Origin of the sequence: Streptomyces sp. NPDC058985, assembly GCF_042740985.1 — a bacterium.
GTDB lineage: Bacteria > Actinomycetota > Actinomycetes > Streptomycetales > Streptomycetaceae > Streptomyces.
In genome coordinates this window covers 1-56,695 of sequence record NZ_JBHYJX010000044.1, presented here as the reverse complement: position 1 = coordinate 56,695, position 56,695 = coordinate 1, and the positions used below count along the sequence as shown (strand labels likewise).

The 56,695-nt window shown below is 72.0% G+C and carries 51 protein-coding genes, 1 tRNA gene, 1 pseudogene and 1 riboswitch (1 of these 54 cut by a window edge); of the genes and pseudogenes, 35 read left to right on the top strand and 18 right to left on the bottom strand.

Annotation, left to right across the window (positions count from 1 at the left end; all coding sequences use genetic code 11):
- A protein-coding gene (mfd, locus tag ACFW01_RS30445; RefSeq protein ID WP_384508991.1) for a transcription-repair coupling factor crosses the window boundary here: on the top strand, positions 1-1,331 show its final stretch. Its footprint begins 2,221 nt before the window's first position; 1,331 of the gene's 3,552 nt are visible here — the last part of the coding sequence; the start codon falls outside the window, past its left edge; its stop codon occupies positions 1,329-1,331.
- A 99-nt stretch (positions 1,332-1,430) separates the two neighbouring features.
- On the opposite strand, the gene ACFW01_RS30440 is transcribed toward mfd, so the two are convergent.
- Positions 1,431-1,628, bottom strand: a complete 198-nt coding sequence (locus ACFW01_RS30440; protein ID WP_234961107.1) for an antitoxin — start codon at positions 1,626-1,628, stop codon at positions 1,431-1,433.
- Between the two features lie 137 nt (positions 1,629-1,765).
- Between ACFW01_RS30440 and ACFW01_RS30435 the strand changes: the two genes are divergently transcribed.
- The 14 genes from ACFW01_RS30435 to ACFW01_RS30370 all read left to right on the top strand — a co-directional run bounded on the left by ACFW01_RS30435 (position 1,766) and on the right by ACFW01_RS30370 (position 17,323).
- Entirely contained in the window at positions 1,766-2,536 is a 771-nt protein-coding gene (locus ACFW01_RS30435; protein WP_384508987.1) for an HNH endonuclease family protein, read from the top strand.
- Positions 2,537-2,659: 123 nt separating this feature from the next.
- A complete protein-coding gene (locus tag ACFW01_RS30430; protein WP_384508984.1) occupies positions 2,660-3,244 on the top strand; it encodes a hypothetical protein in 585 nt (194 codons plus the stop codon).
- 53 nt (positions 3,245-3,297) lie between these two features.
- Positions 3,298-4,788: a serine/threonine protein kinase PkaE gene (pkaE, locus tag ACFW01_RS30425; protein WP_384509004.1), complete on the top strand. Its 1,491-nt coding sequence runs from the start codon at positions 3,298-3,300 to the stop codon at positions 4,786-4,788.
- Positions 4,789-4,935: 147 nt separating this feature from the next.
- Positions 4,936-5,583, top strand: coding sequence for a SurA N-terminal domain-containing protein (locus tag ACFW01_RS30420; protein WP_384508981.1), 648 nt, complete (start codon positions 4,936-4,938; stop codon positions 5,581-5,583).
- A gap of 66 nt (positions 5,584-5,649) precedes the next feature.
- Positions 5,650-6,627, top strand: coding sequence for a nucleoside triphosphate pyrophosphohydrolase (locus ACFW01_RS30415; RefSeq protein WP_384508978.1), 978 nt, complete (start codon positions 5,650-5,652; stop codon positions 6,625-6,627).
- Complete coding sequence (locus tag ACFW01_RS30410) at positions 6,624-7,931, top strand: cytochrome P450 (protein ID WP_234961102.1); 1,308 nt, start codon at positions 6,624-6,626, stop codon at positions 7,929-7,931. Before ACFW01_RS30415 ends, ACFW01_RS30410 begins: the two co-directional genes overlap by 4 nt.
- 142 nt (positions 7,932-8,073) lie before the next feature.
- The gene (locus ACFW01_RS30405; protein ID WP_384508975.1) at positions 8,074-9,099 is read left to right on the top strand and encodes a transglycosylase family protein; all 1,026 of its coding nucleotides are present in this window, start codon (positions 8,074-8,076) and stop codon (positions 9,097-9,099) included.
- A gap of 183 nt (positions 9,100-9,282) precedes the next feature.
- Positions 9,283-9,449, top strand: a riboswitch (cyclic di-AMP (ydaO/yuaA leader).
- A 3-nt stretch (positions 9,450-9,452) separates the two neighbouring features.
- A complete protein-coding gene (locus ACFW01_RS30400; protein ID WP_234961100.1) occupies positions 9,453-10,154 on the top strand; it encodes a transglycosylase family protein in 702 nt (233 codons plus the stop codon).
- Between the two features lie 235 nt (positions 10,155-10,389).
- Entirely contained in the window at positions 10,390-11,670 is a 1,281-nt protein-coding gene (eno, locus tag ACFW01_RS30395; RefSeq protein ID WP_234961099.1) for a phosphopyruvate hydratase, read from the top strand.
- 99 nt (positions 11,671-11,769) lie between these two features.
- Positions 11,770-12,252 (top strand): septum formation initiator family protein, encoded by a 483-nt coding sequence (locus tag ACFW01_RS30390; RefSeq protein ID WP_234961098.1) that lies wholly within the window; start codon positions 11,770-11,772, stop codon positions 12,250-12,252.
- Between the two features lie 49 nt (positions 12,253-12,301).
- Positions 12,302-12,844, top strand: coding sequence for a DUF501 domain-containing protein (locus ACFW01_RS30385; protein ID WP_234961097.1), 543 nt, complete (start codon positions 12,302-12,304; stop codon positions 12,842-12,844).
- On the top strand, positions 12,841-13,782 hold the full coding sequence (locus tag ACFW01_RS30380) for an exopolyphosphatase (protein ID WP_384508970.1): 942 nt from the start codon (positions 12,841-12,843) through the stop codon (positions 13,780-13,782). Before ACFW01_RS30385 ends, ACFW01_RS30380 begins: the two co-directional genes overlap by 4 nt.
- Positions 13,783-14,384: 602 nt before the next feature.
- Positions 14,385-15,785 (top strand): NAD(P)/FAD-dependent oxidoreductase, encoded by a 1,401-nt coding sequence (locus ACFW01_RS30375; protein WP_384508967.1) that lies wholly within the window; start codon positions 14,385-14,387, stop codon positions 15,783-15,785.
- Positions 15,786-16,006: 221 nt separating this feature from the next.
- Positions 16,007-17,323 (top strand): cyclopropane-fatty-acyl-phospholipid synthase family protein, encoded by a 1,317-nt coding sequence (locus tag ACFW01_RS30370; RefSeq protein ID WP_234961094.1) that lies wholly within the window; start codon positions 16,007-16,009, stop codon positions 17,321-17,323.
- A gap of 72 nt (positions 17,324-17,395) precedes the next feature.
- Here the strand turns inward: ACFW01_RS30370 and ACFW01_RS30365 are convergent, their stop codons facing one another.
- Both ACFW01_RS30365 and ACFW01_RS30360 read right to left on the bottom strand, forming a co-directional pair.
- Positions 17,396-19,927 (bottom strand): ABC transporter permease, encoded by a 2,532-nt coding sequence (locus ACFW01_RS30365; RefSeq protein WP_384508963.1) that lies wholly within the window; start codon positions 19,925-19,927, stop codon positions 17,396-17,398.
- 83 nt (positions 19,928-20,010) lie between these two features.
- Complete coding sequence (locus ACFW01_RS30360; protein ID WP_125491358.1) at positions 20,011-20,781, bottom strand: ABC transporter ATP-binding protein; 771 nt, start codon at positions 20,779-20,781, stop codon at positions 20,011-20,013.
- A gap of 382 nt (positions 20,782-21,163) precedes the next feature.
- On the opposite strand from ACFW01_RS30360, the gene ACFW01_RS30355 reads away from it, so the two are divergent.
- The 3 genes from ACFW01_RS30355 to ACFW01_RS30345 all read left to right on the top strand — a co-directional run bounded on the left by ACFW01_RS30355 (position 21,164) and on the right by ACFW01_RS30345 (position 23,676).
- Positions 21,164-21,247, top strand: a tRNA-Leu gene (locus ACFW01_RS30355).
- Positions 21,248-21,398: 151 nt separating this feature from the next.
- A complete protein-coding gene (locus ACFW01_RS30350; RefSeq protein WP_384508959.1) occupies positions 21,399-22,586 on the top strand; it encodes a 4-hydroxybenzoate 3-monooxygenase in 1,188 nt (395 codons plus the stop codon).
- 169 nt (positions 22,587-22,755) lie between these two features.
- Positions 22,756-23,676: a Bax inhibitor-1/YccA family protein gene (locus tag ACFW01_RS30345; RefSeq protein WP_122617029.1), complete on the top strand. Its 921-nt coding sequence runs from the start codon at positions 22,756-22,758 to the stop codon at positions 23,674-23,676.
- An 84-nt stretch (positions 23,677-23,760) separates the two neighbouring features.
- On the opposite strand, the gene ACFW01_RS30340 is transcribed toward ACFW01_RS30345, so the two are convergent.
- On the bottom strand, positions 23,761-23,991 hold the full coding sequence (locus ACFW01_RS30340) for a DUF4287 domain-containing protein (RefSeq protein WP_234961091.1): 231 nt from the start codon (positions 23,989-23,991) through the stop codon (positions 23,761-23,763).
- Between the two features lie 103 nt (positions 23,992-24,094).
- Between ACFW01_RS30340 and ACFW01_RS30335 the strand changes: the two genes are divergently transcribed.
- Positions 24,095-24,406: a hypothetical protein gene (locus ACFW01_RS30335; RefSeq protein ID WP_234961090.1), complete on the top strand. Its 312-nt coding sequence runs from the start codon at positions 24,095-24,097 to the stop codon at positions 24,404-24,406.
- 35 nt (positions 24,407-24,441) lie between these two features.
- Here the strand turns inward: ACFW01_RS30335 and ACFW01_RS30330 are convergent, their stop codons facing one another.
- The 3 genes from ACFW01_RS30330 to ACFW01_RS30320 all read right to left on the bottom strand — a co-directional run bounded on the left by ACFW01_RS30330 (position 24,442) and on the right by ACFW01_RS30320 (position 28,052).
- Positions 24,442-25,245 carry a hypothetical protein gene (locus ACFW01_RS30330; protein ID WP_234961089.1) on the bottom strand — a complete coding sequence of 268 codons (804 nt, stop codon included), beginning with the start codon at positions 25,243-25,245 and terminating at the stop codon, positions 24,442-24,444.
- Positions 25,246-25,541: 296 nt separating this feature from the next.
- Positions 25,542-26,762: an acetyl-CoA C-acetyltransferase gene (locus tag ACFW01_RS30325; protein ID WP_234961088.1), complete on the bottom strand. Its 1,221-nt coding sequence runs from the start codon at positions 26,760-26,762 to the stop codon at positions 25,542-25,544.
- 264 nt (positions 26,763-27,026) lie between these two features.
- Complete coding sequence (locus ACFW01_RS30320) at positions 27,027-28,052, bottom strand: SGNH/GDSL hydrolase family protein (RefSeq protein ID WP_234961087.1); 1,026 nt, start codon at positions 28,050-28,052, stop codon at positions 27,027-27,029.
- A gap of 177 nt (positions 28,053-28,229) precedes the next feature.
- Here ACFW01_RS30320 and ACFW01_RS30315 point away from each other — a divergent pair, with 177 nt between their 5' ends.
- Positions 28,230-29,615: a cystathionine beta-synthase gene (locus tag ACFW01_RS30315; RefSeq protein ID WP_384508953.1), complete on the top strand. Its 1,386-nt coding sequence runs from the start codon at positions 28,230-28,232 to the stop codon at positions 29,613-29,615.
- Positions 29,616-29,972: 357 nt separating this feature from the next.
- Here ACFW01_RS30315 and ACFW01_RS30310 read toward each other — a convergent pair whose 3' ends face one another.
- Positions 29,973-30,395, bottom strand: a complete 423-nt coding sequence (locus ACFW01_RS30310; RefSeq protein WP_234961116.1) for a hypothetical protein — start codon at positions 30,393-30,395, stop codon at positions 29,973-29,975.
- A gap of 127 nt (positions 30,396-30,522) precedes the next feature.
- Entirely contained in the window at positions 30,523-30,981 is a 459-nt protein-coding gene (locus ACFW01_RS30305; protein WP_384508950.1) for a protein-tyrosine phosphatase family protein, read from the bottom strand.
- 114 nt (positions 30,982-31,095) lie between these two features.
- Here ACFW01_RS30305 and ACFW01_RS30300 point away from each other — a divergent pair, with 114 nt between their 5' ends.
- Together ACFW01_RS30300 and ACFW01_RS30295 are read left to right on the top strand one after the other, a co-directional pair.
- Positions 31,096-31,974 carry a MurR/RpiR family transcriptional regulator gene (locus tag ACFW01_RS30300; RefSeq protein WP_384508947.1) on the top strand — a complete coding sequence of 293 codons (879 nt, stop codon included), beginning with the start codon at positions 31,096-31,098 and terminating at the stop codon, positions 31,972-31,974.
- Positions 31,975-32,086: 112 nt separating this feature from the next.
- Positions 32,087-32,674, top strand: a complete 588-nt coding sequence (locus ACFW01_RS30295) for a hypothetical protein (protein WP_384508944.1) — start codon at positions 32,087-32,089, stop codon at positions 32,672-32,674.
- 93 nt (positions 32,675-32,767) lie between these two features.
- Here the strand turns inward: ACFW01_RS30295 and ACFW01_RS30290 are convergent, their stop codons facing one another.
- Positions 32,768-34,171, bottom strand: a complete 1,404-nt coding sequence (locus tag ACFW01_RS30290) for a diaminopimelate decarboxylase (protein WP_234961082.1) — start codon at positions 34,169-34,171, stop codon at positions 32,768-32,770.
- A 160-nt stretch (positions 34,172-34,331) separates the two neighbouring features.
- On the opposite strand from ACFW01_RS30290, the gene hutU reads away from it, so the two are divergent.
- The 4 genes from hutU to hutI are packed head-to-tail and all read left to right on the top strand — an operon-like array spanning position 34,332 to position 39,803.
- A complete protein-coding gene (hutU, locus tag ACFW01_RS30285) occupies positions 34,332-36,020 on the top strand; it encodes a urocanate hydratase (RefSeq protein ID WP_384508941.1) in 1,689 nt (562 codons plus the stop codon).
- Positions 36,017-37,234, top strand: coding sequence for an allantoate amidohydrolase (locus ACFW01_RS30280; protein ID WP_384508938.1), 1,218 nt, complete (start codon positions 36,017-36,019; stop codon positions 37,232-37,234). Before hutU ends, ACFW01_RS30280 begins: the two co-directional genes overlap by 4 nt.
- A complete protein-coding gene (locus ACFW01_RS30275; protein ID WP_384508935.1) occupies positions 37,231-38,583 on the top strand; it encodes a formimidoylglutamate deiminase in 1,353 nt (450 codons plus the stop codon). Before ACFW01_RS30280 ends, ACFW01_RS30275 begins: the two co-directional genes overlap by 4 nt.
- A 44-nt stretch (positions 38,584-38,627) precedes the next feature.
- Entirely contained in the window at positions 38,628-39,803 is a 1,176-nt protein-coding gene (gene hutI, locus ACFW01_RS30270; RefSeq protein WP_234961078.1) for an imidazolonepropionase, read from the top strand.
- A 67-nt stretch (positions 39,804-39,870) separates the two neighbouring features.
- Here the strand turns inward: hutI and ACFW01_RS30265 are convergent, their stop codons facing one another.
- Complete coding sequence (locus ACFW01_RS30265; protein ID WP_234961115.1) at positions 39,871-40,797, bottom strand: RNA polymerase sigma factor SigF; 927 nt, start codon at positions 40,795-40,797, stop codon at positions 39,871-39,873.
- 240 nt (positions 40,798-41,037) lie between these two features.
- Here ACFW01_RS30265 and ACFW01_RS30260 point away from each other — a divergent pair, with 240 nt between their 5' ends.
- The gene (locus ACFW01_RS30260; RefSeq protein WP_125491375.1) at positions 41,038-41,415 is read left to right on the top strand and encodes an STAS domain-containing protein; all 378 of its coding nucleotides are present in this window, start codon (positions 41,038-41,040) and stop codon (positions 41,413-41,415) included.
- Between the two features lie 194 nt (positions 41,416-41,609).
- Complete coding sequence (locus ACFW01_RS30255) at positions 41,610-42,236, top strand: ATP-binding protein (RefSeq protein ID WP_234961077.1); 627 nt, start codon at positions 41,610-41,612, stop codon at positions 42,234-42,236.
- A 388-nt stretch (positions 42,237-42,624) separates the two neighbouring features.
- Here the strand turns inward: ACFW01_RS30255 and ACFW01_RS30250 are convergent, their stop codons facing one another.
- The 3 genes from ACFW01_RS30250 to ACFW01_RS30240 all read right to left on the bottom strand — a co-directional run bounded on the left by ACFW01_RS30250 (position 42,625) and on the right by ACFW01_RS30240 (position 47,443).
- Complete coding sequence (locus tag ACFW01_RS30250; RefSeq protein ID WP_384508930.1) at positions 42,625-44,187, bottom strand: GMC family oxidoreductase; 1,563 nt, start codon at positions 44,185-44,187, stop codon at positions 42,625-42,627.
- 44 nt (positions 44,188-44,231) lie between these two features.
- Positions 44,232-45,698 (bottom strand): aldehyde dehydrogenase family protein, encoded by a 1,467-nt coding sequence (locus ACFW01_RS30245; protein WP_234961074.1) that lies wholly within the window; start codon positions 45,696-45,698, stop codon positions 44,232-44,234.
- Between the two features lie 248 nt (positions 45,699-45,946).
- A complete protein-coding gene (locus ACFW01_RS30240) occupies positions 45,947-47,443 on the bottom strand; it encodes an MFS transporter (protein WP_234961073.1) in 1,497 nt (498 codons plus the stop codon).
- 528 nt (positions 47,444-47,971) lie between these two features.
- Here ACFW01_RS30240 and ACFW01_RS30235 point away from each other — a divergent pair.
- Together ACFW01_RS30235 and draK are read left to right on the top strand one after the other, a co-directional pair.
- Positions 47,972-48,649 carry a response regulator transcription factor gene (locus ACFW01_RS30235; protein WP_234961072.1) on the top strand — a complete coding sequence of 226 codons (678 nt, stop codon included), beginning with the start codon at positions 47,972-47,974 and terminating at the stop codon, positions 48,647-48,649.
- Between the two features lie 31 nt (positions 48,650-48,680).
- Positions 48,681-49,955: a two-component system sensor histidine kinase DraK gene (gene draK / locus ACFW01_RS30230; RefSeq protein ID WP_234961071.1), complete on the top strand. Its 1,275-nt coding sequence runs from the start codon at positions 48,681-48,683 to the stop codon at positions 49,953-49,955.
- Between the two features lie 182 nt (positions 49,956-50,137).
- On the opposite strand, the gene ACFW01_RS30225 is transcribed toward draK, so the two are convergent.
- On the bottom strand, positions 50,138-50,710 hold the full coding sequence (locus ACFW01_RS30225; RefSeq protein ID WP_384508925.1) for a GtrA family protein: 573 nt from the start codon (positions 50,708-50,710) through the stop codon (positions 50,138-50,140).
- Between the two features lie 166 nt (positions 50,711-50,876).
- On the opposite strand from ACFW01_RS30225, the gene ACFW01_RS30220 reads away from it, so the two are divergent.
- Genes ACFW01_RS30220 through ACFW01_RS30210 form a run of 3 tightly spaced genes read left to right on the top strand, consistent with a single transcriptional unit; the run spans position 50,877 to position 53,744 of the window.
- A complete protein-coding gene (locus ACFW01_RS30220) occupies positions 50,877-52,016 on the top strand; it encodes a 5-(carboxyamino)imidazole ribonucleotide synthase (RefSeq protein WP_384508922.1) in 1,140 nt (379 codons plus the stop codon).
- On the top strand, positions 52,013-52,537 hold the full coding sequence (gene purE, locus ACFW01_RS30215) for a 5-(carboxyamino)imidazole ribonucleotide mutase (protein WP_234961068.1): 525 nt from the start codon (positions 52,013-52,015) through the stop codon (positions 52,535-52,537). The genes ACFW01_RS30220 and purE overlap by 4 nt, the downstream gene beginning before the upstream one ends.
- Before the next feature lie 28 nt (positions 52,538-52,565).
- Positions 52,566-53,744, top strand: coding sequence for a dipeptidase (locus ACFW01_RS30210; protein ID WP_234961067.1), 1,179 nt, complete (start codon positions 52,566-52,568; stop codon positions 53,742-53,744).
- Here the strand turns inward: ACFW01_RS30210 and ACFW01_RS30205 are convergent.
- Positions 53,693-53,866: pseudogene (locus ACFW01_RS30205) on the bottom strand (alkene reductase); the annotation flags it as partial. The gene ACFW01_RS30210 and the pseudogene ACFW01_RS30205 overlap by 52 nt on opposite strands.
- A gap of 122 nt (positions 53,867-53,988) precedes the next feature.
- On the opposite strand from ACFW01_RS30205, the gene ACFW01_RS30200 reads away from it, so the two are divergent.
- Positions 53,989-55,119, top strand: a complete 1,131-nt coding sequence (locus tag ACFW01_RS30200) for a dipeptidase (protein ID WP_384508918.1) — start codon at positions 53,989-53,991, stop codon at positions 55,117-55,119.
- Between the two features lie 12 nt (positions 55,120-55,131).
- On the opposite strand, the gene ACFW01_RS30195 is transcribed toward ACFW01_RS30200, so the two are convergent.
- The gene (locus tag ACFW01_RS30195; protein WP_234961065.1) at positions 55,132-55,530 is read right to left on the bottom strand and encodes a VOC family protein; all 399 of its coding nucleotides are present in this window, start codon (positions 55,528-55,530) and stop codon (positions 55,132-55,134) included.
- A gap of 31 nt (positions 55,531-55,561) precedes the next feature.
- Complete coding sequence (locus ACFW01_RS30190; RefSeq protein ID WP_125491329.1) at positions 55,562-55,933, bottom strand: VOC family protein; 372 nt, start codon at positions 55,931-55,933, stop codon at positions 55,562-55,564.
- Positions 55,934-56,040: 107 nt separating this feature from the next.
- Here ACFW01_RS30190 and ACFW01_RS30185 point away from each other — a divergent pair, with 107 nt between their 5' ends.
- Entirely contained in the window at positions 56,041-56,547 is a 507-nt protein-coding gene (locus ACFW01_RS30185) for a CGNR zinc finger domain-containing protein (protein WP_384508913.1), read from the top strand.
- Positions 56,548-56,695 lie beyond the last annotated feature (148 nt).

Sequence of the window (56,695 nt, the reverse complement as noted above, 5' to 3'; positions counted from 1 at the left end):
TCGGCACCCACCGGCTGTTCTCCTCCGAGACCAAGTTCAAGGACCTCGGCCTGGTCATCGTCGACGAGGAGCAGCGCTTCGGCGTCGAGCACAAGGAGCAGCTGAAGAAGCTCCGCGCCAACGTCGACGTGCTGACCATGTCCGCCACCCCCATCCCGCGCACCCTGGAGATGGCGGTCACCGGCATCCGCGAGATGTCCACCATCACCACCCCGCCGGAGGAGCGCCACCCGGTGCTGACCTTCGTCGGCCCCTACGAGCAGAAGCAGATCGGCGCCGCCGTCCGCCGCGAGCTGCTGCGCGAGGGCCAGGTCTTCTACATCCACAACCGCGTCGAGTCCATCGACCGCGCGGCGGCCCGGCTGCGCGAGATCGTCCCCGAGGCGCGCATCGCCACCGCCCACGGCCAGATGTCCGAGCAGGCCCTCGAGCAGGTGGTCGTCGACTTCTGGGAGAAGAAGTTCGACGTGCTCGTCTCCACCACCATCGTCGAGTCCGGCATCGACATCTCCAACGCCAACACCCTCATCGTCGAGCGCGGCGACAACTTCGGCCTCAGCCAGCTCCACCAGCTGCGCGGCCGGGTCGGCCGAGGACGGGAGCGCGGCTACGCGTACTTCCTCTACCCGCCGGAGAAGCCCCTGACGGAGACGGCGCACGAGCGGCTCGCCACCATCGCCCAGCACACCGAGATGGGCGCGGGCATGTACGTGGCGATGAAGGACCTGGAGATCCGCGGCGCGGGCAACCTGCTCGGCGGCGAGCAGTCCGGCCACATCGCCGGCGTCGGCTTCGACCTGTACGTGCGCATGGTCGGCGAGGCGGTCGCCGACTACCGGGCCTCGCTGGAGGGCGGTGTGGAGGAGGAGCCGCCGCTGGAGGTCAAGATCGAGCTGCCGGTCGACGCGCACGTCCCGCACGACTACGCGCCTGGCGAGCGGCTGCGCCTGCAGGCGTACCGGTCCATCGCCTCCGCCAACAGCGAGGAGGACATCAAGGCGGTACGCGAGGAACTCGTCGACCGCTACGGCAAGCTGCCCGAGCCGGTGGAGAACCTGCTGCTGGTCGCGGGCCTGCGGATGCTCGCGCGGGCGTGCGCCGTCGGTGAGATCGTGCTCCAGGGCAACAACATCCGCTTCGCGCCGGTGGAGTTGCGCGAGTCCCAGGAGCTGAGGCTGAAGCGGCTCTACCCCGGCAGCGTCATCAAGGCGGGCACCCGCCAGGTCCTCGTACCGCGCCCGAAGACCGCGAAGGTCGGCGGCAAGCCGCTGCTCGGGCGGGAACTGCTCGGCTGGGTGGGGGAGTTCCTGACCTCGATCCTGGGGTCGTAGCGCGAGCCGGACTGGACGTGGCGGAGGGCGGAAACGCGAAGCCCGTCCAGGGGACACGTCCCGTGGACGGGCTTCGGCGGTTGTGGACGTGCGGAGCGGCTACCGCTGCTCCGGCCGGTCGCCGCCCTCGCGCCCGAAGCCGAGCTTCCCCTCGGCCTGCTGCTGCGCGGCGTCGACCTGCTTCTCGTACTTGCCGCCGGTCCGCTGGTTGACCTGGCGCTCGGCGGCGTCGGACATCTTCCTTGATTTGTCCTTGTCCTTGCCGGCCATGCTCTTGACCTTGTCGAGGATGCCCATGCAGCAGCTCCTTCCGAGACGTGACTCACTTTCGAAGGTACGGCAGGTATGTCCGACATGCCCAATTAAGCCCTCTATGGTCTGGACCTCTCCGTCGCTACGGTGATACCAGCGATCGAGTCGGGGGAGGGACGCGCATGACGCGGCACAGCAGGATCCGTACCGGATGGACCGCGGGCGCGGCCCTCGCACTGGCCCTGGTCAGCGGATGCGAGGGCCTGGAGGGCGACGCGGCCGCCCCCACCGAGAGCGGCGCCGCCGCCCCGGCCGCCGGACCGGCCGTCAGCCCGCTGCGCAACCCGGACGGCACCGGCCCCGGCCTCGCCCCGGTCACCGGCGACGGCCCCGAGGCCACCGCCCGGGGGCTCATCGAGGACCTGGAGACCAAGGGCCGCGGCCCGAAGACGGGATACGACCGCGACGAGTTCGGCTACGCCTGGATGGACTCCGCCGACGGCGTCCCCCTCGCCCGCAACGGCTGCGACACGCGCAACGACCTCCTCAAGCGCGACGGCCAGGAGGTCCGCTTCCGCTCCGGCTCGGACTGCGTGGTCGTCGCGATGAGCCTCGACGACCCCTACACCGGCACGACCATCGAGTGGCGCAAGCAGGAGGCGAGCGAGGTCCAGATCGACCACGTCGTGCCGCTGTCCTACAGCTGGCAGATGGGCTCCTCGCGATGGACGGAGAGCAAGCGCGAGCAACTGGCCAACGACCCGCTCAACCTGATCCCCGTCCAGGGCCGTGCCAACTCCGCCAAGCGCGACTCCGGACCCGCCTCCTGGCTCCCGCCGGCCAAGCCGGTCCGGTGCGCGTACGCGGTCCGCTTCGCCCAGGTCGCCGCCAAGTACGAACTGGCGGTGACCGCACCCGACCGCGAGGCGATGCTCCGCCAGTGCGGCGGCTGACACCGCCCCCGGCCGGCCGGAGTGATCAGGTCGACAACGGTTCGGTACAACCCGGGGCCGCCCGTCGGTGTCGGCCTATACGCTCGACGCGACATCCGCCCGTTCCAGGTACCAGGAGCAGCCATGCACGGCCACGGCTACACGCAGCCGGTGAAGCAGCCGCCCTCACCCGGGTATCTGGTCTCCATGCGCGTGCTGTTCGTGACCCTGTCGGTCCTCACCTGCGGCTTCCTCACCTGGGTGATGCTGCTGCGGCTGGCGGTCGTCACCCGCAGGTCCGTGGACTGGGGCCTGTTCGTGGCGGTCCTGGCCGTCGACATCCTCAGCATCGTGCTGATCGGGACCGAGCCCGGCGACGAGATCCACACCCCCGGCGGCTACACCGGACTCGCGCTGCTGCTCATCACACTCGTGGCCGTCATCGCCTACTACATCGCGGCCGACGTGCGCCACTTCCAGCAGCAGCGGTACGGCGGCTACGCCCCGACCCCGACCCCAGGCTACGGCTACCCGCAGCAGCCCTCCTCGCCGTTCACGGCCACCACCGTGCCGCAGAACGCCCCGCCGCGGACCACACCGCCGCCCCCGCGGCAGGCGCCGCCCCCGCCCGCCCGCATCGACCAGGTCCGCGCCGAACTCGACGAACTCAGCGACTACCTGCGCCGCCACGACGGCAACGGTGGCGCCGGCCCCCAGGGCGGAACGTGAGCGCGCGGCAGGCGACCGGCGCGACAGGACGCGTCGTCGCCGACCGCTACGAGCTGTCCCAACTCGTCGGGCAGGGCGGCATGGGCCAGGTCTGGACGGCGTATGACCGACGGCTCGACCGGCGCGTGGCCGTCAAGCTGCTGCGCCCCGACAAGGTCGCCGGGCAGGAGGCCGACGAACTGCGCCGCCGGTTCGTCCGCGAGTGCCGGGTCACCGCCCAGGTCGACCACCCCGGCCTGGTCACGGTGCACGACGCGGGCAGCGAGGGCGAGGAACTCTTCCTCGTCATGCAGTACGTCGACGGCGCCGACCTCGCCGACCACCTCGCCGAACACGACCCCTACCCGTGGCAGTGGGCCGTCGCGGTCGCCGCGCAACTGTGCGCCGTACTGAGCGCCGTGCACGCCGTGCCGATCGTCCACCGCGACCTCAAACCGCGCAACGTGATGGTGAAGCAGGACGGCACCGTCACCGTCCTCGACCTCGGCGTCGCCTCCGTCATGGACGCCGACACCACCCGCCTCACCCATACCGGCACCCCCATCGGCTCGCCCGCCTACATGTCGCCCGAGCAGGCCATGGGCGGCGCCGTCGGCCCGTACACCGACCTGTACGCACTCGGCGTCGTCCTGCACGAACTGCTCAGCGGCGACGTGCCGTTCGCCGGTTCCACCGCGCTCGGCGTGCTCCACCGCCACCTGTACGAACCGCCGCTGCCCGTGCGCCGCGTCCGCCCCGAGGTCCCCGAGGCGCTCGAAGCCCTCGTCCTGCGGCTGCTCGCCAAGGACCCGCAGCACCGCCCCGACTCCGCCCAGGAGGTCTACGAACACCTGGCGCTGCTGCTCCCCGCCCGCGGGATGCCCACCGGCCGCGCGCTGGACCCCACCCGTCCCTTCGTCCGCCCGCACGCCCCCTGGCCCGACCGCGCCCGCACCCCCGCCCCGCAGCCGGCCCCCGTGCCGCCCACCGCGGAGGCCGCCAAGCCGGACGTCGCCCGCGCCGTCGACGAGGTCAAACGCCTCCTCGGCGAGGGCCGCATCACCCAGGCCGTCGACATCCTCGGCGCCATCCTGCCCACCGCCGCCGAACAGCACGGCGAACGCTCCCCGGTCGTCCGCACCCTGCGCAAGCAGTACGCGGCCACCCTCATGGACGACGGCCAGTACCGGCGCGCCCTGCCCGAACTGCGCCGCCTCGCCGACGAACGCGCCGCCGAGGCCGGCCACGCCGACCCGCAGTCCCTGCGCCACCGCTACGACGCCGCCCAGTGCCTGGAACAGCTCGGCGAACCGGCCGCCGCCCTGGCCGAGTACCGCGCGCTGCTCCCGTACTACGAGAACCAGTACGTCGCCGGCGACCCCGACCTCGCCCACGACGTCCGCCGCCGCGTCGGCCACCTGCTGCTCGCCCTCGGCGACCGCCCCGGCGCCCACGACACGCTGGCCCGGCTGCTGCACGACGTGGAGCGCGTCCACGGCCCCGGCCACCCGCTCGCCGCCGACGTCCGGCGGACGCTCCACTGGCTGGGCCGGATGCGCGGCTGAGGACCCCGCCGACGCGCGGCGGCGGGGCGGTGCCCGAAGTCCAGGTGAATCGTTGGTCCAATGGGTTGGCCAGAGCCGGGCCACTGCCTAACATCGATCATCGCAAGACCTTGTGCACCGTCGCACAATCTCCAACGGGAGGTCTCCTTGCACCGCCGCCGTCGCCCCGCGCTCCTCCTCACCGCCGCGATCGCCGCCGCGGCACCCCTGCTCACCGCCTGCGGCAGCGACGCGCATCCGGGCGCCGCGGCCGTCGTCGGCGACCAGCGCATCACCGTCTCCCAGCTGGAGAACCGCGTCGACGAGGTACGCGCGGCGCAGCGGGCCGCCGTCCCGGACGACACCCAGTACCAGCAGGTCGTCGCCCAGACCGGCACCCTCACCCGCGACACCCTGCACGGCATGGTCCTGGACCAGGTCCTGCACCGCGCCGCCCAGGACGCCGGTGTGAGCGTCAGCCGCAAGGAAGTGCAGGCGATGCGCGCGGGCCTGGAGGAGCAGGCCGGCGGCCCGAAGCAGCTGGAGACGGCCTGGCTCCAGCAGTACGGCGTCGCCCCCGGGCGCCTCGACGACAACCTCCGCCTCCAGCTGGAGGCCCAGAAGCTGGCCGAGAGCCTCGGCACCGACACCAGCCGCCCCGAGTTCTGGCAGGCCCTCTCCAAGGCATCCGCCAAGCTCGACGTCGACCTCAACCCGCGCTACGGCGCCTGGGACGTCCAGAAGAGCAGCCGCGTCAACGCCGAGACGCCGTGGGTGCGGGAGATCACCGCCGCGAGGAGCCAGGAGACGGCGTAACGGTCCTGCGCGGCCCCCTGTGGACAACTCGGGGGGGCCGTCCGGGGCATGCGTTACGTTCGGGGAGTGAACGCAACGACCGCCGACGCGGCCCCCGCCGACCCGGGCCGCATCGTCCTCCTCACCACCAGCCACCGCGTCGCCCCCGGCCTGCTCTCCTGGCCCGCCTGGCAGGCCCTGCGCACCGCCGACCGCGTACTGTGCGCCGACGGCGCCCACCCCCAGCTGCCCTACCTGCGCGAGGCGGGGATACGGGTCGACGAGGCCGCCCCCACCGCCGGGGACCTGGTCGACGCCTGCGCCGGCGGCCGCACCGCGGTGGTCGTGGTGACCGGCGAGGGCGACCCCGCGCTCACCGACGGACTGGCCCGCCTCGCCGGCTCCGGCCGGGTCCACATGCCCGAGCTGGAGCTGCTCCCCGCCTCCTACGACCTCCCCGGCGCCCGCCTCCTCGACCTGGTCCAGGTCATGGACCGCATCCGCCTCGAATGCCCCTGGTCCTCCCAGCGCACCAACAAGGGCCTCGCCAAGTACGCCATCGAGGAGGCCTACGAACTCGTCGAGGCGATCGAGGACGGCGACCGCGACGAACTGCGCGAGGAACTGGGCGACGTCCTCCTCCAGGTCGTCTTCCACGCCCGCATCGCCGAGGAGGACCCCGACGCGCCGTTCTCCGTCGACGACGTGGCCGGCACCATCGTCGACAAGCTGATCCACCGCCACCCCCACGTCTTCGGCGACGAGACCGCCGCCACCCCCGAGGACGTGCGGGAGCACTGGCTGCGCACCAAGGCCGCCGAGAAGCAGCGCACCTCGGTCACCGAGGGCGTCCCCCTCGGCCAGCCCGGCCTCGCCCTCGCCGCCAAGCTCGCCTCCCGCGTCCGCCAGGCCGGCCTCGACGTCCCCCTCCCCACCGGCGAGGGCGTCGGCTACGACCTCCTCGCCCTGGCCGCCCGCGCGGAGTCCGAGGGCACGGACCCGGAGGCGGCCCTCAGAGCGGCGGCACGGGCGTACCGGGACACGATCCGGGGGGTCGAGGGGTGACCCCGCACCCGCCGCCCGCCGGACCCGCCCCCGAGCTGTTCACCTGGGAGTTCGCCACCGACCCCTACCCCGCCTACGCCTGGCTGCGCGAACACGCCCCCGTGCACCGCACCCGGCTGCCCAGCGGAGTGGAGGCCTGGCTGGTCACCCGGTACGCGGACGCCAAACAGGCCCTCGCCGACCCGCGGCTGTCCAAGAACCCGGCCCACCACGACGAGCCCGCGCACGCCAGGGGCAAGACCGGCATCCCGGGGGAGCGCAAGGCCGAGCTGATGACCCACCTGCTGAACATCGACCCGCCGGACCACACCCGGCTGCGCCGACTGGTCAGCAAGGCGTTCACCCCCCGGCGGGTCGCCGAGTTCGCGCCCCGGGTGCAGGAGCTGGCAGACGGCCTCATCGACCGGTTCGCGGCCGACGGCTCCGCCGACCTGATCCACGACTTCGCCTTCCCGCTGCCCATCTACGCCATCTGCGACCTGCTCGGTGTCCCGCGCGAGGACCAGGACGACTTCCGGGACTGGGCGGGCATGATGATCCGTCACGGCGGAGGCCCCCGCGGCGGCGTCGCACGGTCGGTCAAGAAGATGCGGGGCTACCTCGCCGACCTCATCCACCGCAAGCGCGCCGCGCTGCCGTCCGAGGCGGGACCCGGCGAGGACCTCATCTCGGGTCTCATCCGCGCCTCCGACCACGGCGAGCACCTCACCGAGAACGAGGCCGCGGCGATGGCGTTCATCCTTCTGTTCGCGGGTTTCGAGACCACGGTCAACCTGGTCGGCAACGGGACCTATGCCCTGCTCACCCACCCCGAGCAGCGCGCCCGCCTCCAGTCCTCCCTGGCGGCCGGCGACCGGGGCCTGCTGGAGACCGGCGTCGAGGAACTGCTGCGCTACGACGGCCCGGTGGAGCTGGCCACCTGGCGCTTCGCCACCGAGCCGCTCGATGTCGGCGGAGAGCGGATCGCCGCGGGTGACCCCGTCCTCGTCGTCCTGGCCGCCGCCGACCGGGACCCGGAGCGCTTCACCGACCCGGACACGCTGGACCTGGCCCGCCGCGACAGCCAGCACCTGGGGTACGGCCACGGCATCCACTACTGCCTCGGCGCCCCGCTCGCCCGGCTGGAGGGCCAGACCGCGCTCGCCACGCTCCTCACCCGCCTCCCCGACCTGCGCCTCGCCGCGGACCCTGGCGAACTGCGCTGGCGCGGCGGTCTCATCATGCGTGGTCTGCGCACTTTGCCCGTCTCGTTCACGCCGTCCGCGTCAGCGCCCGGCAACGGTGCGTCGTCAAGGCAAACCTGACACGCCCTCAACTCTGTGATCTTCACGTGATCTGCGCGGCATGAACTTGTGACAAGCGATCATCTGCCTATACGTTCACGAATCAGTGTGGCGACGAGCATCACCCGCCGCACGGTCCCCGTCGTCTGTGAAAGGTCGTCGCATGCTCTCCGGGAACGGTCGTCATCGCCGCCCCCGCCAGGCTCCCGCACTGGTCGTCGCCGCCGGAGTGACCGGCTCCGCCATCGCCATCCCGCTGCTCGGCGCCACCGGCGCGCACGCGGCCGGGGCGAACTGGGACCAGGTCGCCGAGTGCGAGACCGGCGGCGCCTGGAGCCAGAACGCCGGCAACGGCTACTACGGCGGCCTCCAGCTCCCCCAGGAGGCGTGGGAGCGGTACGGCGGTCTGGAGTACGCGGCCAGCGCCGACCAGGCCAGTCGCTCCCAGCAGATAAGAATCGCCGAGAAGCTGTACGCGGACCAGGGCATCGCGGCCTGGCCGACCTGCGGGCTGCTCGCGGGTCTCGGCAACCCCCCTGGGGCCACCGGCGCCACGGACGCGACCGGTGACGGCTCGTCGGAGGAGTCGCGGTCCCCGGAGAAGTCGGAGACCCCGGAATCGGCCGAGTCCTCCGCCGGCAAGACGCCCGAGTCGACCACGTCTCCGAACGTGACGGATTCGTCCGAGTCGTCCGCTTCGCCGTCTCCGTCGGAGTCGACCGAGGGGTCGGACTCGTCCCCCGAGACGTCCGGTTCGTCCCCTTCGCCGTCCTCCTCGCCCTCGTCGGGCTCTTCCGATGCCTCGTCCGACGGCAAGGATCAATCCGCCAAGACGGACACAACGCCCGAAAGCAACCCTCACGCCACCGCCGAACCGGAGGCCGCCGACCGCTCGTCGGGCTCCGGCAAGCATCGCGGCGACAGCGCGGACGAGGGCGGGCGCTGGAAGGGGCTCACCGACAGCACCTCGGGCCGGCACGCCTCGCGTGACGGAGGGCCGGGGGACGCCGACGACGGCTCCTACATCGTCCGCTCCGGGGACAATCTCTGGGCCATCGCCGACTCCCTTGGCGTCGACGGCGGATGGCGCGCGCTCTACTCCGACAACGAGCGGGTCGTCGGCCACGACCCCGACCGCATCCTGCCCGGTCAGACGCTCACGGTCACGGGCGAATCGGGCGAAAAGTAGGGGGAGTTCACGTCACGGTTAGAGGCTCTATGTCCGTTTTGGATCTCGTGAGAGATAGGTCTCAGAAGCCGTGATCGTCTTTGAAAATCCGCGGAGCGCGTGTCTACGGTCATGACCGCTCGCCATCGCGGGCCCCGACAGCCGCAACGCCGAATCCTGCCAGCGGCCGTACGGGAACAGTCGTCGCGTAAAGCGCCGAAGGCAGGAGCGGGGGACCCAAGGTAAGTGCCGCACCGGGCAGTTCTGCCGGAGCGGCTAGGGGTGGAGCCGAGTTCCGAGAGGAACCCGGCCGGGCAACTCAACCGGCCCGAACCCGACAGCTCACCTCGCAGGCGTCGGTGAGGGGATCAACCATGCTGTTTTCCGGCAAGGGCAAGCACCGTCGTCCGTCCAAGGCCACTCGCGTCATCGCCGTCGCCGGCGTGACCGGTGCCGCCGTCGCCGCCCCGCTGATGGCGGCCGGCAACGCCTCCGCCGCCACCAACGCCGAGTGGGACGCCGTCGCCCAGTGCGAGTCCGGTGGCAACTGGTCCATCAACACCGGCAACGGCTACTACGGCGGCCTCCAGTTCTCCGCCTCCACCTGGGCCGGCTACGGCGGCACCCAGTACGCCGCCACCGCCGACCAGGCCAGCAAGGCGCAGCAGATCGAGATCGCCGAGAAGGTGCTCGCGGGCCAGGGCAAGGGCGCCTGGCCGGTCTGCGGCACCGGCCTCTCGAACGCCGCGAACACCGGCGGCGGCTCCGGCGAGAGCCAGGACGGCGGCTCCACCGCCGACCGCTCCACCGAGCAGAAGGCGTCCCGCTCCGACGAGCGCCCGGCCGCCGAGCCGAAGGCCGAGAAGAAGGCCGAGAAGAAGACGGTCACCACCCCCACCGGCAAGAAGGTCGAGAAGGGTGACGGCGAGTACAAGGTCGTCAAGGGTGACACCCTCAGCTCCATCGCCGAGGAGCACGAGGTCAAGGGCGGCTGGGAGAAGCTGTTCAAGCTGAACGACGACATCGTCGACGAGGCCGACCTGATCTTCCCGGGTCAGCAGCTGCACCTGAAGTAGGCGGCGCCTGCCGCGACTCCCGCCCCGGTGCGTGTTCCCCGTGCGCACCGGGGCGGGCCCCTTTTCGAAATCGGCTTTGTTTCGTTCGGAAACAATTTACTCTCGGTTCTGTCCAGCGGGTGGGCGATCGGCTGGCCGATCGCCCGGAGCCGGTTAGGCTCGGTCCCGCAGAGCCGACGCGGTCCTGCGGACCCGCGCGTCACACCGAAGCGTCACATTGAAGAAGGAGATGCTCGTGCCGTCCATCGACGTCGTCGTAGCCCGGGAAATCCTGGACTCCCGAGGCAACCCCACGGTCGAGGTCGAGGTCGGCCTCGACGACGGCAGCACGGGTCGTGCCGCCGTTCCGTCCGGCGCCTCCACCGGTGCCTTCGAGGCCATCGAACTCCGCGACGGCGACCCGGGCCGTTACCTCGGCAAGGGCGTCGAGAAGGCCGTCCTCGCCGTCATCGAGCAGATCGGCCCGGAGCTGGTCGGCTACGACGCCACCGAGCAGCGCCTGATCGACCAGGCCATGTTCGACCTGGACGCCACCGACAACAAGGGCTCGCTCGGCGCCAACGCCATCCTCGGCGTCTCCCTCGCCGTCGCCCACGCCGCCTCCGAGGCCAGCGACCTGCCGCTCTTCCGCTACCTGGGCGGCCCCAACGCGCACCTGCTGCCGGTGCCGATGATGAACATCCTGAACGGCGGCTCGCACGCCGACTCCAACGTGGACATCCAGGAGTTCATGATCGCCCCGATCGGCGCGGAGTCCTTCTCCGAGGCCCTGCGCTGGGGCGCCGAGGTCTACCACACGCTGAAGAAGGTCCTGAAGAGCAAGGGCCTGGCCACCGGCCTCGGCGACGAGGGCGGCTTCGCCCCGAACCTCGGCTCCAACCGCGAGGCCCTCGACCTCATCCTGGAGGCGATCAAGGAGGCCGGCTACACCCCGGGCGAGCAGATCGCGCTCGCGCTCGACGTCGCCGCGTCCGAGTTCTACAAGGACGGTTCCTACGCCTTCGAGGGCAAGAACCGCACCGCCGCCGAGATGACCGAGTACTACGCCGAGCTGGTCGAGGCGTACCCGCTGGTCTCCATCGAGGACCCGCTGTTCGAGGACGACTGGGACGGCTGGAACACCATCACTGCCAAGCTCGGCGACAAGGTGCAGCTCGTCGGCGACGACCTGTTCGTCACCAACCCGGAGCGCCTGGCCCGCGGCATCGAGGAGAACTCGGCCAACGCGCTGCTCGTCAAGGTCAACCAGATCGGTTCGCTGACCGAGACCCTGGACGCCGTCGAGCTGGCCCAGCGCAACGGCTTCAAGTGCATGATGTCCCACCGCTCCGGTGAGACCGAGGACGTCACCATCGCCGACCTGGCCGTCGCCACCAACTGCGGCCAGATCAAGACCGGCGCCCCGGCCCGCTCCGAGCGCGTCGCGAAGTACAACCAGCTGCTGCGCATCGAGGAGATCCTCGACGACGCCGCGGTGTACGCCGGCCGCAGCGCCTTCCCGCGCTTCAAGGGCTGAGCGCCGCCGTCACAGGCAGCGTCGTACGTACGTCCCCGTACTCGGTCCCGTACCGTGTGCGGGGACGTACGCACGTGTGGACGGGAAGCGGGGACAGACATGGCGGTGAAGGACCGGGACCGTTTCTCCACCGCGACCAGGATCCGGATCATCGGGGAACAGACCGCGGCCCGGGTCTACCGCTCGCAGACCAAGCGCCAGGCCCGTCGCTCCCGGCTGACCGGCCGGGCCGCGCTGCTCGCGATGGTGCTCTGCTCGCTCGTCGTGGCGCTCGCCTATCCGATACGGCAGTACGTCGCCCAGCGCGCCGAGATCGCCGATCTGCGGCGGGAGCAGCAGGAGACCCGGGACCGGGTCGAGGAGCTGCGCGACCTCAAGGCGCGCTGGCAGGACGACGCCTACGCCGAGCAGCAGGTCCGGCTGCGGCTGCACTACGTGATGCCGGGGGAGACGGGGTTCGTCGTCGTCGACCCGGACTCCGCCAGGAAGGCCCGCGCCGAGTCCGGCGGCGCCGACCGCCCCTGGTACCGGAACGTCTGGGACGGTGTCGACAAGGCCGACGCCGCCGCCCGCCGGCCGTGAACCGACCGCGCCGGCACTGACTCAACAGGAAGACCAGCAGAAGACAGTCATGCAGACTCCCCCGCCGACCACGCCGCGCACCGAGCCCACCGACGCGGACGTGCTGGCCTTCAAGCAGCAGCTCGGCCGTCCTCCGCGCGGTCTGCGCGCCATCGCGCACCGCTGCCCCTGCGGACAGCCGGACGTCGTGGAGACGGCACCGCGGCTGCCCGACGGCACCCCCTTCCCGACGCTGTACTACCTGACGTGCCCGAAGGCGGCCTCCGCCATCGGCACGCTGGAGGCGAACGGCGTGATGAAGGAGATGACCGAACGCCTCGCCGCCGACCCGGAGCTGGCCGCCGCCTACCGCGCGGCGCACGAGGACTACATCCGGCGCCGCGACGAGATCGAGGAGCTGACCGGCTTCCCGAGCGCGGGCGGCATGCCGGACCGGGTCAAGTGCCTGCACGTGCTGGTCGCCCATTCGCTGGCGGCCGGACCCGGCGTCAATCCGCTGGGCGACGAGGCGATCGCGCTGCTGCCCGAGTGGTGGCGCAAGGGTCCGTGCGTGACGCCCGCCGGCCCCGCCGGCCAGGAGGACGCCCAGTGACCCGGGTCGCCGCCGTCGACTGCGGTACGAACTCCATCCGGCTGCTCGTCGCGGACGCCGACCCCGCCACGGGAGAGCTGACCGACCTGGACCGCCGCATGACCATCGTGCGGCTCGGCCAGGGCGTCGACCGCACCGGGCGGCTGGCGCCCCAGGCGCTGGAGCGGACCTTCGCCGCCTGCCGCGAGTACGCCGAGGTGATCAAGGAGCACGGCGCCGAGCGGCTGCGCTTCGTGGCGACCTCCGCCTCCCGGGACGCGGAGAACCGCGACGACTTCGTGCGCGGGGTGCTGGACATCCTCGGGGTGGAGCCGGAGGTCATCTCCGGCGACCAGGAGGCGGAGTTCTCCTTCACCGGGGCGACCCGGGAGCTGGCGGGGCGCGACGACCTGGACCGGCCCTACCTGGTCGTGGACATCGGCGGCGGCTCCACCGAGTTCGTGGTGGGCGACGACCATGTGCGCGCCGCCCGTTCGGTGGACGTCGGCTGCGTGCGGATGACCGAGCGGCACCTGGTGCGCGAGGGCGCGGTGACCGACCCGCCCACCGCCGGGCAGGTCGCGGCGATGCGGGCCGACATCGAGGCGGCGCTCGACCTCGCCGAGGAGACGGTGCCGCTGCGCGAGGCGCGCACGCTGGTCGGGCTGGCCGGGTCGGTGACGACGGTGTCCGCCATCGCGCAGGAGCTGCCGGCGTACGACTCGGCCGCCATCCACCACTCCCGGGTCTCCCGGGGCCGGGTCCGGGAGATCACCGACTGGCTGCTGCGCTCCACGCACGCCGAGCGGGCGGCCGTCCCCTCCATGCACCCGGGCCGCGTCGACGTGATCGGGGCGGGCGCGCTGGTGCTGCTCTCGATCATGGAGCGGACGGGCGCGGAGGAGGTCGTCGTGAGCGAGCACGACATCCTCGACGGCATCGCGTGGTCGGTGGCGTAGGGCCTGTCGTTTGGGGCAGGCCGGCTGACAGAGACTGCGCCTTTGACTCACCCGAGCGGGGCGTGGTGCGTGCAGCTGCAAGGCGGAGGAGGGCGACAACGCGGAGCGTTGGCAACCGACGACAACGCGGCAGATGTGCGTGCCACGCCCCGCGACGCCGGCATGGTCCAAACGACAGGCCCTGGCCCGCGCGGTGCCGGTCTGAGCAGGACGGACGACGATTGAGCGGCTGCCGGGGGGCCTCACGGGCCTCCCGGTGGCGTCCCGTCCGGAAAGTTCGTGAAGTTCTTCACAAGGAATTGGGCCCTGTCGGACGACGAAAGTGCGGTCGTTGACCCTTTTGGGCCTTCAACTGCCCTTTGAACGTGTTCAGGACGCTGCTCGGAGGGTGCCTCGAAGAGGGGTCGCGAGGGGGTGGTTCACCTTCCCCGGCGGGACGGAGGGGCAGCTCACGCGGCATTGACAACGGGGTGTGAGGAGGGTCGGTTCCTTCCCTCACCATGATCTCCGTCACGTGAGCGGCGGATGGTAACACAGACCTAACATGAGCTTGTGAAGGGGCGCACGAACGACCCCCCTGGGACGGGTGGATACTCGATGGCATGAGCACCACGGAGCGTCCCAGGATCCTCGTAGTAGGCGGTGGGTACGTAGGCCTGTACGCAGCTCGACGCATCCAGAAGAAGATGCGTTACGGCGAGGCGACCGTCACCGTCGTCGACCCGCGGTCGTACATGACCTACCAGCCCTTCCTCCCCGAAGCCGCCGCCGGCAGCATCTCCCCCCGACACGTCGTCGTCCCCCTCAGGCGCGTGCTCCCCAAGGCGGAGGTCCTCACCGGCCGGGTCACCACCATCGACCAGGACCGCAAGGTCGCCACGATCGCCCCGCTGGTGGGCGAGGCGTACGAGCTGCCGTTCGACTACCTGGTCATCGCCATGGGCGCGGTCTCCCGCACCTTCCCGATCCCCGGCCTCGCCGAGCAGGGCATCGGCATGAAGGGCATCGAGGAGTCCATCGGTCTGCGCAACCACGTCCTGGAGCAGCTCGACAAGGCCGACTCCACCACCGACGAGGAGATCCGCCGCAAGGCGCTCACCTTCGTCTTCATCGGCGGCGGATTCGCCGGCGCGGAGACCATCGGTGAGGTCGAGGACATGGCCCGTGACGCGGCCAAGTACTACACCAACGTCTCCCGCGAGGACATGCGCTTCGTCCTCGTCGACGCCGCCGACAAGATCCTCCCCGAGGTCGGACCCAAGCTCGGCCAGTACGGCAAGGAGCACCTCGAGGGCCGCGGCGTCGAGGTCTACCTGTCCACCTCCATGGACTCCTGCGTCGACGGCCACGTGGTGCTGAAGAACGGTCTCGAGGTCGACTCCAACACCATCGTGTGGACGGCAGGCGTCAAGCCCAACCCGGCGCTCTCCCGCTTCGGCCTGCCGCTGGGTCCCCGCGGTCACGTCGACTGCGAGCCGACCCTCCAGGTCAAGGGCACCGACTACATCTGGGCCGCGGGCGACAACGCCCAGGTGCCGGACCTCGTCGGCCGCAAGGCGGGCAACGAGAACGCCTGGTGCCCGCCGAACGCCCAGCACGCGCTGCGCCAGGCCAAGGTCCTCGGCGACAACGTGATCTCCGGCATGCGGGGCTTCCCGCAGAAGGAGTACAGCCACGCCAACAAGGGCGCGGTGGCGGGCCTCGGCCTGCACAAGGGCGTGGCGATGATCGTCATGGGCAAGATGAAGATCAAGCTCAAGGGCCGTCTCGCCTGGTACATGCACCGTGGCTACCACGGCATGGCGATGCCGACGTTCAACCGGAAGATCCGCGTCTTCGCGGACTGGACCCTCGGCATGTTCCTCAAGCGCGAGGTCGTCTCCCTCGGTGCGATGGAGACCCCGCGCGAGGAGTTCTACGAGGCCGCCAAGCCGGCCCCGGCCGTGCCGAAGGCCGAGCCGGCCAAGCAGGAGAAGACCGGGGAGAAGGCCAAGGCCTCCTGACCCGGGCCTCCGAGCCCTGGTAGTACCCGCGGTACCCCGAAGGGGCCGCCCGCCATCCGTGGTGCGGGCGGCCCCTTCGCGTTGTTCCGGCGGGACGACGATTCCGGTGGTGTGTACAGGTATTTTGCCGAGTCGTAACGCGCGTTGGGGACTGTGCCGCGGGCTCCCAGGTGTTTACGTGGTGTTGGACATTCCGGGATCGCACGTCACGGAGGTACGCCATGGCTGACGCCGCGCTGCGGCTGCAGAACCTCTTCGAACAGTTGCTGGGAGCGCCCCTGAGGGTGCGCATCCGCGCCTGGGACGGTTCCGAGGCGGGCCCGCCGGGTGCGCCGGCCCTCGTCGTCCGCAACCGCAGGGCCCTGCGCCGCCTGCTGTTCAAACCGGGCGAACTCGGCCTGGCCCGCGCCTGGGTGGCCGGCGACGTCGACGTCGACGGAGACCTCTACACCGTCCTCGAATCGATGGCCGGACTCCTCTGGGAGCGCGGTGAGGACGCCCGCGGCCTGGCCGAGGCGCTGCGCGACCCCGAGGTCCGGGCCGCCGTACGCGGGCTGGTGCGGCTCGCCGGGCCGCCGCTGCCGCCCGCACCGCCGCCGGAGGAGATCCGCCGGTCCCGCGGCCACCTGCACACCAAGCGCAGCGACAGACGGGCCATCAGCCACCACTACGACGTGGGCAACGACTTCTACGAACTCGTCCTCGGCCCGTCCATGGTGTACTCCTGCGCCTACTGGCCGGCCCCGCCCGACGAGGGCGGCACCCTGGAGGGAGCCCAGCGCGACAAGCTCGAACTCGTCTGCCGCAAGCTGGGCCTGAGCCCCGGTCAGCGCCTCCTCGACGTCGGCTGCGGCTGGGGCTCCATGGCGATCCACGCGGCCCGCGAACACGGGGTGAGCGTCGTCGGCGTGACGCTCTCCCAGGAACAGGCGGTCTACGCCCGCAAGCGCGTCGCCGACGAGGGCCTCACCGACCGGGTGGAGATCCGCGTCCAGGACTACCGGGACGTGTCCGACGGGCCGTACGACGCCATCTCGTCCATCGGCATGGCCGAGCACGTCGGTGCCGAGCGCTACCTGGAGTACGCCACCGATCTGCACGCCCTGCTCAAGCCGGGCGGCCGGCTGTTGAACCATCAGATCGCCCGCCGCCCCCAGCGGGACGAGTCCGCCTACCACGTCGACGAGTTCATCGACGCCTACGTCTTCCCGGACGGCGAACTCGCCCCCGTCGGCACCACCGTCACCCAGTTGGAGCGGGCCGGGTTCGAGGTCCGCGACGTGGAGGCGATCCGCGAGCACTACGCGCTCACCCTGCGCCGCTGGGTCGCCAACCTGGAGGCCGAGTGGACGGCGGCGCTGAAGCTGGTCAGCCCCGGTCGCGCCAGAGTCTGGCGGCTGTACATGGCCGCCTCCGCGCTCGCCTTCGAGCGCAACCGGATCGGCGTCAACCAGGTCCTCGCCGTGAAGACGCCCACCTCGGGCGCCTCCGGGATGCCGTTGCGGGCCCGCGTGTGGGGCGCGCCCGAACGGGCCTGATCCGCGGGAGAACCGAAGGGCCGGGCCCCCGCACGGGGGCCCGGCCCTTCGGTGTGCCGGGTCGCGGCGAGGTCACTCGGTCTTGATCGCGTTCAGCATGTTCAGCCGGGCGGCGTTGCGGGCCGGCCACATGGCGGCCAGGACACCGACCAGACCGGCCAGCACCACGAAGATCCCGATCCGGTCCCAGGGCAGGACCAGTGCGTACCCCGGGATGCTCTCCGCGACGGTCTCGCCGATCGCCCAGCCGAGGAACGTGCCGAGACCGATGCCGACCACCGCGCCGAACACCGAGATCACGACGGCCTCCAGCCGCACCATCCGCTTCACCCGGCGCCGGTCCAGACCGATCGCGCGCAGCATGCCGATCTCCTGCTGCCGTTCGAAGACGGACATCGCGAGGGTGTTGACGACGCCGAGCACCGCGATGATCAGGGCCATCGCGAGCAGGCCGTACATGACGTTCAGCAGGGTGTTGATGGCGCCGCCGAACTCGTCGCGGATGTCCTGCCGGTCCATCACGGTGATCGCGGGGTTGTCGCCGAGCGCGTCGACGAGGACCTTCTCGTTCGCCGCCGACTGGCCGCCGTCGGTCTTCACGAAGATCTGCCGGATGGACGGCTTGGCCTCGTGCCCGTCCACGACCTTCCGGTCCACGAGGACGGGGGAGAGGAACTCGCTGTCCTTGTAGACGGCACCGACCGTCAGCTCGGCCTTCTCGTCGTCGTCGAAGGTGACGGAGACGGTGTCGCCGGGCTTCCAGCCCCTGCTCTCGGCCGTCTTCTCGGCGACCGCGATCCGGCCCTGGGCGAGCGAGGCCGTGTTGCCGCTGACGGTGTCGACGGTCAGGACCTTCTCGATGTCGCCGGGGGTGACCGCCGAGGCGGACACGAAGTCGCCGTCGACCCGGAAGTAGGAGTCCTGCTGCGGCGACACCGCGGACACGCCGTCGGCCTTCTCCAGGGCCGTCAGCGCGGACCGGTCGAGGTCGCCCCCGTTGGCCATCGAGATCATGTAGTCGGCCCGGATGTTGTCCGTGGTCATCTTGTCGATGGCCGCGCCGACCGTGACGCCGAGCACCGACAGGGCGGTCACCAGCGTCAGCCCGATCGCCAGCGCCGAGGCGGTGGCGCCGGTACGGCGCGGGTTGCGCACCGCGTTCTGGCCGGCCAGCTTGCCCGCCACCCCGAAGGGCCCGACGAGCAGCGGACGGACGAGTGCGATCACGGGCCGGGACAGCAGCGGGATGAGGACGATCACGCCGATCAGCGCCAGGAACGCGCCCGCGCCGATGTACAGCCGGCCGTCGTCGCCGCCGGTCGAGGCGCCCGCCACGATCCCCACCGCACCGAGGGCGGTGACGGCCGCACCGATGGAGTTGCGCAGCACCAGCGACTTGGTGGTGGCCACCGCGTGGACGCTGTTCATGGCCGCCACCGGCGGGATCTTCGCGGCCCGGCGGCCAGGCAGCCAGGCGGCGAGCACCGTGATCAGCACACCCACCGCGAACGCCGCGACCACCGGGGTGGCGGACAGGACCAGCGGACCGGCCGGCATCTTCATGTCGAACGCGGCCATGCCGGAGCGCAGTCCGACGGCGAGACCGACGCCGAGGGCGAAGCCGACGGCCGAGGCCACCAGGCCCACCAGCGCGGCCTCGGCGAGCACCGAGCGGGTGATCTGCCTGCGGGACGCGCCGACGGCACGCATCAGGGCGATTTCCTTGGTGCGCTGGGCGACCAGCATCGTGAACGTGTTGGAGATCAGGAAGATGCCCACGAAGAGCGCGATGCCCGCGAAGCCGAGCAGGACCTGCTTGAGGTTGCCCATGCCCTGTTCGATCTGGTCGGCCTGCTCGTCGGCGAGCGCCCGGCCGGTCTGGGCCTCGGCGGTGTCCGGCAGCAGCGGCTCGACCGCATTCAGGATCCGCGCGTCGTCGGCGCCGGGGGCGGCGGAGACGGTGGCGCTCTCGAAGTAGCCGGGCTGGAGGTACTGCTGCTGGGCGACGGCGGTGTCGAAGAGGACGAGGCTGCCGCCGGCGTTGACGGCGCCGTCCTCGGTGGTGAACACACCGCTGAGGGTGTACTCCTTCACCGGGCCGTTGGTCGCGACGCGCACCCGGTCGCCGACCTTGTACTCGCCCTTGCCTGCGGACTCCTGGTCCAGGGCGATCTGGTCGTCCTTCACCGGGCCGGAGCCCTCGGTGAAGGTGTACGCGGCGTCCTTGCCGTCCTTGCCGGGCGCGAAGTTGGCGCCCTTGTTGGACCAGCCGACGCCGATGAGCTTCCCGTCGGGGTCGGCGACGCCGGCGAAGCCCTCGACGCGGCCGTACACCCCGGCGACGCCGTCCACGGCGGAGATCTTGTCGAGGACCTCGCCGGAGAGGCCGGGCTCCTCCTTGGGGTTGTCCGGGTCGGCGTGCGAGCTGACGGCGACGGCGACGTCGTCGTAGCTCTTCGCCGACTGGTTGCGGAAGGCGTTGGAGAGGGTGTCGGCGAAGACCAGGGTGCCCGACACGAACGCCACGCCGAGCATCACGGCGAGCACGGTCATCAACAACCTGGCCTTGTGCGCGAAGACGTTGCGCAAGGCGGTACGGAACATGGGGGTCTTCTCTGTCCAGACGTACGGGCGTACGGGGTACGGGGCGGGGCGGACGGGGCGCGGACCGGGCGCGGACGGGAACGTCAGCTGGTGCGGCCCTTGGCGTCGAACCGCTTCATGCGGTCCAGCACCGCGTCGGCCGTCGGCCCGTACAGCTCGTCGACGATGCGTCCGTCGGCGAGGAAGACCACCCGGTCCGCGTAGGCCGCGGCCACCGGGTCGTGGGTCACCATCACGACGGTCTGGCCCAGCTCCCGCACCGAGTTGCGCAGGAAGCCCAGCACCTCGGCGCCGGAGCGGGAGTCGAGGTTTCCGGTCGGCTCGTCACCGAAGATGATCTCCGGCCGGGAGGCCAGCGCCCGGGCCACGGCGACCCGCTGCTGCTGGCCGCCGGAGAGCTGGGCGGGGCGGTGCCCGAGCCGGCCGGAGAGGCCGACCATCTGGATCACGGAGTCCACCCACTGCTTGTCCGGCTTGCGGCCCGCGATGTCCATCGGGAGGGTGATGTTCTCCAGCGCGGTCAGCGTCGGCAGCAGGTTGAACGCCTGGAAGATGAAGCCGATCTTGTCCCGGCGCAACTTGGTCAGCTGCTTGTCCTTCAGCGTCCCCAGCTCGGTCTCGCCGATGCGCACGGAGCCGGAGGAGAAGGTGTCGAGGCCGGCCACGCAGTGCATCAGCGTGGACTTGCCGGAGCCGGAGGGGCCCATGATGGCGGTCAGCTCGGCCTGCCGGAAGTCGATGGAGACCCGGTCCAGAGCGACCACCTGGGTCTCACCCTGGCCGTAGATCTTGGACAGCTCCGTGGCGCGTGCGGCCACGACGGTGGACCGGTCGGCGATGGGTGCGGTGGTCACGGGAAGGGCGCTCCTGTCGGTACGGCGTGTGCTCGGGGACGTCTCCCATCGTTCCGCCCCGACGGCGCCGTGTAGTCAGCCGCTGTTCCGGTTTCGGGGGGCGACTCCGGTCGGACGGGCAGCGGCGGTGTCATACCTGCGGATGACGGCCGACCCCGACGGCGGAACGGGGCGGGCGCCCTCACCGGGACGGTGAAATCCCGTCATTCCACGTGCGCCGCGGGCCACCGCCCGCGAGGCTGTTGGCGAGTGCTGATGGCCTGCACCAGGAACTGATGGACCCTCAGGCGCCAATAAAATAAGACAACATCGCCCCTCCCGCCCACGGTTCGGGAGGTGTGTCCCGATAGGCTCAAGGCACTCGACGCGGAGCCCATGGCCTGCCCGGATGGTGGAATGCAGACACGGCGAGCTTAAACCTCGCTGCCCCTTCGAGGGCGTGCCGGTTCGAGTCCGGCTCCGGGCACTTCCGACGCTTCCCTTCACTTCCGCAGGCTCTCGACCCCCAGGACCGTTGACAGCGGCGTGCGTGTGGTCGGAAACTCCTCCCGGTATTGGGTGAAGGAAATTTCACCACGCGAACAGGCGAACAAGTGAACGCGACGAAGGGACGACCGATGCGCACCACCGTCGGCATCATCGGGGCCGGCCCCGCCGGACTCCTGCTGGCCCGGCTGCTCCACAACGCCGGTATCGACTCGGTCGTCCTGGAGAGCCGCGACCGCGCCTACGTCGAGCGCAGGCAGCGCGCCGGGATCCTGGAGCAGGGCACGGTGGACGTGCTGCGCGCGGCCGGGGCGGGGAAGCGGATGGACCGCGAGGGGCTGCGCCACGACGGCATCGAGCTGCGCTTCGGCCGGCGGCGCCACCGCGTGGACTTCCCGGCGCTCACCGGCGGCAGGTCCGTCATGGTCTACGCCCAGACCGAGGTCTGCAAGGACCTCATCGCCCTCCAGCTGGAGGACGGCGGGCCGCTGCTCTTCGAGGCCGAGGCGCTGGCCGTGGAGGGCGCCGGGACCGACCGCCCGCGCATCCGCTTCCGGCACGGCGGCGCCGACGGCGCCGCGGGCACGGAGGACGTCCTGGAGTGCGACTACGTCGTCGGCTGCGACGGCTATTGGGGCATCGCCCGGACGGCGGTCCCGGACGGCCGCACCTTCGAACGGACGTACCCCTTCGGCTGGCTCGGCATCCTCGCCGACGTGGCCCCCTCCCACGACGAGCTGGTCTACGCCCGCCACGACCGCGGCTTCGCCCTGCTGTCCATGCGCTCCCCGTCCGTCTCCCGCCTCTACCTCCAGGTCCCCGCGGACACGGACGCCGACAGCTGGAGCGACGACGAGATCTGGGCCGAGCTGGAGCGCCGCTTCGAGACCGACGACGACTGGACGCTGCACCGCGGCCCCATCACCCAGAAGTCCGTCACCCCCATGCGCTCCTATGTCCACGAGCCCATGCGGCACGGCCGCCTCTTCCTGGCCGGCGACGCCGCGCACATCGTGCCGCCCACCGGCGCCAAGGGCCTCAACCTCGCCGTCGGCGACGTCGTCACCCTCGCGCGGGCGCTGGCCCACCGCGCCGGGACCGGCTCCGACGCGCTGCTCGACGCCTACTCCGCCAGCTGCCTGCGCCGCGTCTGGCAGGCCGAGCGGTTCTCGTACGACATGACGACCCTGCTGCACCGCGACCCGGCCGCCACGCCCTTCGAGGACCGCCTCCAGGTGGCCCGCCTGGACCGGATCGCCTCCTCCCGCGCCGCCGAGACCGACCTCGCCGAGGCCTACACCGGGTTCCCGATCGGGTGAGCGGTCCCGGACGTCCCGTGGGGCCCCGGCCGTGAGGGGAATCACTGTTCGGCGTAGCGTGTTGTGCGCCAGAGCGAGGGAAAGATCCTCCCCAAGCAGTAGGGTCATTCCTTTGCCGTTCTATTACTCTTGAGCCCAAGGCTGCGCCGTGTGGCCATGGAGGAGTGAAATGAGGAGCAGAAACCCGGTCTTCTCGCGACGGGGGTTCAGCCGCGACAACGGCTACGCGGGCTTCAACGCCGCGCCGCAGGCCGGGGGACCCGCCGTCGCCACGCAGGGCAACCCGTACGCGCAGGGCACGCAGGGCAACCCGTACGCCCAGCCGGCCGACAACCCGTACGCGCAGAACCCGTACGCCCAGCAGGACCTTCAGTACGGCACGCCGCCGCAGGCGCCGGCCACCACCGGCCGGATGACGATGGACGACGTCGTCATCCGCACCGGCAGCACGCTCGGCGTGCTCGTGGTGACCGCCGCGCTCGCGTGGGCGCTGCTGCCCGTGGACGACGCCAACATCGGCCGCTCGTACGGCATCGGTATCGGTGCCGCCCTGATCGGCATGGTCCTGGCGCTCGTCCAGTCCTTCAAGCGCAAGGCCTCGCCCGCGCTGATCCTGTCGTACGCGGCGTTCGAGGGTGTCTTCCTCGGCGTCGTCTCCAGCGTCGTCGACAACCGCATCGCGGACGGCGCGGCCATGCAGGCCGTGATCGGCACGATGGCGGTCTTCGCCGGTGTGCTGATCGCCTACAAGGCCGGCTGGATCCGCGTCAACCGCCGCTTCTACGGCTTCGTGATGGCGGCGGCCCTCGGCTTCGTCTTCCTGATGATGGTGAACCTGCTGTTCGCCGTCTTCGGCGGCGGCGACGGCCTCGGCTTCCGCAGCGGTGCGCTCGGTGTCGTCTTCGGCATCGTCGGCGTCATCCTCGGCGCCTGCTTCCTCGCCCTGGACTTCAAGCAGGTCGAGGACGGGCTCGCCTACGGTGCGCCGCGCGAGGAGGCCTGGCTCGCGGCCTTCGGCCTCACGCTGACGCTGGTCTGGATCTACCTCGAGTTCCTGCGACTCATCGCGATCCTGAACAGCAACGACTAGCGGACACCGCTGTCGGTGTGACAAGTGAAGGGCCCCGGGCTTCAAGCCCGGGGCCCTTCGTCGTCGTGGTGCCGGCGCGCCCGCTCAGAGCAGGTTGCGCGCGGCCCTTCTCAGGTCGTACTCGTGCACGATGGCCTTCGCGTGGCCGTACGCGAGGTTGTGTTCGTGGCGGAGCCAGCTGACCTTCTCCTCGAAGCGGAAGAGGGAGGGGCCGTCGTCGACGGCACGCAGCCAGTCGGAGATCTCACGACCGGTGCACTGGGGAATTCGGGCGAGCAGATTGCGGTGGGTCTCCTCGGAGAAGACTTGGGACATCGGCGCCTCCGGGCGAAAGGGGTTGTAAGCCGGTCCTTCAGGTCACCGTGCCTGAGTGTTCGCCCGTTGGCAACAGTCCCGGACGGCCGCGTACGCTCGCGCCGTGGTTGATACGACGCCTTTGACCCGTGCCGTGGACGACTTCGCCGACCGGCTGCGGGCCGCCCCGCAGAGCAGACTCCAGCGCGGTGCCGCCGCCGAAGCGCTGGAGCTGGCCAGGGAGCTGGCCCGGCGCGCCCAGCTGATCGAGGAACCGGGGGCCGAGCCCCGCCTGATGCCCGACGCGGGCATGTTCGCGGCCGCCGACCAGATCGCCGTCGCCGCACACGACTTGGCCCTCGTACTGACGGACGAGGGCCAGGTGGAAGAAGCGGCGGGGCTGGTGGAGGAGGCCCGCAAGCGCGCCGGGGTCTAGCGTCCCGGGGAAGGCCGGGGCAGGCCGCCGGGGCACTAGAGGGACGCGATGACCCGGTCCGCCAGGATGTACACGTTCTCCTCGCCGCACGCGAAGGTCAGCGTGTAGGCGCCGGAGATCCCCGAGCCGCCGAGGAGGTACGGCGTCTGGCCGGCGCCCAGCGCGTCCGCCAGGCGCTCCGCGGTCTCGCGGTGGCCCGGGGTCATGCACAGGGTGGTGCCGTCGGAGAAGACGTACACGTCGAGGGTGCCCAGGGGCCCCGGACGGACGTCCGCGAGGGTGACGCCCGACTCGGCCAGCCCCTCCAGGGTGGCGACGGTCCGCTCGTGGTCGTTCACGGCCGGTGCCGGGTTCGGAACGAAGTCCGGGTGCGAGGGGTGCCGGCGGCGCGCGGCGGCCAGCTCGGCGGAGTCCCTCGGGCCACCGTGGTCCTGCGCGGACGGCTCATCGCTGTCCGCGACCGGCTCGATCACGGGCTCCAGGCCCACGAGGTCGGCCTGGCGGGGCAGGAACAGCTCACTGTCGGTCAGCCCGAGCAGCAGCGGCGCGTCGGACGCGTCCCGCGACTCCTGGGCGGCCCAGAAGGCCCTCGCCTCGGCGAGTTCCCGCTCTCGCTCCTCGGCGAGCGCCTCCGCGACGGCGGCGCGTATCTCCTCGGCGTCGGCGGTGGTGCGGGCGGCCGGCACGCGGCCCCGCGTTGCGGTGGCCCGGCTCTCGGCCAGCTCCGCGCGCAGGGCGGTCACCTGCCGGCGCAGCACCAGAACGCTGCGCAGGACGGCGACGCCCACGGCGCCGGTGGCGGCCGTGGTGAGCAGCAGGGCGATCGGCATGGCGCTCACTGACGTACTCCCGGTTCAAAGTCGACCCCCGACTTCCTACATCAGCTTGAAGGGAGGACTAACCGTCTGTCAGTGCGTAACGTCACGAAACGGACAGGACTTTGGGCCCGGAAGGGAGGGGTGTGGCTGGTCTGACCTGCGTAAATCAAGGGGGCGGGAGAGGTAGGTCACATCCTGGGGGAGATTGGGTCACAAAACGGCCCAGAACCCTGTGGTCACAGGGTCCCGGGCCGTGGTGTCACACAGGGTCCCCCGGGCGCTACTGACAGTCTTTCAGTCACCCGCCCGGAAGGCGGTCAGCTCAGGCGCTCGATGACCATCGCCATGCCCTGGCCGCCGCCGACGCACATCGTCTCCAGGCCGAACTGCTTGTCGTGCCACTGGAGGGAGTTGATGAGCGTGCCGGTGATGCGGGCGCCGGTCATGCCGAAGGGGTGGCCGACGGCGATGGCGCCGCCGTTGACGTTCAGCTTCTCCAGCGGGATGCCGAGGTCGCGGTAGGAGGGGATGACCTGCGCGGCGAACGCCTCGTTGATCTCGACCAGGTCGATGTCGCCGATGCCCAGCCCGGCGCGGGACAGCGCCTGCTTGCTGGCCTCGACTGGGCCCAGGCCCATGATCTCGGGGGAGAGGCCGGAGACGCCGGTGGAGACGATGCGGGCGAGCGGGGTCAGGCCCAGCTCGCGGGCCTTGGTGTCGCTCATGATCACGAGGGCGGCGGCGCCGTCGTTGAGCGGGCAGCAGTTGCCGGCGGTGACCAGCCCGTCGGGGCGGAACACCGGCTTCAGGCCCTGCACGCCCTCCAGGGTGACGCCGGCGCGGGGGCCGTCGTCCTTGGCGACGACGGTGCCGTCGGGGAGGGTCACCGGGGTGATCTCGCGCTCCCAGAAGCCGTTCTTGATGGCTTCCTCGGCGAGGTTCTGGGAGCGGACGCCGAACTCGTCCATGTCCTGCCGGGTGACGCCCTTGGAGCGGGCGAGGTTCTCGGCGGTCTGGCCCATCGCGATGTACGGGTCGGGGACCAGGCCGTCCTCGCGCGGGTCGTGCCAGGTGGTGCCCTCCTGCTCGGCGACGGCGGCGGTACGGGCCTCCGCCTCGGCGAACAGCGGATTGCGCGTGTCCGGCAGGCTGTCGGAGTTGCCCTTGGCGAACCGGGAGACCGTCTCGACGCCGGCCGAGATGAAGACGTCGCCCTCGCCGGCCTTGATGGCGTGCAGGGCCATGCGGGAGGTCTGCAGGGACGAGGAGCAGTACCGGGTGACGGTGCAGCCCGGCAGGTGGTCCATGCCCATCTCGACGGCGACGATCCGGCCGAGGTTGTTGCCCTGCTCGCCGCCGGGCAGGCCGCAGCCGAGCATCAGGTCGTCGATGTCACGGGGGTCCAGTTCCGGAACCTTGGCGAGCGCGGCCTGGATGATCGTGGCGGCCAGGTCGTCGGGGCGCAGATCCTTGAGGGAGCCCTTGAAGGCGCGGCCGATGGGGGAGCGGGCGGCAGAAACGATCACGGCTTCGGGCATCACGGCTCCAGTGGAGAGGCGTTGGGCGGCTGCTGGGGAAGTTACCCGGACGTATGGCCTGGGTCACGGGTGCGGGGGTGTGACATGGACCGCAACTTTCTAAGCGCTTGCTTTTGCCTCCGGCGGTGGGGCGGGTTCTTGGTGCGGGGTGTCCTGGTGGCCGTCGACCTGGGGGCTGCGCCCCCAGACCCCCCATCGGCCTGGACGGCCTCGTCCTCAAACGCCGGACGGGCTGAAAGAGACCGCCGCAGCGGCACCCCGCCCCTACCTCGGCTGAGCCGACGGTGCGGGTTCTGCCTCCGAGACCCGGCGCCGGCGACGCCGTTTCAGCAGGGCCCACGGCCCCCGGGGCCCCGTCGGCATCGCCGCCGCGACCTCCGTGCCGGCCTCGGACGCCGCTTCCGCCGCCGCCCGGGCCACCGGCAGGAAGCCCTCGCGGCGCAGGGCGTCGGGGTGCTCCTCCTCGGCCGGCCACAGGCCGAGCGCGGCGCACACCGACGGCAGGACGGCCATCGCGGCCGTGGCGTACCCCTCGGCGGAGGGGTGGTAGTTGTCGGGGCCGAACAGCTCCCGCGGGTTCTGCGCGAACTCCGGGCCCAGCAGATCGCCCAGCGACACCGTGCGCCCGCCCTGCTCCACGACGCCGATGGTCTGCGCCGCCGCCAGCTGCCGCGAGGTGCGCCGGGCCACCCAGCGCAGCGGCTGCCGCACCCGCTCGATCGTGCCCAGGTCCGGGCAGGTGCCGACCACCACCTCCGCGCCGGCCGTGCGCAGCCGCCGTACCGCCGCCGACAGGTGCCGGACCGACTGGGTCGCCGGCATCCGGTGGGTGACGTCATTGGCGCCGATCATGATCACGCAGATGTCGGGCACCCGGCCGTGATCCGCGAGCACCAGCGCCACCTGCCGGTCCAGGTCGTCCGAACACGCCCCGGGCGCCGCGACCGAACCCAGGTCCACCGGCCGCTCGGCCACCGCCGCCAGCCCCGAGGCCAGCAGTGCGCCCGGTGTCTGGCCGGCCCGGTGCACACCCTGCCCGGCGGCCGTGGAATCGCCCAGCATCATCAGGCGCAGCGGCGGCTCACCGGCCGTCGGCAGGCCGTTCCCGTACAGCCCCTGCGCGTTCGGCACCCGGTCGGGCGTGCCGATGCCCACCCGGCGCCTGGCCAGCTGCACCTCCGCCAGCAGCAGGCCGACCGCGGCCGCACCGGCCAGCCCGATGCCGCCGCCTCCGTAGGCCGCTCCCGTCGCGATCCGGCGCGCCACCCTCGCTCTGGACATGCTCGTCATACGTCGCCGCCACCTCCTCCAACCCGTACACCCACTCCTTGCCCCGTACGGACGGTCGCCCAATCTCAACGGGGAGTGAACGACCGTCACGTGGCACGGGCGGGTGCACGGGCCGGGCAGGCCATAGGCTGGCCGGACCGATAAACGACCCATCCTTTGCGGCATCCGGAGACCACGGTGCATTTCCACGACTCGATGATCAGCCTCGTCGGCAACACCCCGCTGGTGCGGCTCAACAGCGTGACCAAGGGCATCAGGGCGACCGTCCTGGCCAAGGTGGAGTACTTCAACCCGGGCGGCTCGGTGAAGGACCGCATCGCCCTGCGCATGATCGAGGCCGCCGAGAAGAGCGGAGAGCTGCAGCCCGGGGGCACGATCGTCGAGCCCACCAGCGGCAACACCGGCGTGGGCCTCGCGATCGTGGCCCAGCAGAAGGGTTACAAGTGCGTCTTCGTCTGCCCTGACAAGGTGTCCACCGACAAGATCAACGTCCTGCGCGCGTACGGCGCCGAGGTCGTCGTCTGCCCGACCGCGGTCGACCCCGAGCACCCGGACTCGTACTACAACGTCTCCGACCGGCTGGTCCGCGAGACGCCGGGCGCCTGGAAGCCGGACCAGTACTCCAACCCGCACAACCCGCTCTCCCACTACCACTCCACGGGCCCCGAGCTGTGGGAGCAGACCGCGGGGAAGCTCACCCACTTCGTGGCCGGTGTCGGCACCGGCGGGACCATCTCCGGCACCGGCCGGTACCTGAAGGAGATCAGCGACGGTGCCGTGCAGGTGATCGGCGCCGACCCCGAGGGCTCGGTCTACTCGGGCGGTTCCGGACGGCCGTACCTGGTCGAGGGCGTCGGCGAGGACTTCTGGCCGACCGCGTACGACCGGAACGTCGCCGACGAGATCGTCCCCGTCTCCGACAAGGACTCCTTCCAGATGACCCGCCGCCTCGCCAAGGAGGAGGGCCTGCTGGTGGGTGGCTCCTGCGGCATGGCGGTCGTCGCGGCGCTCGAGGTGGCGGCGCGGCTCGGCGAGGACGACGTGGTGGTCGTCCTGCTGCCGGACAGCGGACGCGGCTACCTCAGCAAGATCTTCAACGACGAGTGGATGGCCGACTACGGCTTCCTGGAGGACGCCGGCCCCAGCGCCCGCGTCGCCGACGTCCTGAACCACAAGGAGGGCGACGCCATCCCCTCCCTCGTCCACATGCACCCGGACGAGACGGTCGGTCAGGCCATCGAGGTGCTGCGCGAGTACGGCGTCTCGCAGATGCCCATCGTCAAGCCCGGCGCCGGCCACCCGGACGTGATGGCCGCCGAGGTCGTCGGCTCGGTCGTGGAACGCGAGCTGCTGGGCGCCCTGTTCACCAAGCGCGCCTCGCTGGACGACCCGCTGGAGAAGCACATGTCCGCCCCGCTGCCGCAGGTCGGCTCCGGGGAGCCGGTCGAGGACCTGATGTCGGTGCTCGGCCGTGCCGACGCGGCGATCGTCCTCGTCGAGGGCAAGCCCACCGGCGTGGTGAGCCGTCAGGACCTGCTGTCCTTCCTGGCCCGCGGGAAGTAGAACCGCGGTGGCCGCCGGGTGAACGCCCGGTGCGCAGCGCCGACTTGGACCGCTCCGCGATCTTCGTGGACTTCGCGGAAGTGGTACGCGCGCGTCACGTGCGCGCAGCAGTCGCTTAACACGCGACCGGCAGAGTATGCGGTGTCGGCGGGACTGGGAGCGGCTCCCCGGTCCGGCCGGCGCCGAACGGCGTCACGGACCTTCCGGAGCGGCTCCCGGACCTCCTAGGACGCCACGGACGCGCCGCCCCGGCCGTGAGGCCCGGCACCGCGCGTCCCCCGCGGGGACCGCCGTCGTCCCGCCCCCCAGTGATGGGGGTGCCGGCGGTCCCCGCGCAGACTTCCGACGGCCCTGCCGTCAGTCCTCCCAGGCGTCCTCCCGCCGGGTGCGGCGGCGTCCGAACAGGCCCGGGTTGGTGCGGGCGGCCTGCACGACGTTCACCCCGACGATGCCCGCCCAGGCGACCAGCAGGCCGGGGAGGTCGGCGACACCGCCGCCGATCGCGGACAGCGGGACGGCGAGCACCAGTGAGACGATGCCGAAACCGAAGCGCTCGCCGAAGGAGTCCGTGGACCTCGGCGTCCGGCTCTCCCGGGCCGTGGTCATCTGCTGCTCGGCGAGCTGCCGGCGCACCCGGCGCTCGACCGCGCCGTCGATGCGCTGGTCGACCTTCTCCAGGAACGAGTCGACCAGCGCGGACTCGTACTCCTCGCCCAGCTCCCTGCGGGTCTGCAGGGTGGCGTCGAGTTCCTTCTTGAGGTCGGCGTCCCGCGCGTCCATTCCCGTCATGCCCCTCAAGGTAGGCGGCCGGGGAGGCGGAGGCACTGGGGATAGCCCCCGTTTCCGGCGGGGGACGACCCGTAGGGGGCCGGGGAGTGGGGCCGGGAGGGGGACACCAGGCCGACGGTCACGTCTGCTCCGGGCCGGCGGCGCGGGCGGCGAAGACCTGGCGGACGAAACGTCGCTGCCAGGGCACCTCGACGGCACGGGGGTGATAGTTCCGCCGCACCCACTTGACCGCCTCCCCGGGGTCCATGCCCTCGAAGACGCAGATCGCGGAGAGCGCCGTACCGGTCCGGCCGACACCGCCCCCGCAGCAGACCTCCACGCGTTCCTCCGGGGTGCGGTCGTGGGCGTCGCGGAGAGCGCGCATCGCGTCCACCGGATCGGCGGGGAGCCAGAAGTCCCGCCAGGGGACCCACACGGACTCCCACGGAGGGCTGGGCGGCTCGTGGTCCGTCAGGTGCACGGCGAACGTCGGTGGCTGCCCCTCCGGCAGGTCATACCTGAGCCCGCGCCCCCGAAGCAGCCGCCCGGAGGGCAGTCGCACCACCCCGGGAGTACCGGCGTTCCATAATTCGGTCATCTCCAACCCCGTTCCGATCGGTCTCCTGGCGCTCGGCATCGTATGGCCCGGCGCCTCGCTGTATAACGGTATGCAGTGACCGGGCGAGGTGAATAGACCAAGGGGGAGCACGCCATGAGCGGGACCAGCGGGACCGGTGCGGCCGACGGCGCCAACGGGGCCGACAGCCCGGCCGCGCGCCTGCAGGCGCTCTTCGAGGGGCACCGGCTGACACCGACCCAGCGGCGCATCGCGCACAGCATGGTGCGCCGCGCACCCGAGGTGCCCTTCCTGTCGAGCGTGGAACTGGCCGAACTGGCGGGCGTCAGCCAGCCGTCCGTGACCCGCTTCGCCGTCGCGCTCGGCTTCGACGGCTACCCGGCGCTCCGCCGCCATCTGCGCGAGGTCGCCCCGGCGGAACCGGACGCCGGCACCGCCTCCCGCAACGAGTACCAGCAGGCGGTGGCCGCCGAGATCGAGAACCTGCGTCATCTGGCGGAGGTGCTGGCCGACCCGGGGCCGGTGGGGGAGGCCGGCCGCCTGCTCGCCGGGAGCCGGCCGCTGCCGGTGCTCGGGCTGCGGGCCGCCGCGGCCCAGGCGCACGGCTTCGCCTACTTCGCCGCGAAGGTCCACCCGGACGTCCGGCTGCTCAACGAGGGCGGCACGATGCTCCACGACCGCGTCGACGCCGCCGTCCGGGCCGGTGCCACCGCCCTGCTCTGCTTCGCCCTGCCCCGGCATCCGCGTGAGGTCGTCGACGCGCTCACCCACGCCAAGGAGGCCGGACTCATGGTGGTGACGGTCGCCGACTCCGCCTTCGCGCCGGTCGCCAAGGTGTCCGACCTGCTGCTGCCCGCCGCCGTCGGCACCGGTCTCGCCTTCGACACCGCCTGCGCGCCGATGCTCCTCGGCCGGGTGCTGCTCGAGGCGATGTGCGACGACCTGCCGGACGCGCAGGCCCGGCTGGAGGAGTTCGACACCAAGGCCGCGGCGCGGGGGCTGTTCGTGGAGTGACCCGGCCGGCGGACGCGTTCTCAGACTCGTCTCAGCTTGCCCCGTTACAGTGCGGCGCCTGACACACCCTTCAGGCGTATCGCACGGGCAGGAACGGGACGGGAGGCAGGACGTGGCGCGCGGAGGACAGGTGGGGCTGGCTCGGGTCGCCGTCGTCGTACGGGCGGGAGCCGCACCGCTGTGGTGGCTGGGGCTTCTCGCGGCGGGCGTCGGTGTGCTGCTGCCGGGGCTGACCGGGCGGCGGATCGGCGTACTGGCCGGTGCCGCGCTGTTCATCGTCGCGGCGGCCGTCGTGGCGTGGACGCGGCGCCGGCGCTACACGGCTCTGGCCGGCTCGGCCGCCCGCGCGGGCAGGCACGACGTACTCCAGGACCGCGCGGTGACCCTGCGCAACTGGCGCCGGGGCCACCGCTGGTGGCTGCTCCTCGCCTTCCTCGCCGCCCTGGGCAGCGCCTTCGCCGTGCCCGCCGCGGGCGGACTGGTGATGGCCGGCTGCGGCGCGGGCCTGTGGCTCAAGTCCGCCTGGATCGGCCGCCGTGAACAGTCCGGCGGCGCCCTGCTGTGGGTCCGCGTGGACTGGCTCGCCGGCAACACCGGCCGCCCGGCGGGCAAGACGGTCAGGGCCTACCGCAGCACGGGCATCGCGGCAGGCGACGCGGCCCCGGGCGGCGCGAGGCGCAAGTCCCCGGCACCCGCCTGACCCGGGGCGCGCACCGCCCCGACCAGGGGCGCGGGGCGGTGACATCATGCGGCTTTGCCGCGTGGGCGCGACCGGCCACGACGGACCGGTGGCCTACGAACGACCGGAACCCCCACGGCGAACGGCCTCGGTCAACGCGTCGGCATGTCCCCCACCCGCCTCGGCCACGATCTCCTCGACGCGCTGCTCCTCCCGCACGGTGGCGAAGGAGACACCCCCGCCCCCGTCGGAGACGAACCCGTACACCCCGGGCCGCGCCAGCGAGTTGTACGCGTAGTGATGCGCGAAGTAGTACGCCCCCGTGTCCAGCGCCGCCGCGTAGTCCCCCTGCGCCAGCAACGGCATCGACCGGCCCACGGCCAGCAGGTCGCCCGCGAAGCACGCCGGTCCCGCCACGTCCTGGACCACGTCGGGCCCCTCCTTCGGCAACCCCTTGCCGTCGTACGCGGCGATGCGCAGCGGCCACGCCCCCGGCGCGTACACCGTCCGCGTCGCGACCTGCACGCCCGCGTGCGTCACCGCGACCGGCCGCCCGCCCGCGCTCTTGGCGTACTCCACGCGCGCCACGACCGTGCCGTGCTTGGCCAGCAGGGACCGCCCGAACTCGGTGACCAGCCCGTACCGCCCGTCGAACAGCCCCGGCACCGTCTCGCGCAGTACGCGCGCGTACTCGGCGTACGTGGGTGACTCCTCGTCCGACGCGAAGTTCACCGGCAGCCCGCCGCCGATGTCCAGGGTGTCGACCTGCTGCCGCCCGGCCCGCTCGTTGATCTCCTCGGCGAGGGCGTACGACGCCGCCACGCCCTCGGCCATCAGGGTGAGCGGGATGCCCTGGGACCCGGTGTGCGTGTGCAGCCGGGTCAGCCACGGCCGGTCCAGGTAGGCCCTCACCACCCACTCCCGCGCCCCCTCGTCCCGTAGTGCCACGCCGAACTTCGAGGTCGCGGTCGCCGTCGACAGGGCCTCGATGGAACCTCCGCCGATCTGTGGGTTCACCCGTATCCCGAGGGGTGAGGCGGTGTCGGGCAGCGCCTTCACCAGGGCGTCGAGGCGCTCCAGCTCCTGGGGGTTGTCCGCGTTCACCGCGATCCCCAGCTCCAGCGCCTCCCGCAGCTCCGCCGGCGTCTTCGCGGGCGAGTCCAGCACCGTCCGCTCCGCCGGCACCCCCGCGGCCCGGGCCAGCGCCAGCTCGCCGGGGCTGGCCACCTCCACGCCGATGCCCTCCTCGTGCAGCAGCCGAACCACCGGGACCAGCGGGGTCGCCTTGACCGCGAAGGCGTGCAGCACGGGCGTACCGGGCGCCGTCACCGCGTCGAACGCCGCCCGCAGGGCCGCCGCCGACTCCCGGATCCCGGCGACGTCGAGGAGCCCGACGATCGGAACGTCCGGCCCGAGCAGCCCCTGCTCCACGGCGGCCCGCACCGCCCCGTCCCGCCGCACGGCCCGCTCCGTCCCCGCGCCGTCGAGGCCACCGCTCCTGCCCGTGCCGTCGCTCACGCGATCCTCCCTGTCGTCGCAGCCTGCCTACGCATCCAGCCAAACACTCGCACGCGCCCGGCGCGGGACACGAACGTATTGACTAGTTCTATTCACGCGACGAGTATGTGAATATTCGTAGCAACAAATCCGCCGGGAGCAAGCCACCAGGAGGCAGACCATGTCCGGACCCCGCCCCGTCCGAGCACCACGCGGGACCACGCCGAGTGCCCTGGGATGGCAGCAGGAGGCCGCCCTGCGGATGCTGCAGAACAACCTCGACCCCGAGGTGGCGGAGCACCCCGACAAGCTCGTCGTCTACGGTGGCACGGGCAAAGCGGCCCGCGACTGGCGCTCCTTCGACGCCATGGTCCGCACCCTGGAGGGGCTCAAGCAGGACGAGACGATGCTCGTCCAGTCCGGCCGCCCGGTCGGCGTCATGCAGACCCACGAGTGGGCCCCGCGCGTCCTCATCGCCAACTCCAACCTCGTCGGCGACTGGGCCAACTGGGAGGAGTTCCGCCGCCTGGAGGCCCTCGGCCTGACCATGTACGGGCAGATGACGGCCGGCTCCTGGATCTACATCGGCACCCAGGGCATCCTCCAGGGCACCTACGAGACCTTCGCCGCCGTCGCCGCCAAGAGGTTCGGCGGCACCCTCGCCGGGACCATCACCCTCACCGCCGGCCTCGGCGGCATGGGCGGCGCCCAGCCCTTGGCCGTGACGATGAACGACGGCGTCGTGATCTGCGTCGACTGCGACCCGCGCGCCATCGACCGCCGCATCGAGCACCGCTACCTCGACGTCAGGGCCGACTCCCTCGACCACGCCCTCCAGCTCGCCACCGACGCCCGGGACCGGCGCGAGCCGCTGTCCATCGGCGTCCTCGGCAACGCCGCCGAGGTCGTGCCGCAGCTGCTCGCCATGGGCGCCCCCATCGACATCGTCACCGACCAGACCTCGGCCCACGACCCGCTGGCCTACCTGCCCACCGGCATCGCCTTCGAGGACATGGCCGACGCCGCCCTCAAGGACCCGGCGGGCTTCACCACCCGCGCCCGCGAGTCCATGGCCCGGCACGTCGAGGCCATGGTCGGCTTCCAGGACGCCGGAGCCGAGGTCTTCGACTACGGCAACTCCATCCGCGGCGAGGCCCAGCTCGCCGGATACGACCGGGCCTTCGCCTTCCCCGGCTTCGTCCCCGCCTACATCCGCCCCCTCTTCTGCGAGGGCAAGGGCCCCTTCCGCTGGGCCGCCCTGTCCGGCGACCCCGCCGACATCGCCAAGACCGACAAGGCGATCCTCGACCTCTTCCCGGAGGCTGAGTCCATCCAAAACGCGTCGCTGGCCCGCTGGATCAAGATGGCGGGGGAGCGGGTCCACTTCCAGGGCCTGCCCGCCCGGATCTGCTGGCTCGGCTACGGCGAGCGCGACAAGGCCGGTGAGCGCTTCAACGACATGGTCGCCAGCGGTGAGCTGGCCGCGCCCGTCGTCATCGGCCGCGACCACCTCGACTGCGGCTCGGTCGCCTCCCCGTACCGCGAGACCGAGTCGATGCTCGACGGCTCCGACGCCATCGCCGACTGGCCGCTGCTCAACGCCATGGTCAACGTGGCCTCCGGCGCCTCCTGGGTCTCCCTCCACCACGGCGGCGGCGTCGGCATGGGCCGCTCCATCCACGCCGGCCAGGTGACGGTCGCCGACGGCACCGCACTCGCCGGGGAGAAGATCCGCCGCGTCCTCACCAACGACCCCGGCATGGGCGTCATCCGGCACGTCGACGCCGGGTACGACATCGCCGACTCGGTCGCCGGGGAGCGGGGCGTGCGGGTGCCGATGCGCGAGGGCCGCGAGGGTGGCGCCGCGTGAGCTTCCACAGCATGTGGGCGGAGCTGCTGCCGATGGGCCGCAGCTCCACCTCCGGCGGCTACCGCCGCTACGCCTGGACGGGCGCCGACGCCGACTGCCGCACCTGGTTCCAGGAGCAGGCCGAGGCACGCGGGCTGGCCTACGAGACCGACCGCAACGGCAACCAGTGGGCCTGGCTCGGTGACCCGGCCGCCGGGAACGCCGTCGTCACCGGGTCCCACCTGGACTCCGTGCCCGACGGCGGCGCCTTCGACGGGCCCCTCGGCGTGGTCTCCGCCTTCGCCGCCCTGGACGAACTGCGCGGGAGGGGAGCACGGTTCACCAGGCCGCTCGGCATCGTCAACTTCGGCGACGAGGAGGGCGCCCGCTTCGGCCTCGCCTGCGTCGGCTCCCGGCTCACCGCGGGGTTGCTCACCGCGGAGCAGGCCCACCGGCTGACCGACGGGGACGGCATCACCCTCCCGCGGGCCATGGAGGACGCCGGCTACGACCCGGACGCCCTCGGCCCGGACCCCGAGCGGCTCGCCCGCATCGGCGCCTTCGTCGAACTCCACGTCGAGCAGGGCCGCGCCCTCGACCTGTCCGGCGACCGGATCGGCATCGCCTCCGCCATCTGGCCGCACGGCCGCTGGCGGTTCGACTTCCGGGGCGAGGCCAACCACGCCGGCACCACCCGCCTCGCCGACCGCCGCGACCCGATGCTGTCCTACGCCGAGACCGTCCTCGCCGCCCGCCGCGAGGCCGAACTCGCGGGGGCCGTCGCCACCTTCGGCAAGATCAGTGTGGAGCCCAACGGCGTCAACGCCATCCCGTCCCTGGTCCGCGGCTGGCTCGACTCCCGCGCCGCCGACCAGCGGAGCCTGGACGCCGTGGTCTCCGGAGTGGAGCGGGCGGCCCGCGAGTACGCCGCGGCCCACGGAGCCGACCTCGACGTCGTCCGCGAGTCCTTCACGCCCGTCGTCGAGTTCGACCACGCCCTGCGCGACGAACTCGCCCGCATCCTGGGCGGCGCGACGGAACTGACGGTCCCCGTGCTCGGCACCGGCGCCGGACACGACGCCGGAATCCTCTCCGACCGCATCCCGACCGCCATGCTGTTCGTACGCAACCCCACCGGCGTCTCGCACTCCCCGGCCGAGTACGCGGCCGAGGACGACTGCGTGGCCGGGGTGAACGCACTCGCCGACGCACTGGAAGGGCTGGCCTGCACGTGACCCCCACCGAGCGGACCCGGACCTACTGGCTGGAGCACGCCTGGCTCGGCACGCATGTCGAGCCGGGCGTCGCCGTAGAGGTGGTGGACGGCCGCATCACCGCCGTCCACCAGGACACGCCCACCCCGCCCCCCGGCGCCGAGATCCTGCGCGGACTGACGCTGCCCGGCCTGGCCAACGCCCACAGCCACGCCTTCCACCGGGCCCTGCGCGGCACCGTCCAGGTCGGCTCCGGCACCTTCTGGACCTGGCGCGAGGTCATGTACTCCGTCGCCGACCGGCTGACCCCGGACACCTACCGCGACCTGGCCCGCGCGGTCTACGCCGAGATGGCGCTGGCCGGCATCACCACCGTCGGCGAGTTCCACTACGTCCACCACGCGCCCGGCGGCACCCCCTACGCCGACCTCAACGCGATGGGCGAGGCGCTGATCGAAGCCGCCGCCGAGGCCGGCATCCGCATCACCCTCCTGGACACCTGCTATCTGTCGGCCGGCTTCGGCGAGCCCCCCAACACCCACCAGCGCCGCTTCTCCGACGGGACGGCGGACGCCTGGGCGCAACGCTCTTCACTTCTCAAGGAACGGGATCACGCACGGATCGGGGCCGCGATCCACTCCGTACGGGCCGTGCCCGCGGACCAGCTGGCGACCGTGGCGCGCTGGGCCGGGGAGCGGCGGGCCCCGCTGCACGTGCACCTGTCCGAGCAGACCGCCGAGAACGACGCCTGCCACCGGGCCCACGGCCGCACCCCCACCCGTCTCCTGGCCGACCACGGCGTGCTGGGGGAGCGGACCACCGGCGTCCACAGCACCCACCTCACGGACGAGGACATCGCCCTGCTCGGCGGCAGCCGCACCGGCACCTGCATGTGTCCCACCACGGAACGGGACCTCGCCGACGGCATCGGCCCCGCGGCCGCCCTCCAGCGGGCGGGCTCGCCCCTCTCCCTCGGCTCCGACAGCCACGCCGTCGTCGACCTGCTGGAAGAGGCGCGCGCCATGGAGCTGAACGAGCGCCTGCGCACCCGCACCCGCGGCCACTGGACCACCGCCGCACTGCTGCGCGCCGCCACCGCCGACGGCCACGCCGCCCTCGGCTGGGACGACACCGGCCGGATCGAGACCGGCGCCCGCGCCGACCTCGCGACGATCGCCCTCGACTCGGTCAGGACGGCGGGGCCGCTGCCCAGGCTCGGCGCCGAGACGGCCGTATTCGCCGCGACGGCATCGGACGTACGGCACACGATCGTGGGCGGACGGCACGTCGTACGCGACGGGGTGCACGCCCTCGTCCCCGAGGTGCCGCAGGCCCTCGCACGGGCCGTCGAAGCCCTGCGCGCCCAGTAACGACCATCGCCCGCCCCCGCCCCCACGAGGACGCCACGGACGCCATGAGTACCAGCACCGTCATCACCAACATCGCCGCACTCGTCACCAACGACCCCTCCCTCGGCGACCACTCCCCGCTCGGGCTGGTCCGGGACGCGGCCGTCGTCATCGACGGCGACCGCGTCGCGTGGACCGGTGAATCAAGCAAAGCACCCGCCACTGACAACCGGGTCGACGCCGGGGGCCGGGCGGTCCTGCCCGGCTTCGTCGACTCGCACTCGCACCTCCTCTTCGGCGGCGACCGCACCGAGGAGTTCAACGCCCGCATGTCCGGCCGCCCCTACAGCGCCGGCGGCATCCGCACCACCGTCGCCGCCACCCGCGCCGCCAGCGACGCGGAACTGGAGGCGGGCCTCACCCGCTTTCTCGCGGAGGCCCTGCGCCAGGGCACGACGACCTTCGAGACCAAGTCCGGCTACGGCCTGACCACCGCCGACGAGTCCCGCGCCCTGCGCGTCGCCGCCCGCCACACCGACGAGGTCACCTTCCTCGGCGCGCACATCGTCGCCCCCGAACTCGCCGACGACCCCGCCGCCTACGTCGCCCTCGTCACCGGCGAGATGCTCGACGCCTGCGCGCCGCACGCCCGCTGGATCGACGTGTTCTGCGAGAAGGGCGCCTTCGACGGCGACCAGGCCCGCGCGATCCTCACCGCGGGCAGGGCCAGGGGCCTGCACCCCCGCGTCCACGCCAACCAGCTCTCCTACGGCCCGGGCGTCCAGCTCGCGGTCGAACTCGACGCCGCCAGCGCCGACCACTGCACCCACCTCACCGACGCCGACGTGGACGCCCTGGCGGCCGGGAACACGGTCGCCACGCTGCTGCCGGGCGCCGAGTTCTCCACCCGCGCCGAGTGGCCGGACGCCCGGCGCCTGCTCGACGCGGGGGTGACGGTCGCGCTGTCCACCGACTGCAACCCCGGCTCGTCCTTCACGTCCTCCGTGCCGTTCTGCGTCGCGCTCGCGGTGCGGGACATGGGGATGACGCCGGACGAGGCGGTCTGGTCCGCCACCGCGGGCGGCGCCGCCGCACTGCGCCGGGACGACGTCGGCCGCCTCGCGCCGGGCGCGTACGCCGACCTGACGCTCCTGGACGCACCGAGCCACGTGCACCTCGCCTACCGGCCGGGCGTGCCGCTGGTCAGCGGGGTCTGGCGGCGCGGCGTACGCGTGGTCTGAGCAGCCCGAAGGGGGCGGTCCGACCTCTCGGACCGCCCCCTGGAGGACAAGCGTCACCCGGCGGGGATCACTCCTCGACCGTGAGCCCCTTGCGCAGCCGCACGAGCGTGCGCGACAGCAGCCGCGACACGTGCATCTGGGAGATGCCCAGCTCCTCGCCGATCTCCGACTGGGTCATGCCCGCGACGAAGCGGAGGGAGAGGATCTTCCGGTCCCGGGCGGGCAGCTCGGCGATCAGCGGCTTCAGCGACTCGACGTACTCGATGCCCTCGAGCCCGTGGTCCTCGTAGCCGATCCGGTCGGCGAGCGCGCCCTCGGCGTCGTCCTCCTCCGGCTGGGCGTCCAGCGAGGAGGCGGTGTAGGCGTTCGACGCCGCCATGCCCTCGACGACCTCGTCCCGGGTCAGGCCGAGGTGCTCGGCCAGCTCGGTCACCGTGGGGGCGCGGTCGAGCCGCTGGGCCAGCTCGTCGCCGGCCTTCGCGAGGTCGAGCCGCAGCTCCTGGAGGCGGCGCGGGACGCGCACGGACCACGAGGTGTCGCGGAAGAAGCGCTTGATCTCGCCGATGATGGTCGGCATCGCGAACGTGGGGAACTCCACACCGCGCGACATCTCGAAACGGTCGATCGCCTTGATCAGGCCGATCGTGCCGACCTGGATGATGTCCTCCATCGGCTCGCTGCGCGAGCGGAAGCGGGAGGCGGCGAACTTGACCAGAGCCAGGTTCAGCTCGACGAGCGTGTTGCGTACGTACGCGTACTCGTGGGTGCCTTCCTCCAGCGACTCCAGTCGCCCGAAGAGGGTCTTGGAAAGGGCCCTGGCGTCCGCCGGAGCGACCTCGTCGTACGCGGGGATGTCCGGAAGCCCGGCGAGTGCGCCGTCGTGGTCGACGACGGCGTCGGGGTTCTCGATGGGATCCAGATGTTCCGGAGGGAGTGTCGACGTCGCTTCTTGGGTACGCGATCCGTCGAGCCGGGGTGACATGGTGTCCTCCATCGTTCTCGGCATGCGGCTGCCGAAGCCAAAATCGTGCACTGCGGTGTGCGGCGCCTCCAAAGCCGGCCGTGTCGTTTTACGTGTCCACCTAGGCCTACCGGGTTTACCGAGGCGATCGCAAGTGTGTTCTGTACGGTTATGTCCGTTTGTGTGCGGTTGTTCGGGTGTCGGAGTGCGTTGGGAAGGCGTAGTGTTCGAGGTCGTCAGCAAGCAGTCATGACCTCGGGAGAGAGAAACGGCATGGACCGCGGGACGGTCGGCAGTGCCCAGTCGGGCCGGCTTCTGGTCGAGGTACGGGAAGAGGGCCCCAGCGCCGTCGTGACCCCGGCGGGTGAGTTGGATCACCACACCGCCGAGCTGTTGCGTGAGCCGCTGGAGGAGTGCCTCGCCAAGGGATTCAATCGTCTGGTCGTCGACTGCTCGCGCCTGGAGTTCTGCGACTCCACGGGACTCAACGTCCTGCTCGGCGCGCGGCTGAAGGCGGAGGCCGCGGGGGGCGGTGTGCATCTGGTGGCCATGCAGCCGGTGGTGGCCCGGGTCTTCGAGATCACGGGGGCCGAAGCGGTCTTCACCCTGCACGACACGCTTGCGGCCGCCCTGGCCGACGAGTCCGACTGAGCCGGTTCTTGTCCGGCCGTCGGCGGGTTGCGTGCGCCTCACGGGACGGGCGTTTTCGCCCTGTCCCGCGTTTCGTGCCGATTACAGGGGTGTTCGGACGGCCCGGTCGGGCAGGAGAGACCCTGAGTCGGCTGTACGACGTTCCTGTCCAAGACTTGAAATGTGAACTGGTGGATCGGTGAGGTGAAGCGCTGATGAGCACCACCCGGCCCTACTCGCCGGGCGACCGCGGTCCGGAGTCCGGTGGCGCTTCCGGGGCGCCCGAGAGGGGCGTGCCCGGGACCGGGGAGTCCGAGGGCGGCGGGCCCGCCGGGCAGGCCGCCGTGATGGGCGCTCCCGTGCCCGCGGCCGCGGCCCCTGCAGCTTCCGGGGCCGCGGCTTCTGCCCCGCCCGGCCCCGTCTCAGGGGGCGGGCGCCAGGTCCGCCTGCTGAACTTCGAGGATGCGAGCGGGGTCGTCCCGCTCGCCCGTGACTTCACCCGCGAGGCGCTGTACGCGTGGGGCTGGCTGCCCTCCGCCACCGCGGACCAGCGGGCCGCCGCCGAGGACGTACTGCTCGTGGTGTCCGAGCTGGTCACCAACGCCTGTCTGCACGCCGAGGGACCGGACGAGCTGCGGATCACCTGCGAGAAGAAGGTGATCCGGCTGGAGGTCTCCGACCGCGGTACCGGCCAGCCGGCGCCCCGCACACCGCACCGCGCCGGACGCCCCGGCGGACACGGCATGTTCATCGTGCAGCGGCTGTGCCTGGACTGGGGCGTCGTACGGACTCCGGGAGTGGCCGGCAAGCGGGTGTGGGCGGAGCTGGGCGCACCGGCCTAGTCCGGGTTCGTCCTTCCCCCGCCGGCGTTCGCCCCGCCCGGTCACCACGTACAGGAGAGCCCGGCGAGCCGGGCCCGCGGCGTGGCGAGGACGACCAGCTGGAAGCCGCGTGGGGGCCGGCAGCAGCGCGTACTCGGGCACCGCGCGCTGCGGCGAGAACCTCCGCAGCAGCTTGTGGCCGATGATCATCCCGTCGCGGGCGTACGAGTGGCTCAGCCGCCCCCGCCGCGTCCTGCACGCTGATCGTGCAGGACGGGAACGAGATCAGCACCACGCCCTTCACCAGCCGCGCACCGGCCTCCCCGAGGGCGTCTAACAGCACCCGGACCACCGGCACTCCTGGGGGCCGGATTCCGCGGCGCCGCCCGGCGGCGCCGCCGGGTCACCGTTACGGTCCCTCCGTCGTCAGCGGACGCGGGGCGGGCCGGGCGGTGATGAGGTCCGCCGCGCGCTCGGCCGCCAGCAGCACCGTGACCATCGGGTTGATCGTCGGCATCGTGGGGAAGACGGACGCGTCCACGACCCGCAGCCCGTCGTGCCCGCGCAGCCTGAGCTGCGGATCGAGCACCGCGAGCGGATCGTCGTCGGCGCCCATCCGGCAGGTCCCCGCCGGGTGGTACACGGTGTGCGCGGCGCGGCGCCCGTACTCGGACAGGTCCGCGTCCGACGTCACGTCCGGGCCGGGGGCCACCTCGCGCAGCAGCCAGTCGCTGAGCGGTGCGGTGGCCGCCACCTCGCGGGCGATCCGCAGACCGTCGACGATGGTGCGCTCGTCGTGTCCGTCCGGGTCGGTGAAGTAGCGGAAGTCCAGCGCCGGTTTGACCTCCGGGTCGGCGCTGGTCAGCCACATGCGGCCGACGGAACGGGCGCGCGGCACGTTCGGGGTCATGCAGACGCCGTGCTGCGGGGCCGGGTAGCCCAGCCGTTCGGTGTTGACCGTGAACGGCACCTGGTAGAAGTGGAACATCAGGTCCGGGCGGGGGCCGCCCGCCGGGTCGCGGCGTACGAAGAGGCCGGCGTCGGAGTCCATGGCCGAGTTGGGCGGCAGCGGTCCACGGGTCTCCCACACGATCACCGACTCGGGGTGGTCCAATAGGTTCTCGCCCACCCCGGGCAGGTCCGCGCGGACCTCGATGCCCAGGTCGCGCAGGTGGTCGGCGGGGCCGATGCCGGAGAGCATGAGCAGTCGCGGCGTGTCGATGGCCCCGGCGCACAGCAGGACCTCCGCCTCGGCCTCCAGGGTCGACAGGGAGCCGTCGGGGTTGCGGACCTGGACGCGGGTGAAGCGGCCCTCGCTGTCGGGCAGCAGCCGGTAGGCCCAGGTCTCCAGACGCAGCGTCAGGTTGGGCCGGTCCAGGACGGGGTGCAGGTAGGCGACCGAGGCCGAGGAGCGGATGTTGGTCTCCGGGTCGTACGCCAGGGAGAAGAAGCCGGTGCCGTCGGTGAAGGGACGGGCGTTGAAGTCCTCCACGACCGGGACACCGAGCCGTCCGGCGGCGGCGGTGACGAAGTCCTGGGCGATCGGATTGCGGTCGGCGGCGCCGACGGGAACGATCGTGTTCTGCAGCCGCTGCCGGTACGGCAGGATCGTCTCGGGCCCCCAGCCGTCGCAGCCGCGGGCCGCCCACTCGTCGAGGTCCTCGGGGAACGGCAGGAAGCTGATCAGCGTGTTGTGCGAGGAGCAGCCGCCGAGCACACGGGCGCGGGAGTGCAGGATGTGCGAGTTGCCGCGCGGCTGTTCCACGGTGGTGTAGCCGTAGTCGAACTCGGAGCCGAGCAGGTTGATCCAGTTGCGCAGCCGCAGGATGCGCTCGTCGCCGACGTCGCTGGGACCTCCCTCCACCACGCACACCCGGCAGGCCGGGTCCTCGCTCAGTCGCGCGGCCAGCACCGAGCCCGCCGTGCCGCCGCCGATGATCACGTAGTCGTAGGTCGTCGTCTCGTCGTCCATGCGTCTGCCTCTCTCGCCCTGTCCCGCTCTCTCGCCCTGCCCGGTCAGCCCTTGAACCAGCCGGAAGGGGCCGGCCGCAGGTTCTGGTAGATGTGCTTGGCCTCCTGGTACTCGCGCAGCCCGGTGGGCCCCAGCTCCCGGCCGAAACCGGAGCGGCCGAAGCCGCCCCACTCCGCCTGGGGCAGGTAGGGGTGGAAGTCGTTGATCCAGACGGTGCCGTGCCGCAGCCGTCCGGCGACCCGCTGGGCACGGGACGCGTCGCTCGTCCAGACGCCGCCGGCCAGCCCGTACCGCGTGTCGTTGGCGAGTTCCACGGCCTCGTCCTCGGTGCGGAAACGCTCCACCGTGACGACGGGCCCGAAGACCTCCTCCTGCACGATGCGCATGGAGCGGTCGCAGTCGGCGTAGATCGTGGGCAGCAGGAAGAAGCCGCGGGAGAGTTCCGGGTCGTCCGGCCGGGTGCCGCCGCAGACCAGGCGGGCGCCGTCGTCGCGGGCGATCTCCAGGTAGCTCTCCACCTTCGCGCGGTGCTCGGCCGAGCTGAGCGGCCCGCTCTCGGTCGCCGGGTCGAGCCCGCTGCCCAGCCGGATGGTCCGCGCGCGGGCGGCCAGCCGCTCCACGAACCGGTCGTGCAGCTCGTCCTGCACGATCAGCCGCGAACCGGCCGAGCAGACCTGCCCCGAGTGCAGGAACGCGGCGTCGAGCGCGTAGTCGAGGGCGGCGTCGAAGTCGCAGTCGGCGAAGACCACGTTGGGGTTCTTGCCGCCCAGCTCCAGCGCGAGGTTCTTCACGCCCGGCGCGCACGCCTCCATGATCCGGCGTCCGGTGGCCAGACCGCCGGTGAAGGAGACCAGGTCCACCTCCTCGTGGGCGGACATCGCCGCGCCCACGGTGGAGCCGGGGCCGAGCACCAGGTTGGCGACGCCGGGCGGGGCCCCCGCCTCGGCGATCAGGCGGACCATGTGGATCGTGGACAGCGGGGTCGTCTCACTGGGCTTGAGCACGAAGGTGTTGCCCGCGGCCAGGGCCGGGGCGACCTTCCAGGACGCCTGGAGCATCGGGTAGTTCCACGGCGCGATCAGCGCGCAGACCCCGATGGGCTGGTAGACGACCCGGCTGAGCACGTCGGGGCCCACGTCCACGATCCGGCCGCCGTCCTTGTCGGCGATCTCGGCGAAGTAGCGGAACGCGTTGGAGACGTCCTCCACGTCGATCCGCGCCTCTGTGAGGGTCTTGCCGGTGTCCAGCGACTCGACGTGGGCGATCTCCTCCTGGTCGCGCAGCAGGAACCGCGCCACCCTGAGCAGCACGTCGGCCCGCTCGCGGGTGGGCGCCGACGACCAGTCGCCCCGGTCGAAGGCCCGCCGGGCGGCCCGTACGGCGAGGTCGACGTCGGCCTCGTCCGCCTCGTCGACCTGCTGCACGACGGACGCGTCGAACGGGTTGACCACGTCCCGCCGCGCCCCGCCCACGGCGCCGGTCCACTCTCCGTCGACGAACAGTTCCGACATCGCGGCTCCCTCGCTCTCGTACCCGTCCGGTGCCGCACCGCCTCACCGGCGCGGCACACGCCGCCCACCAACATCGTCCGTACGGCTCGCATCGGCCACGCGGACGCACCGGGGGAGTCAGGGGCGGGCGGGGATCAGACCTGGTTGGGCTAGAGAGAGGGCCGGGGCGGCCTCCGAAAGCCGGAAGGGTCACCGCGTCCACCCGGGACGCGGTGACCCTTCCGAGGAGTGCTTCGGGTCGGCGAGCCTCAGCGCACGTCGCCCATGAGTTCCTTGACGCGCTTGCGGTACATCCAGATCGCCAGGCCGGCGACGACCGCGAGGGTCGCCTCCGCGGCCACGATGCCCGTCTTGTTCAGGTCGACGCCCGCGATGGAGAGCAGGCCGGTCGTGGCGTCACCCGCGGTGACGGCCAGGAACCAGACGCCCATCATCTGCGAGGCGTACTTCACGGGCGCCATCTTCGTGGTGACCGAGAGACCGACCGGGGAGAGCAGCAGCTCACCGCAGGTCTGGACGAAGTAGATCGCCACCAGCCACAGGGCGGCCGCCTTGTGGCCGCCGTCCGCGATGGCCAGCGGGGCCAGGAACAGGAAGAAGGACGCGCCGACCAGGACCAGGCCGAACGAGAACTTCACGATGGTGCTCGGCTCCTTGCCGCGGCGGGCGAGCGCCAGCCACAGCATGGCGAAGACCGGGGCCAGGGCCATGATGATGACCGGGTTGACCGACTGGTACCAGGAGACCGGGAAGTCCCAGCCGAGGACGCTGTTGTCGGCCGAGGAGTCGGCGAACAGCGACAGCGTCGAGCCGCCCTGGTCGTAGATCATCCAGAACACGGCCGCGGCGACGAAGAACCAGATGTACGCCGACATCTTGGACTGCTCGGCGCGGTCCAGGGACTTGTCGCGCTTGATGCGGGTCAGCACCAGCACCGGGATGATCACGCCGAGCAGGGTCAGCGGGACCAGGATCCAGTTCAGGGTGTAGGCGCCGGAGAAACCGACGATCGCGTAGAACACGACGGCGAGCGCGGCCCAGAACGCGGCCTTGCGCAGCGTCGAGGTCTTCTCCTCGACGGACAGCGGCTTGGGGACCACGCTGGAGTGCGGCGCCAGGTGGCGGCTGCCGAGCAGGAACTGGATCACGCCCAGGCCCATGCCGACCGCGGCGAGCGCGAAGCCCAGGTGCCAGTTGACGTTCTCGCCGATGGTGCCGATGACCAGCGGCGCCGCGAAGGCACCGAGGTTGATGCCCATGTAGAAGACGGTGAAGCCACCGTCGCGGCGCGGGTCGTCGGGGCCGTCGTAGAGCTGGCCGACCATCGTGGAGATGTTGGCCTTCAGCAGACCCGAGCCTATGGCGACCAGGCCGAGGCCCGCGTAGAACGTGCCGGAGGACGGCAGCGCCAGGGTGAGGTGGCCGAGCATGATCACGCCGCCGGCGACGGCGACGGTCTTGCGGGGGCCCCAGACGCGGTCGCCGAACCAGCCGCCGGGCATGGTCAGCAGGTACACCAGCGAGAGGTACACCGAGTAGATCGCGGTCGCGGTGCCGGCGCCGAGGCCGAGACCACCCGGGGCGACGAGGTACAGCGGGAGCAGAGCCCTCATGCCGTAGTAGGAGAAACGCTCCCACATCTCGGTCATGAAGAGTGTGGCCAGTCCGCGGGGGTGGCCGAAGAAGGTCTTCTCGGAGCCGGGGGTGCCCGGTGTGACCGAGTCCTTCGTCAGGCTGGACGCCATGGTCGATCCTTGCTGGTCGGGACGCGCTCATGAGGCGATGCGCGCCCGGTGGGGGGCGGCCGGCACCGGCGGCCTTCACCCGCCCAACCCCACGCCTGAGGGATTCCGCTCCGGATCACGGAGCGGTGGACGGCGGCCACCGGGATCCACGCCTCCCCGCGCGTCACCGCACGCTTCGAGGCCCGGCCACAGGTCATTCCTTTCGAGGCCGGCCCTGGGCCGACCCGCACACAAAAGAGACCTTCAGCGTCGAACTGTCGCCAAAGGTCCCCTGGGTGCTACAGGCGCTGATTCACCATACGGCAGGACACCGCCCGGTATGGAAGGACTTGAGACACGGATCACAGGTGATTCCGGAACCGTGAACGATCATTCGAAGGTCCATTCCAGAATGGCATCCCACAGCCGCAGGGCCGAACCGGGGGTGCGCGGCGCCCCTCCGTGCGGGGGTGTCCGGCTTGTCCCTAGGTAAGAGTTCCGGGCGGTGATCATGCCCGGGCGTTGCGCCGAGCGGTCTACCATCAGCTCATGACCCGTGTACTGCTCGCCGAGGACGACGCGTCCATCTCGGAGCCGCTGGCCCGCGCCCTGCGCCGGGAAGGGTACGAGGTCGAGGTGCGTGAGGACGGACCCGCCGCGCTCGACGCCGGGCTCCAGGGCGGCGTCGACCTGGTCGTGCTGGACCTCGGCCTGCCGGGCATGGACGGTCTGGAGGTCGCCCGGCGGCTGCGCTCCGAGGGCCACGCCGTACCGATCCTGATCCTGACCGCGCGCGCCGACGAGGTGGACACCGTGGTCGGCCTGGACGCGGGCGCCGACGACTACGTCACCAAGCCCTTCCGCCTGGCCGAGCTGCTCGCCCGGGTCCGGGCCCTGCTGCGGCGCGGCGCCGTCGAGCCCCCGCAGCCGCCCGCCACGCACGGCGTGCGGATCGACGTCGAGTCGCACCGGGCCTGGATGGGCGAGGAGGAGCTGCAGCTCACCGCCAAGGAGTTCGACCTGCTGCGGGTGCTGGTGCGCGACGCCGGCCGGGTCGTCACCCGCGACCAGCTGATGCGCGAGGTCTGGGACACCACCTGGTGGTCGTCGACCAAGACCCTGGACATGCACATCTCCTGGCTGCGCAAGAAGCTGGGCGACGACGCGGCGAACCCGCGCTACATCGCCACCGTGCGCGGTGTGGGTTTCCGTTTCGAGAAGAACTGAGCCCCCGCAGGGCCTGCCCGGGTAAGAGGACATGCGCCGCCGACTGATCCAGTCCACGCTCGCCGTGGTGCTCGTCGTGATCGCCGTCTTCGGCGTCTCCCTCGTCATCGTGGAGACCCGGACGATCAGCAGCACCGCGCAGGAACGGGTCGACCTGGAGGCGGTGCGGCTGGCCAGCATCGTGGACAGCAGGCTGATCGGTACCGGTTCCGTCGACGCGCGGTTCCTGCGGGAGCAGATCCGGGACGCGCGCTACGCGGTGATCCGCATCCCCGGCGAACCGGTCATCGAGGTCGGCAGCAAGCCGACGGGTGAGGTGCTGCGGGGCACGGCCACCGGTGAGGAGGGCGAGACCGTCCTCGTCGAGGAGCCCAGTTCCTCGGTGACCCGCGAGGTGGGCCGGACCCTGCTGATCATCGGCCTGGTGGCGCTGCTCGCCGTGGTCGCCGCCGTCCTGCTGGCGATCCGGCAGGCCAACCGCCTCGCCTCCCCGCTCACCGACCTCGCCGAGACCGCCGAACGCCTCGGCTCCGGCGATCCGCGCCCGCGGCACAAGCGGTACGGCGTCCCCGAGCTGGACCGGGTCGCGGACGTGCTGGACTCCTCCGCCGAGCGCATCGCCCGGATGCTCACCGCCGAGCGCCGGCTGGCCGCCGACGCCTCCCACCAGCTGCGTACGCCGCTGACCGCGCTGTCCATGCGGCTGGAGGAGATCACCCTCACCGACGAGCCGGAGACGGTGAAGGAGGAGGCGACGATCGCGCTGTCGCAGGTGGAGCGGCTGACCGACGTCGTGGACCGGCTGCTGACCAACTCGCGCGACCCGCGCAGCGGCTCCGCCGTCACCTTCGAGCTGGACGACGTCATCCAGCAGCAGATCGCCGAGTGGCGTCCCGCCTACCGCAGCGAGGGCCGGGCGATCGTCAGCTCCGGCAAGCGGCACATGACGGCCGTGGGCACGCCGGGCGCCGTGGCGCAGGTGCTGGCCGCGCTGATCGAGAACTCCCTGATGCACGGCGGCGGCACGGTGGCCCTGCGGACCCGGGTGACCGGCAACCAGGCGGTCGTGGAGGTCACCGACGAGGGCCCGGGCGTCCCGGGCGACCTGGGGGCGCGGATCTTCGAGCGCGCGATCAGCGGCCGGAACTCGACGGGCATCGGTCTCGCCGTCGCCCGCGACCTGGCCGAGGCGGACGGCGGCCGCCTGGAACTGCTCCAGGGACGTCCTCCGGTCTTCGGCCTCTTCCTGTCCCGCACCCCGCCCCCGAAAAAGTCGTCCGGGGACTCCGGCGGCACGGTGCGCTAGGGCCTGTCTGACAATTCCCGTCGTCGCCCGGAGGGCGGCCTCGCGGCGTCAGGTGCGTGCTCTCGCCGTGCCGGGCGTAGAGCCTCGTACTGGATGTACTTGGCTCTGCGCCCGGTGCGGCGAGAGTGCGTGCATGGCGTCGCGAGGCAGACGGGAATTGTCAGACAGGCCCTAGGGGGCGCTCAGCGGTGGGCCGCGGGGGTGCCGTCGGAGGCGGGCACCGGGGCCGGGTGGCCGGGCTCCCGGAAGGTGTCCGCGCGGGCCACCGGCCCACGGGCGGGCAGCGTGCGGAAGACCCAGGTGCGGTACGACCAGAAGCGGAAGAGGGTGCCGAGCCCGATGCCGAGGAACTTGAAGATGTTGCTCTGCAGCGGGCTGTCCCAGCCGAAGCCGTACGTCGCCGTGAAGAGCACACCGTTCTCGATGACCAGTCCGACCGCGCTGAACAGCAGGAACAGCGACATCTCGCGGGTCCGGTGGCCCTTGTCGCGGTCGCGGTAGGTGAAGTAGCGGAAGCCCAGATAGTTGAAGACGATCGCGACGATCGTCGCCACGATGCTGGCCCGCACCACCTGGAGGTCGGTCACGTGCCGCACGAAGTTGAAGACGAGGAGATTGACCAGCACTCCCGCGCCGCCCACCGCGCCGAACTTCACGACCTCACGCACCAGCCGGTCGATCCGCTCCCGCAGCGCGCCGCGGGGCGCGGGAGGAGCGGGGGGAGCCATGTGAGCACCCGAGGAACCACGTTCCATGGTCGTGCAGGCCCCCGTCCGTCGGTTGGCGTCAATCTGTTCATGCTAACCACCCGGACGCGCGATCTTCCTGCCGAGCGGCGGGCGGGGGTCCGGAACGGGCGGCCGGAGGGGCGGGAAACGGCCGGTAAACAGGTGGGCTCCGCGCGGCCGATACGCTAGGGGTGTGACGTTCCCCGTAGTCGGCATGGTCGGCGGTGGCCAGCTCGCTCGTATGACACACGAGGCGGGCATCCCGTTGGGCATCAGGTTCAAGCTTCTCAGTGACACACCTCAGGACTCTGCGGCGCAGGTCGTGAACGAAGTCGTCATCGGCGACTATCGCGATCTGGACACGCTGCGCGAGTTCGCGCGCGGCTGTGACGTGATCACCTTCGATCACGAGCACGTGCCGACCGAGCACCTCAGGGCCCTGGAGGCGGACGGCATCCCCGTCCGTCCGGGCCCCGACGCGCTCGTGCACGCCCAGGACAAGGGCGTGATGCGCGCGAGACTCGACGCGATCGGCGTGCCCTGCCCGCGCCACCGGATCGTGCGCGATCCGGCCGACGTGGCCGCCTTCGCGGCGGAGGGCGACGGATTCCCCGTCGTCCTCAAGACGGTCCGGGGCGGGTACGACGGCAAGGGCGTGTGGGTCGTGGACTCCGTCGAGGAGGCCGCCGACCCCTTCCGCGCCGGGGTGCCGGTGCTGGCGGAGGAGAAGGTCGACTTCGTCCGCGAGCTGGCCGCCAACGTGGTCCGCTCCCCGCACGGCCAGGCGGTGGCCTACCCGGTCGTCGAGTCCCAGCAGGTCAAGGGCGTCTGCGACACCGTGATCGCGCCCGCCCCCGGCCTCGACGAGGACCTGGCCCTGCACGCCGAGGAGATGGCGCTCAGCATCGCCAAGGAACTCGGCGTCGTCGGCCACCTCGCCGTCGAGCTGTTCCAGACCCGCGACGGCCGCGTCCTCGTCAACGAACTGGCGATGCGCCCGCACAACTCCGGCCACTGGACGATGGACGGCGCGATCACCTCGCAGTTCGCCAACCACGTCCGCGCCGTCCTCGACCTCCCCCTCGGCGACCCGCGCCCGCGCGCGAAGTGGACCGTGATGGTCAACGTCCTCGGCGGCGACTACCCGGACATGTACTCCGCGTACCTGCACTGCATGGCCCGCGACCCCCAGCTGAAGATCCACATGTACGGCAAGGACGTGAAGCCCGGCCGCAAGGTCGGCCACGTGAACACCTACGGCGACGACCTCGACGACGTGCTGGAGCGCGCCCGTCACGCTGCCGGCTACCTGAGAGGGACGATCACCGAATGAGCCCAGTTGTCGGCATCGTCATGGGGTCGGACTCCGACTGGCCCGTCATGGAGGCCGCCGCGAAGGCCCTCGACGAGTTCGAGATCGCCTACGAGGTCGACGTCGTCTCGGCGCACCGCATGCCGCACGAGATGATCGCGTACGGCGAGCAGGCCGCCGGCCGCGGACTCAAGGCGATCGTCGCCGGCGCCGGGGGCGCCGCCCACCTGCCCGGCATGCTCGCCTCCGTCACCCCGCTGCCGGTCATCGGCGTCCCGGTGCCGCTGAAGTACCTGGACGGCATGGACAGCCTCCTGTCCATCGTGCAGATGCCGGCCGGCGTCCCCGTCGCCACCGTCTCCGTGGGCGGCGCCCGCAACGCCGGCCTGCTGGCCGCCCGCATCCTCGCCGCGCACGACGAGGAACTGCGGGGCCGCATGCGCGAGTTCCAGCAGGAGCTGAACGACCAGGCCACCGAGAAGGGCAAGCGGCTGCGCAGCAAGGTCGAGGGCGCCGCGGCCGGCTTCGGATTCGGAAAGTGACGGGCGGACAGTGACCGAAGGGACGCGGATGACCTCGCTGGACCAGGCCCGGGAACTGCTGCGCGAGTTCCCCGTCGTCGACGGGCACAACGACCTGCCCTGGGCGCTGCGCGAGCAGGTCCGCTACGACCTCGACGCCCGTGACATCGCCTCCGACCAGTCCGCCCACCTGCACACCGACCTGGCCCGGCTGCGGGCCGGCGGCGTCGGCGCGCAGTACTGGTCGGTGTACGTCCGCTCCGACCTGCCGGGCGCGGTGACGGCGACGCTGGAGCAGATCGACTGCGTGCGGCGGCTGATCGACCGCCACCCCGAGGACCTGCGGGCCGCGCTCACCGCCGCCGACATGGAGGCGGCACGCGCCGAGGGCCGGATCGCCTCGCTGATGGGCGCCGAGGGCGGCCACTCCATCGACAACTCGCTGGCCACCCTGCGCGCCCTGTACGCGCTCGGCGTGCGCTACATGACGCTCACCCACAACGACAACGTCGCGTGGGCGGACTCGGCGACCGACGAGCCCGGCGTCGGCGGCCTGTCGGCCTTCGGCCGCGAGGTCGTGCGGGAGATGAACCGCGAGGGCATGCTGGTCGACCTCTCGCACGTCGCGGCGACGACGATGCGCGACGCGCTGGACGCCTCGACCGCGCCGGTGATCTTCTCGCACTCCTCGTCCCGGGCCGTCTGCGACCACCCGCGCAACATCCCGGACGACGTCCTGGAGCGGCTGCCCGCCAACGGCGGCATGGCGATGGTGACGTTCGTGCCGAAGTTCGTGCTCCAGGCGGCCGTGGACTGGACCGCCGAAGCCGACGAGAACATGCGCGCGCACGGCTTCCACCACCTCGACTCCAGCCCCGAGGCGATGAAGGTGCACGCCGCCTTCGAGGAGCGCGTCCCGCGTCCCGTCGCCACGGTCTCCACGGTCGCCGACCACCTCGACCACATGCGCGAGGTCGCCGGCGTCGACCACCTCGGCATCGGCGGCGACTACGACGGCACGCCCTTCACCCCGGACGGCCTCGGCGACGTCGCGGGCTACCCGAACCTCATCGCCGAACTGCTCGACCGCGGCTGGTCCCAGGCCGACCTGGCCAAGCTGACCTGGAAGAACGCGGTCCGCGTGCTCGACGCCGCCGAGGAGGTGGCGCGGGGGCTTCAGGCCACCCGGGAGCCGTCCAACGCGTCGCTGGAGGAACTCGACGGCTGAGCCGTCACCTCTGTGAGGGCGGGGTAGTCGGTGTATCCGGCCGCCCCGCCCACGTACATCAGGTACCGGCCCCGTACGGGGTTCAGCGGCGCGCCGAGCCGCAGCCTCCCGGGACACCCTGGACGAGGTGATCGACGCGGCCGGGGGCTGAGCCGCGTACCCCCGAACGCCCCACCCACCAGGAAGCCCTTTCCGCTCCGTGCGACGGTGGCCGTACCTCACGAACGAGCGTACGGAGCGCGCCATGGCAGACCTCCAGGACGACCTGCACACCGGTACCGAGGCCGGCGGGCTCGGCGACCTGTCCGAGCCGCTCGCCGCGCAGGTCTTCCCGCCGGAGCCCTACACGCCCGTGTCCGACCCCGACGACGAGCCGCTGGCCCGGGCGCACGCAGTCCTGGCCGCCCATCCCGTCGCCGACGGCTACAGCGGGCTGCCCTGGGCGCTCAAGCACCTGCCCTGGTACGACCTGGAGCTGGGCGAGAGCGCCGTCGACACCGATGTGCCGCGGCTGCGCGAGGGCCACGTGGGCGCGCTGCTGTGGTCGCTGCAGCTGCCCGAGGCCCTCGACGGAGACCGCGCGGTCGGCGCCACGCTGGAGCAGCTGGACCTGGTCAAGATGGTCGTTCGGGCCCACCCCGAGGGGCTGCGCCTGGCCTACGACGCCGGGCAGGCCATCGACGCCCGCAACTGCGGCCGGGTCGCCGTGCTGCCCGGTCCCGCGGGCGCCCCCGCCCTCGGCGACTGCCTCGGCATCCTGCGCTCGCTGCACGCCCTCGGCCTGCGCGTGCTGACGCTGTCCGGGGTGACCTGGGCGAGCGAGGCGGGGCTGACCCGGTTCGGAGAGGAGGTCGTCCGGGAGATGAACCGGCTCGGCGTGCTCGCCGACCTCTCCGGCGCCTCCGCCGAGACCATCCGCCGCACCTTCGCCGTCTCCAAGGCCCCGGCCGTGTGCACCCGCTCCGCCGCCCGCGCCCTGCGCCCGCACCCCGCCAACCTGCCCGACGACCTGCTGGTCGAGCTGGGCGCGGCCGGAGGGCTGTGCATGGTGCCGCTGACCGCCGAGCAGACCGGCCCGACCGTCCGCGACGTCGCCGACCACCTCGACCACGTCCGCACGGTGGCCGGACCGGAGAGCGTCGGCCTGTCCGGCACCTACGACTCGGGCGCCGCCCACCCGCTGGAGCTGGGCGACGCCTCCTGCTACCCGCGGCTCATCGCCGAGCTGCTGCGCCGTGGCTGGGACGAGGCGGACGTGGCCCTGCTGACCTGGGGCAACGTCCAGCGCGTGCTGCGCGGCGCGGCCTTCACCGCCCGCGCCGTGCAGCAGCGCCGGGAGCCGTCGACGGCGACGATCGCCGAACTGGACGGCTGAGCGCCGGGCCGGTCAGGGGTGCTCGATCCGGCACAGGCAGAAGGGGTGCCCGGCCGGGTCGGCGTACACCATGAAGCCCTTCGTCTCCCGGTCCTCCAGGTCCAGCGGCCGGGCGCCCAGGGCGAGCACCCGCTCGTGCGCCGCGTCCATCTCGGCCCAGGTCGACCCGCCGGCGAAGTCGAGGTGGAACTGCTGGGCGTTGCGGTCGGAGCGCGGCCACTCCGGAGGGGTGAGGTCCGGGGCCCGCTGGAAGGACAGCCGCGGTCCGCCGGGCACGTGGAGCACCACCCAGTCCGGGTCCTCCTCGTCGGGCGTCCCGCCGCCGACCGCCGCGTAGAACCGGGCCAGCTCACGCGGCTCGGGGCAGTCGAGGACGACGGAGCGGAAACGTGCGGCGGGTGCCGTGGCCATGCGGGGTCCTCCTGATTCGGTGGGTGCTCTGTCAGCAGGCACAGAGGCAGAACGGGTGCCCGGCCGGGTCGGCGTAGACCCGGAAGGTGCGGGCGCGGTCCTCGGCGTCCAGCGGGCGCGCGCCCAGCTCCAGCACCGCCTTCTCGGCCGCGTCGAGGTCCTTCACGTCGAGGTCGAGGTGGAACTGCTGGGCGCCGTCGGGCCCGGGCCACTTCGGCGGTACGTAGCCGGGGGAGGCCTGGAAGGCCAGCGTCTGCCCGCCGGGCAGGTTCAGGTCGACCCACTCGTCGTGGTCGTCGCTCTTGTCCTCGACGGTTCCGCCGAGCACGCCGGCGTAGAAGCGGGCCAGTGCGTGCGGGTCGGGACAGTCCAGGACGACGACGCCCAGTTCGGCGACAGCCATGACTTCCTCCTTGAGGTCCGCGGTGGTCGCTGCGGTGGTTACCTGCATGGACCGGGTAACCGGTAACGGTTACCTCATGCTCCCGCATTGGCGGTAACGTCGCAAGCATGAGTGTGAGATCGCCCGCGCCGGGAGGTCTGGAGCTGGTCCGGGCCCTGGTGAACACGCTGGACGTCGAGACGGGCGCCGACTCGCTGGACACGCCGGAGAACCGGGCGCGGTTCGGCCTGGCGCAGGACGCCGTACCGGACGCCCGCGAGCTGCGGGAGTCCCTGCGGGTGGCGCTGCTCGCCCACGCCGGCCATCCGCCGCACCGCGAGGTGACCCCGCTGGGTGAGCTGCTGGCCGCGGCTCCGCTGGTGGTGACGGTCGACGACGCCGACGGCTCCGCCGCCCTCGCCCCCGCCCGGGAGGGCCTGCTGGCCGCCCGGGTCGCCGCCGCCGTCGCCGAGGCGCTGGTCGCCGGCACCTGGAGCCGTCTGAAAGCCTGCGAGGCCGTCGACTGCCTCTGGGCGTACTACGACCGCAGCCCGGCCGGACGCGGCCGCTGGTGCTCGATGCAGGTGTGCGGGGCGCGCGCCAAGATGCGCAGGTACCGGGCCAAGGAGGCGTGAACCACACGGGGTTCACCGGCTCCGGGCCGTGCGATGGGGCAGAATGCGGACGGCGGCGGGTTGGGCGCCGGAGGCGCGGGCGCACCGGCGCCGCCCCCCAAACGATGGTGGGGGTCCCCGTGGGGGGGCCCCAAGGCCCGGAGGGGCC

Coding starts and splice junctions, on each gene's coding strand:
- ACFW01_RS30235 (WP_234961072.1), top strand. CDS start 47,972: ATGACCCGTGTACTGCTCGCCGAGGACGACGCGTCCATCTCGGAGCCG.
- ACFW01_RS30325 (WP_234961088.1), bottom strand. CDS start 26,762: ATGCCCGAAGCCGTGATCGTTTCTGCCGCCCGCTCCCCCATCGGCCGC.
- ACFW01_RS30250 (WP_384508930.1), bottom strand. CDS start 44,187: ATGGACGACGAGACGACGACCTACGACTACGTGATCATCGGCGGCGGC.
- ACFW01_RS30300 (WP_384508947.1), top strand. CDS start 31,096: ATGAGCGGGACCAGCGGGACCGGTGCGGCCGACGGCGCCAACGGGGCC.
- ACFW01_RS30190 (WP_125491329.1), bottom strand. CDS start 55,933: ATGGCTGTCGCCGAACTGGGCGTCGTCGTCCTGGACTGTCCCGACCCG.
- ACFW01_RS30375 (WP_384508967.1), top strand. CDS start 14,385: ATGAGCACCACGGAGCGTCCCAGGATCCTCGTAGTAGGCGGTGGGTAC.
- ACFW01_RS30310 (WP_234961116.1), bottom strand. CDS start 30,395: ATGGACGCGCGGGACGCCGACCTCAAGAAGGAACTCGACGCCACCCTG.
- ACFW01_RS30185 (WP_384508913.1), top strand. CDS start 56,041: ATGAGTGTGAGATCGCCCGCGCCGGGAGGTCTGGAGCTGGTCCGGGCC.
- ACFW01_RS30405 (WP_384508975.1), top strand. CDS start 8,074: ATGCTCTCCGGGAACGGTCGTCATCGCCGCCCCCGCCAGGCTCCCGCA.
- hutU (WP_384508941.1), top strand. CDS start 34,332: ATGTCCGGACCCCGCCCCGTCCGAGCACCACGCGGGACCACGCCGAGT.
- ACFW01_RS30345 (WP_122617029.1), top strand. CDS start 22,756: ATGAGGAGCAGAAACCCGGTCTTCTCGCGACGGGGGTTCAGCCGCGAC.
- ACFW01_RS30365 (WP_384508963.1), bottom strand. CDS start 19,927: ATGTTCCGTACCGCCTTGCGCAACGTCTTCGCGCACAAGGCCAGGTTG.
- ACFW01_RS30200 (WP_384508918.1), top strand. CDS start 53,989: ATGGCAGACCTCCAGGACGACCTGCACACCGGTACCGAGGCCGGCGGG.
- ACFW01_RS30400 (WP_234961100.1), top strand. CDS start 9,453: ATGCTGTTTTCCGGCAAGGGCAAGCACCGTCGTCCGTCCAAGGCCACT.
- purE (WP_234961068.1), top strand. CDS start 52,013: ATGAGCCCAGTTGTCGGCATCGTCATGGGGTCGGACTCCGACTGGCCC.
- ACFW01_RS30245 (WP_234961074.1), bottom strand. CDS start 45,698: ATGTCGGAACTGTTCGTCGACGGAGAGTGGACCGGCGCCGTGGGCGGG.
- ACFW01_RS30195 (WP_234961065.1), bottom strand. CDS start 55,530: ATGGCCACGGCACCCGCCGCACGTTTCCGCTCCGTCGTCCTCGACTGC.
- ACFW01_RS30265 (WP_234961115.1), bottom strand. CDS start 40,797: ATGGAGGACACCATGTCACCCCGGCTCGACGGATCGCGTACCCAAGAA.
- ACFW01_RS30240 (WP_234961073.1), bottom strand. CDS start 47,443: ATGGCGTCCAGCCTGACGAAGGACTCGGTCACACCGGGCACCCCCGGC.
- hutI (WP_234961078.1), top strand. CDS start 38,628: ATGAGTACCAGCACCGTCATCACCAACATCGCCGCACTCGTCACCAAC.
- ACFW01_RS30385 (WP_234961097.1), top strand. CDS start 12,302: ATGCAGACTCCCCCGCCGACCACGCCGCGCACCGAGCCCACCGACGCG.
- ACFW01_RS30255 (WP_234961077.1), top strand. CDS start 41,610: ATGAGCACCACCCGGCCCTACTCGCCGGGCGACCGCGGTCCGGAGTCC.
- ACFW01_RS30210 (WP_234961067.1), top strand. CDS start 52,566: ATGACCTCGCTGGACCAGGCCCGGGAACTGCTGCGCGAGTTCCCCGTC.
- ACFW01_RS30370 (WP_234961094.1), top strand. CDS start 16,007: ATGGCTGACGCCGCGCTGCGGCTGCAGAACCTCTTCGAACAGTTGCTG.
- ACFW01_RS30435 (WP_384508987.1), top strand. CDS start 1,766: ATGACGCGGCACAGCAGGATCCGTACCGGATGGACCGCGGGCGCGGCC.
- ACFW01_RS30350 (WP_384508959.1), top strand. CDS start 21,399: ATGCGCACCACCGTCGGCATCATCGGGGCCGGCCCCGCCGGACTCCTG.
- draK (WP_234961071.1), top strand. CDS start 48,681: ATGCGCCGCCGACTGATCCAGTCCACGCTCGCCGTGGTGCTCGTCGTG.
- ACFW01_RS30320 (WP_234961087.1), bottom strand. CDS start 28,052: ATGACGAGCATGTCCAGAGCGAGGGTGGCGCGCCGGATCGCGACGGGA.
- ACFW01_RS30225 (WP_384508925.1), bottom strand. CDS start 50,710: ATGGAACGTGGTTCCTCGGGTGCTCACATGGCTCCCCCCGCTCCTCCC.
- ACFW01_RS30305 (WP_384508950.1), bottom strand. CDS start 30,981: ATGACCGAATTATGGAACGCCGGTACTCCCGGGGTGGTGCGACTGCCC.
- ACFW01_RS30390 (WP_234961098.1), top strand. CDS start 11,770: ATGGCGGTGAAGGACCGGGACCGTTTCTCCACCGCGACCAGGATCCGG.
- ACFW01_RS30430 (WP_384508984.1), top strand. CDS start 2,660: ATGCACGGCCACGGCTACACGCAGCCGGTGAAGCAGCCGCCCTCACCC.
- ACFW01_RS30440 (WP_234961107.1), bottom strand. CDS start 1,628: ATGGGCATCCTCGACAAGGTCAAGAGCATGGCCGGCAAGGACAAGGAC.
- ACFW01_RS30340 (WP_234961091.1), bottom strand. CDS start 23,991: ATGTCCCAAGTCTTCTCCGAGGAGACCCACCGCAATCTGCTCGCCCGA.
- ACFW01_RS30260 (WP_125491375.1), top strand. CDS start 41,038: ATGGACCGCGGGACGGTCGGCAGTGCCCAGTCGGGCCGGCTTCTGGTC.